Origin of the sequence: Sedimentibacter sp. B4 (genome assembly GCF_000309315.1) — a bacterium.
Classification (GTDB): domain Bacteria; phylum Bacillota; class Clostridia; order Tissierellales; family Sedimentibacteraceae; genus Sedimentibacter; species Sedimentibacter saalensis.
The window spans coordinates 1-46,772 of the sequence record NZ_CANG01000044.1 but is presented as its reverse complement, the minus strand read 5'-3'; the positions used below and the strand labels follow the sequence as shown (position 1 = coordinate 46,772).

Annotated in this window: 46 protein-coding genes; 2 read left to right on the top strand and 44 right to left on the bottom strand. The window is 33.8% G+C overall.

Annotated elements, in window-relative coordinates; genetic code table 11:
• The 4 genes from BN358_RS27500 to BN358_RS09105 form a co-directional block, all read right to left on the bottom strand.
• Positions 1–766 (bottom strand): hypothetical protein (locus BN358_RS27500; RefSeq protein ID WP_232233068.1); only part of this gene is annotated, 766 nt, incomplete at its 3' end.
• 372 nt (positions 767–1,138) lie between these two features.
• Positions 1,139–2,347 (bottom strand): bacterial transcriptional activator domain-containing protein, encoded by a 1,209-nt coding sequence (locus BN358_RS09115; RefSeq protein ID WP_019228937.1) that lies wholly within the window; start codon positions 2,345–2,347, stop codon positions 1,139–1,141.
• A gap of 118 nt (positions 2,348–2,465) precedes the next feature.
• Positions 2,466–4,343, bottom strand: a complete 1,878-nt coding sequence (locus BN358_RS09110) for an ATP-dependent helicase (protein ID WP_019228936.1) — start codon at positions 4,341–4,343, stop codon at positions 2,466–2,468.
• Between the two features lie 9 nt (positions 4,344–4,352).
• Entirely contained in the window at positions 4,353–4,775 is a 423-nt protein-coding gene (locus tag BN358_RS09105; RefSeq protein ID WP_019228935.1) for a C-GCAxxG-C-C family protein, read from the bottom strand.
• Between the two features lie 367 nt (positions 4,776–5,142).
• On the opposite strand from BN358_RS09105, the gene BN358_RS09100 reads away from it, so the two are divergent.
• On the top strand, positions 5,143–6,003 hold the full coding sequence (locus BN358_RS09100) for a hypothetical protein (RefSeq protein WP_019228933.1): 861 nt from the start codon (positions 5,143–5,145) through the stop codon (positions 6,001–6,003).
• Positions 6,004–6,184: 181 nt separating this feature from the next.
• Here BN358_RS09100 and BN358_RS09095 read toward each other — a convergent pair whose 3' ends face one another.
• The 40 genes from BN358_RS09095 to BN358_RS08910 form a co-directional block, all read right to left on the bottom strand.
• Positions 6,185–6,532, bottom strand: a complete 348-nt coding sequence (locus BN358_RS09095) for a CD1247 N-terminal domain-containing protein (RefSeq protein ID WP_019228932.1) — start codon at positions 6,530–6,532, stop codon at positions 6,185–6,187.
• A 10-nt stretch (positions 6,533–6,542) separates the two neighbouring features.
• Entirely contained in the window at positions 6,543–7,100 is a 558-nt protein-coding gene (gene efp / locus BN358_RS09090; protein ID WP_019228931.1) for an elongation factor P, read from the bottom strand.
• Between the two features lie 47 nt (positions 7,101–7,147).
• Positions 7,148–7,579, bottom strand: coding sequence for a prepilin-type N-terminal cleavage/methylation domain-containing protein (locus BN358_RS09085; RefSeq protein WP_019228930.1), 432 nt, complete (start codon positions 7,577–7,579; stop codon positions 7,148–7,150).
• Between the two features lie 139 nt (positions 7,580–7,718).
• Positions 7,719–8,267 carry a PilW family protein gene (locus tag BN358_RS09080; protein WP_019228929.1) on the bottom strand — a complete coding sequence of 183 codons (549 nt, stop codon included), beginning with the start codon at positions 8,265–8,267 and terminating at the stop codon, positions 7,719–7,721.
• Between the two features lie 137 nt (positions 8,268–8,404).
• Positions 8,405–8,953 carry a hypothetical protein gene (locus tag BN358_RS09075; protein ID WP_019228928.1) on the bottom strand — a complete coding sequence of 183 codons (549 nt, stop codon included), beginning with the start codon at positions 8,951–8,953 and terminating at the stop codon, positions 8,405–8,407.
• Positions 8,954–9,013: 60 nt separating this feature from the next.
• Positions 9,014–9,412, bottom strand: a complete 399-nt coding sequence (locus BN358_RS09070) for a prepilin-type N-terminal cleavage/methylation domain-containing protein (protein ID WP_019228927.1) — start codon at positions 9,410–9,412, stop codon at positions 9,014–9,016.
• Positions 9,405–9,980, bottom strand: coding sequence for a hypothetical protein (locus BN358_RS09065; RefSeq protein ID WP_019228926.1), 576 nt, complete (start codon positions 9,978–9,980; stop codon positions 9,405–9,407). Before BN358_RS09065 ends, BN358_RS09070 begins: the two co-directional genes overlap by 8 nt.
• Complete coding sequence (locus tag BN358_RS09060; protein WP_019228925.1) at positions 9,967–11,442, bottom strand: PilN domain-containing protein; 1,476 nt, start codon at positions 11,440–11,442, stop codon at positions 9,967–9,969. The genes BN358_RS09065 and BN358_RS09060 overlap by 14 nt, the downstream gene beginning before the upstream one ends.
• A gap of 162 nt (positions 11,443–11,604) precedes the next feature.
• Entirely contained in the window at positions 11,605–12,342 is a 738-nt protein-coding gene (locus BN358_RS09055) for an A24 family peptidase (RefSeq protein WP_019228924.1), read from the bottom strand.
• 316 nt (positions 12,343–12,658) lie between these two features.
• Positions 12,659–13,048 carry a type II secretion system protein gene (locus tag BN358_RS22320; protein WP_019228923.1) on the bottom strand — a complete coding sequence of 130 codons (390 nt, stop codon included), beginning with the start codon at positions 13,046–13,048 and terminating at the stop codon, positions 12,659–12,661.
• Between the two features lie 88 nt (positions 13,049–13,136).
• Positions 13,137–14,351: a type II secretion system F family protein gene (locus BN358_RS09045; RefSeq protein WP_019228922.1), complete on the bottom strand. Its 1,215-nt coding sequence runs from the start codon at positions 14,349–14,351 to the stop codon at positions 13,137–13,139.
• 21 nt (positions 14,352–14,372) lie between these two features.
• Positions 14,373–16,049, bottom strand: coding sequence for a GspE/PulE family protein (locus BN358_RS09040; RefSeq protein WP_019228921.1), 1,677 nt, complete (start codon positions 16,047–16,049; stop codon positions 14,373–14,375).
• A 259-nt stretch (positions 16,050–16,308) separates the two neighbouring features.
• Positions 16,309–16,689, bottom strand: a complete 381-nt coding sequence (locus tag BN358_RS09035) for a hotdog domain-containing protein (RefSeq protein WP_019228920.1) — start codon at positions 16,687–16,689, stop codon at positions 16,309–16,311.
• Positions 16,690–16,800: 111 nt separating this feature from the next.
• The gene (locus tag BN358_RS09030; RefSeq protein WP_019228919.1) at positions 16,801–17,865 is read right to left on the bottom strand and encodes a hypothetical protein; all 1,065 of its coding nucleotides are present in this window, start codon (positions 17,863–17,865) and stop codon (positions 16,801–16,803) included.
• A gap of 47 nt (positions 17,866–17,912) precedes the next feature.
• Entirely contained in the window at positions 17,913–18,242 is a 330-nt protein-coding gene (locus tag BN358_RS09025) for a DUF192 domain-containing protein (protein WP_019228918.1), read from the bottom strand.
• Positions 18,242–19,174 (bottom strand): type II secretion system F family protein, encoded by a 933-nt coding sequence (locus tag BN358_RS09020; RefSeq protein ID WP_019228917.1) that lies wholly within the window; start codon positions 19,172–19,174, stop codon positions 18,242–18,244. Before BN358_RS09020 ends, BN358_RS09025 begins: the two co-directional genes overlap by 1 nt.
• Positions 19,175–19,184: 10 nt before the next feature.
• Positions 19,185–20,129: a type II secretion system F family protein gene (locus tag BN358_RS09015; RefSeq protein WP_019228916.1), complete on the bottom strand. Its 945-nt coding sequence runs from the start codon at positions 20,127–20,129 to the stop codon at positions 19,185–19,187.
• Between the two features lie 9 nt (positions 20,130–20,138).
• Entirely contained in the window at positions 20,139–21,500 is a 1,362-nt protein-coding gene (locus BN358_RS09010) for a CpaF family protein (RefSeq protein ID WP_019228915.1), read from the bottom strand.
• Between the two features lie 21 nt (positions 21,501–21,521).
• Entirely contained in the window at positions 21,522–22,733 is a 1,212-nt protein-coding gene (locus BN358_RS27495; RefSeq protein WP_019228914.1) for an AAA family ATPase, read from the bottom strand.
• 19 nt (positions 22,734–22,752) lie between these two features.
• Positions 22,753–23,496 (bottom strand): Flp pilus assembly protein CpaB, encoded by a 744-nt coding sequence (gene cpaB, locus BN358_RS09000; protein ID WP_019228913.1) that lies wholly within the window; start codon positions 23,494–23,496, stop codon positions 22,753–22,755.
• Positions 23,497–23,532: 36 nt separating this feature from the next.
• Positions 23,533–24,702, bottom strand: a complete 1,170-nt coding sequence (locus BN358_RS08995) for a pilus assembly protein TadG-related protein (RefSeq protein WP_019228912.1) — start codon at positions 24,700–24,702, stop codon at positions 23,533–23,535.
• 47 nt (positions 24,703–24,749) lie between these two features.
• Positions 24,750–25,175 carry a TadE family protein gene (locus BN358_RS08990; RefSeq protein ID WP_019228911.1) on the bottom strand — a complete coding sequence of 142 codons (426 nt, stop codon included), beginning with the start codon at positions 25,173–25,175 and terminating at the stop codon, positions 24,750–24,752.
• A 76-nt stretch (positions 25,176–25,251) separates the two neighbouring features.
• Entirely contained in the window at positions 25,252–25,413 is a 162-nt protein-coding gene (locus BN358_RS22840) for a Flp family type IVb pilin (protein ID WP_019228910.1), read from the bottom strand.
• Between the two features lie 264 nt (positions 25,414–25,677).
• Positions 25,678–25,845, bottom strand: a complete 168-nt coding sequence (locus tag BN358_RS25310; RefSeq protein WP_019228909.1) for a Flp family type IVb pilin — start codon at positions 25,843–25,845, stop codon at positions 25,678–25,680.
• 32 nt (positions 25,846–25,877) lie between these two features.
• Positions 25,878–26,531 (bottom strand): A24 family peptidase, encoded by a 654-nt coding sequence (locus BN358_RS08985; protein WP_083851550.1) that lies wholly within the window; start codon positions 26,529–26,531, stop codon positions 25,878–25,880.
• A gap of 173 nt (positions 26,532–26,704) precedes the next feature.
• On the bottom strand, positions 26,705–27,724 hold the full coding sequence (locus BN358_RS08980; protein ID WP_157593287.1) for a hypothetical protein: 1,020 nt from the start codon (positions 27,722–27,724) through the stop codon (positions 26,705–26,707).
• Positions 27,725–28,182: 458 nt separating this feature from the next.
• Positions 28,183–29,094, bottom strand: coding sequence for a glycosyltransferase family 2 protein (locus BN358_RS08975; protein WP_019228906.1), 912 nt, complete (start codon positions 29,092–29,094; stop codon positions 28,183–28,185).
• A 116-nt stretch (positions 29,095–29,210) separates the two neighbouring features.
• Positions 29,211–30,515, bottom strand: a complete 1,305-nt coding sequence (locus BN358_RS08970) for a hypothetical protein (protein ID WP_157593285.1) — start codon at positions 30,513–30,515, stop codon at positions 29,211–29,213.
• A gap of 528 nt (positions 30,516–31,043) precedes the next feature.
• A complete protein-coding gene (locus BN358_RS08965; protein ID WP_019228904.1) occupies positions 31,044–32,690 on the bottom strand; it encodes a hypothetical protein in 1,647 nt (548 codons plus the stop codon).
• Between the two features lie 46 nt (positions 32,691–32,736).
• The gene (locus BN358_RS08960; RefSeq protein WP_019228903.1) at positions 32,737–33,690 is read right to left on the bottom strand and encodes a glycosyltransferase family 2 protein; all 954 of its coding nucleotides are present in this window, start codon (positions 33,688–33,690) and stop codon (positions 32,737–32,739) included.
• A 498-nt stretch (positions 33,691–34,188) separates the two neighbouring features.
• The gene (gene dnaJ / locus BN358_RS08955; protein WP_019228902.1) at positions 34,189–35,337 is read right to left on the bottom strand and encodes a molecular chaperone DnaJ; all 1,149 of its coding nucleotides are present in this window, start codon (positions 35,335–35,337) and stop codon (positions 34,189–34,191) included.
• Between the two features lie 241 nt (positions 35,338–35,578).
• Positions 35,579–37,429: a molecular chaperone DnaK gene (gene dnaK, locus BN358_RS08950; RefSeq protein ID WP_019228901.1), complete on the bottom strand. Its 1,851-nt coding sequence runs from the start codon at positions 37,427–37,429 to the stop codon at positions 35,579–35,581.
• A gap of 161 nt (positions 37,430–37,590) precedes the next feature.
• Positions 37,591–38,172, bottom strand: a complete 582-nt coding sequence (grpE, locus tag BN358_RS08945) for a nucleotide exchange factor GrpE (protein WP_019228900.1) — start codon at positions 38,170–38,172, stop codon at positions 37,591–37,593.
• Between the two features lie 4 nt (positions 38,173–38,176).
• Positions 38,177–39,235 carry a heat-inducible transcriptional repressor HrcA gene (hrcA, locus tag BN358_RS08940; RefSeq protein ID WP_019228899.1) on the bottom strand — a complete coding sequence of 353 codons (1,059 nt, stop codon included), beginning with the start codon at positions 39,233–39,235 and terminating at the stop codon, positions 38,177–38,179.
• Positions 39,236–39,525: 290 nt separating this feature from the next.
• Entirely contained in the window at positions 39,526–40,665 is a 1,140-nt protein-coding gene (gene hemW / locus BN358_RS08935) for a radical SAM family heme chaperone HemW (protein WP_019228898.1), read from the bottom strand.
• A gap of 335 nt (positions 40,666–41,000) precedes the next feature.
• Positions 41,001–42,251, bottom strand: a complete 1,251-nt coding sequence (locus BN358_RS08930; protein ID WP_019228897.1) for a dicarboxylate/amino acid:cation symporter — start codon at positions 42,249–42,251, stop codon at positions 41,001–41,003.
• 238 nt (positions 42,252–42,489) lie between these two features.
• A complete protein-coding gene (locus BN358_RS08925; protein WP_040582268.1) occupies positions 42,490–43,728 on the bottom strand; it encodes a dicarboxylate/amino acid:cation symporter in 1,239 nt (412 codons plus the stop codon).
• Positions 43,729–44,013: 285 nt separating this feature from the next.
• The gene (locus tag BN358_RS08920) at positions 44,014–44,751 is read right to left on the bottom strand and encodes a 16S rRNA (uracil(1498)-N(3))-methyltransferase (RefSeq protein WP_019228895.1); all 738 of its coding nucleotides are present in this window, start codon (positions 44,749–44,751) and stop codon (positions 44,014–44,016) included.
• Between the two features lie 10 nt (positions 44,752–44,761).
• On the bottom strand, positions 44,762–45,736 hold the full coding sequence (prmA, locus tag BN358_RS08915; protein WP_019228894.1) for a 50S ribosomal protein L11 methyltransferase: 975 nt from the start codon (positions 45,734–45,736) through the stop codon (positions 44,762–44,764).
• 21 nt (positions 45,737–45,757) lie between these two features.
• A complete protein-coding gene (locus BN358_RS08910) occupies positions 45,758–46,177 on the bottom strand; it encodes an OsmC family protein (RefSeq protein WP_019228893.1) in 420 nt (139 codons plus the stop codon).
• Positions 46,178–46,314: 137 nt separating this feature from the next.
• Between BN358_RS08910 and BN358_RS08905 the strand changes: the two genes are divergently transcribed.
• Positions 46,315–46,674, top strand: coding sequence for a hypothetical protein (locus tag BN358_RS08905; RefSeq protein WP_019228892.1), 360 nt, complete (start codon positions 46,315–46,317; stop codon positions 46,672–46,674).
• Positions 46,675–46,772: the final 98 nt, after the last annotated feature.

Below are 46,772 nucleotides of genomic sequence, written 5' to 3'. Positions count from 1 at the left end.
TTGGATCCGTTGGGTTTGTTGGGTCCGTTGGATCAGTTGGGTCTGTTGGGTCTGTTGGGTCCGTTGGATCCGTTGGATCCGTTGGATCCGTTGGGTCCGTTGGATCCGTTGGGTTTGTTGGGTCCGTTGGATCAGTTGGGTCTGTTGGGTCCGTTGGATCTGTTGGGTCCGTTGGATCTGTCGGGTCCGTTGGATCTGTCGGGTCCGTTGGGTCTTCCGGATCTATCGGATTTTCATTTGGCCTGTTAACTTTTATACCTATAAATTCATGCCCATTTCCATTTACATCAATTTGAATATTAAATGTATTGTTTAATGATAATTCTCCTAAATTTGCTATAACAAAATAATTTTTACCTGCAGAATCAGAATTCTTTTTTAAAGCATCGAATTCAAATCTTCCATGATCATTTGTCAGTATGAGTTTAGTAATATTAATATTACCATAAATTGCTGAACCTGTTACAGTCTTACTAAACCCTGAATTCTCAGAATATTCTACTGATTCAACCTGCTTTGGACTCATTACTGATACAGCTACATAAACTTCATCATCGTCATACCATATGGCATGAAGCTTTGATTGATTATTAGTTGAGCTTATTCCAAGTTCAGAATACACATCGCCATCCACATCAATTTCCATAGCTTCACTTGAAGAATCTCCACCTTTAGGTTTAGCGCTTACTATACTGCTTGGCATTACAGGCATAATCATCATAAATGCTATTATTGCACAAATTATTCTGTATAGATTTTTGTTCATTTTATAACCCCCTCGTCTAGTGTCAGTTTTATGTTCATTTATTTCATTTAAGCAACTTTTTATAAATCATTAACCGTACTTATTTTCTTCCAGTCTACATTTAAGTCTCCGTACAAGTTGCGGTTTTGTGTTTGCTTGATATTATTATACGTATTTGTAATTACATCTCAATTTTTTAGCAGTTTCATTTCAATTTCATTTCAATTACATTTTAATTACGCCAAAAAACGACAAAAAAACAGTCTTGAAAAAGACTGTTAGTCCATAGCTATTATGATTCTGAGCATTAATGAATTATATCCTAAGTTGAAATATGAGATTCTTCGGGCTGCGCCCTCAGAATGACAAAACAGCCTCCAAAGAGGCTGCAAATTATATCAAAGTATTTTCAGACACTAAGGGCTGAAAAATCATATTTATTTCATTTCCATTTATTTTCATATAACTTTTCATATTACTTGCAATTCTGTTTTCAATTATACTCACTCCGTCTCCCCTTACGTCATGGAGCATTATAAGTATCTGACTGTCGTTCCAGAATGTAAACACATCGCCCTTTCTCAGAGTAGTCTTCAGAAGCATTGCCCATTCCCTTGAAATATTTGCCAGTGACTCATGGCTGTGTAAACCTCTTTTATTGAAGTTAATAATGCAAAGATAGTCATACTCGTTATTTCTTATGGATTTTCTTTTCTGAAGATTGAACAGAAATTTAAAATACTCAAAATTACAGTGCATTGCACCATTTTCTGCAGCCTCTTCAAGCTGCATCTTTATAGAAGACAAATCAATATCTGTGTTTTTATGAGAATTGTTATGTATTTTTTTACGCAGATCCATAAACCTATTCGAAGGCTTTGCATCCATTTCTCTTTCCAACAGATTCAATGCATATTCATAATGGTTCATTGCGGCTTTTGATTGGCCAAGATTTAGCATGGCTTCCATAAGATTGATGTGGATTTCTTCTTCATAAGGCTCAGAAAGAAGAGCCTTTTCACACAATGCTATGATTTCTTCATTTTCCCCTTTTTCTTTTAAGAGTTCAAACAGCTTGGACAATGTTTTTAAATACAGCCTTTGATAATAGTTCCTTGTGGGAACCAGCCATACTTCATATGCATTGTCAGACAAATATAATCCCTTATAAAGGCTTATGGCCTCTTCATAAAACTCAATAGCACTGTTTGCATTTGCAGTTCGCTCTGCATCGCCCTTTAGAATCAGCCTTTCAAACTCGTCAATATCGACAACAGTATCTTCACCTATTTCAAGACAATAATACCCATTCGTGAAATTGATGTTGATATATTCCTCTGCATCAATACCATCCGGCAGCAGCATCTTGATTATTTTTCTCAATCTGAAAATCTGCGTTCTAAGCATGTTTTTAGGGTCGTCGGAATCGCTTTCAGACAACAAATTATCAATGATTGTATCCGGCAGCAGCTTTTTGTTTCTAAAAGTAAGAAAATATTCAAAAAGTTTGTATATTCTGTATGTGCGGCTGGATTCTTTTAGCATTGACTGTCCATTTGCTTTTATATCAAATTCTCCTAATGTATTAATGTAAAGTTTCATACTGTGTCCCCCAATTTTAGCCTTACAATTATATTACATTATATAATTATTTATTAATATTTTCAATAAAAAATAATCAATAAATTTACTTTTTATGGAAATTCTTAGACATTTTATGCTATGCATTGTTTTTTTTGTTTGATTGAATCAGTTCATTCACAAAAAGTGACGGCGCGCCTGGAACAATGATATTAAGCACTTTTTTTGCCCTTGTCATTCCCACGTAAAAAATTCGTCTTTCTTCTTCAAGAATTTTTTCATATTCTACTTCAGACATGTTTTTCTTTTCTGAAGGAAATTCACCGCTTATGTTGTCAATCATGTACACATGATCATATTCAAGTCCTTTGGCACTGTGAATAGTTGTAAGTGTCACATTGGCATTTTTGTTTTCAGAGGCATTTTTGATAACCTCCTGAAGGTTGTTGATTTTTTCTATAAATTCCTTGATGTTCTTGCAGTAGGAACCTATCTCCTCAAGTATCTCCAAAATGTGAAGAGAATTTGACATGTTATTTCGACCTTCCTCCTGCATTCTCTCCAGGTAATTTATATATTCCAGTTCCATTTTAATGAAGCGAATTGCATCCATTGGTCTTAATTTGTTCAAATAATTAATGTCAATTTTGAACTGATGTATTTTATCATATACGTAGTGATCAAAATATCTGTAGTTATCGAGAATATCAAAGACTGTAAGATCCTCTCTGGGACTGTCAGTTACAATCTTGCACATGCCTTTTGAAAAGTATGTGTAGCTTTTATAGTATATCCTTGAAAAGGCATCTCTGTCTTTAGGATTTAGAGCCAGATTTAAGAATGCCATGACATCATATAAAACCGGGTTGCTGAAGAATTTTGTTTTGTCTTCCTTAATATAAAAATCTATTTTATTTTCATTGAGATTGTTGGCCAAAATCATGGCAGACATGTTGTATCTGAACAAAATGCCAACAGTCTGGTCATTTGATGGTAAAAGTGCTTCAGTTATGAGTTTTGCCTGTTCAGCTCTATTTTTAACACGAATTATATTTATCTCATTTATTCTTTCATTATCTGTATTGATTGCTTTTTCATATCTTTTTTTATTTCTTTCTATGAAGTGCCTTGCACCTTCCACAATGTTTTTATCTGACCTGTAATTGTTGTTAAGATAAAAAACTTTGCCGTCCTTGTATATGTCCCTGAATTCTAGCATGAAATCCGGATAACTGCCCCTGAATGAATAAATTGCCTGGTCGTCATCTCCTACCATGAACAGGTTGTCATCCGTTATAAGCTTTATCAGTTCATGCTGTATCTTTGAAGTATCCTGCATTTCATCTATCTGCACATACTGGTAAGTATTTTTGATATAATCCCTGTAATAATCAGAGCCTTTGATAATTTTGTAAGCAAAAAGAAGCATATCATCAAAATCAATAAGCCTGTTTTTCGATTTGTACGCTCGATATGTTTCGTAAATGGTATCAAAACCTTTTATTTCTATGCCATAGTCTTTGTATTCAGCTGGATTTATCATCATGTTGTTTACAAAACCGATGGCTGATGACAAATTTTCAATTTCTTCATCGCTTACATAATTGAAATAAGATTTTGAATAATGAGATTTGAGTATTTCTCCAAGGATTTGATAACTGTTGGTCAACAGCTCAAAATCAATGCCTTTTCTATTGTAAAAGCTCTTCACAATTTTATAAGAAAAGGCATGAATAGTTGAAAATTCGGTTTTTGATTTATACACGCTGCCAAAATAAGATTGAAACCTGTTTTTCATGTCATTGGCTGCCATTTTTGAAAATGTAATTGTCAAAACTTTTCTGCTGCATTTGTTTTCATACAGCAATCGTCCGGCTCTGGCAATTGTCACGGTAGTCTTCCCCGAGCCAGCAGTTGAAAGCACAAGGGCATTTCCCTTATCAAATGAAGCAGCTTCCATTTGCTGACTGTTAAGATTTACTCCGTTAATTTCTTTTAAATAGTCATAGTATTCCATATTCACCTGTTAATCATTGATTACTCTTTCAAACACTTCTGCAGTTCTTATCTTCACAGGAGCACAGCCTTCTGTTTCACTTCTGTGATGAGCTTTGATATTTGCACAGTCCAAAGCACCAAATTCTTTTTCAAATTCAGCAACAAATTGTTTTGTTTTTTCTTTCATTTTGTCATTTGTTGTAGGTCGCTCTTCAGTATACATTAATCCAATTGCTGCTAAAGCTCCCAAAAGGGCTCCGCACGTGTTTTCTGTCTGAAAGCCTCCACCGAATGGGCATACAGCCTTAAAGAATCTTTCATCAAGTCCCAGGTTGTACTGTTCATCAGCGGCCATTAGCATTATCTCTGCACAGTTTTTGTGGTATAAGGGCTGTTCATCCAAAGGGTGTGCCAGTTCTTCTTTATTTAATTTATCAACAATATTCTTCATATGTCACTTCCTAGAAAAAGTAAATTAGCATGCTCATAAATGTGGTTATTATCATACCAAAGGCTAAAATGAAACATACGGCTCTTGTGAAGTTGCCTGCTCTTTTATATTTGTTCATTAGAATCCTCCAATTTTAAATGATATATATTATAACATATCAAATGAAATTTTAACAGCTTGAACTATAATTTTTATGTAGAAATTTATTTAAATTTTACATTCTAATATTTTACATTGCAATATTTTCATGTTGATATATAATTGATATATTGAAAATGTCAATAATTTATTAATTCAGACATATATCTGTTCCAATTTAATCAAAACATTAATTTCATTTCAGAATATTATTTGATAAGGACATATTATGATAAAACAAGTCAATCGTAGAAAATTTAAGATTTTATTATTTGCTGCCATCTTTATTTTCACTGCCGTTTCAATATCAGAAATGGTGATTGAGCCGAAGGGATACATCCATCCGGATTATCCAAAGGAAGACATAAATAGCATTTTGGAAAAAGAAACGATCTCTGAGGAAGACTACAAGTATCTTTTTTATCAGACAGGCCTAGGAAAAACAGCTGTAGATGAGCTAATGAAAAAATCTGATGGAAAATCTGAAATAATTAAGTTCCAGGAAATATTCTTCAGAGACAATGAAGTTCTTTGCGAACCCATAGGAATAATCACAAGTCAGGAATCCATTGTGAATGATGAAGGAAAGCCAATGTATGGATTTAACTTTGCGCCCTATGAAAACGGATATGTTCTCATAACAAAGGCAACCCATTCTCTTGGATGGCGCCATGGACATGCAGCCATAATAACAGATGCAGAAAGAGGCGAAACCCTGGAAGCAGTAATACTGGGAACTAACACAATGTTTCAAAACATCAACAAATGGAGAGTGTACCCTTCATTCATGATGCTTAAGTTGAAAGACACTTCCCAGGAAACATTGGATGAAATAGCAGAGTTTGCAAAAAACAATATGAATGATGTGCCATACGGTTTATTTGTTGGTTTATTGAGCAGCAAGAATCCTGTTCCTGAAAAACTCAAGAGCACCCAGTGCTCACATCTTGTGTGGTATCCGTTCATGCAGAAGGGATACGATGTTGACTATGACGGTTCATGGCTTGTAACACCAAAGGACATTGCCAACAGTGATTTGTTTGAAGTTGTTCAAATTTACGGAGTTGACCCTGCAGAAATCTGGCCGTAATATAAAAATTTGTGGTATTCTAAAATTCTCCGGGTCGTAGGGGCGGACTACTGTCCTCCCGTTGAACAACTGTACATTTATTCACTGCCATACGTAGGGGCGGACCTTGTGTCCGCCCGGGCTCGAGTATTGCACTAAAAAAGCATCTCCAAAATGGAAATGCTTTTTTTGCAAATTATTATTATTCTTCTTCGCAACCACAACCGCAATGATTTTCATCATCGAAGTCTTCATCAAATTCATCTTCGTCATCGAAATCGAAGTCATAATCATCATCATCGTAATCATCTTCATCGATTTCCATGTCACCGAACAATTCTTCTTCAACAGTTGATAAATCTTCATCTAATAAATCTAAGTACTCATTTACTTCATCTTGCTCTTCAACTATGTCACTCATACCGTCAGCTATTTCTTCGATAACATCCATCAACGCATTAAATAATTTGCCTTCTTTAGTGTCAGCCTTAACGTCTAAACCGTCAGCTAAACCTCTCAAATAAGAAATTTTTTCATACAAAAAATCCATATCTTACCTCCTAAACTCTTGATAGATATTCACCGGTTCTGGTGTCAATCTTCACTCTATCTCCTATCTCAACGAAAAGCGGTACGTTTATTTTAGCACCGGTTTCAGTTGTAGCAGGCTTAGTTGCTCCTTGTGCAGTATCTCCTTTAAATCCAGGCTCTGTTTCAGTTATTTCAAGTTCAACAAAGTTTGGCGCTGATACTTCAAATGGTTTGCCTTCATAGAATCTCATCTGTGCAAAATCATTTTCTTTCAAATATTTAATAGCTTCCTCAACTTGGTCATAGTTTAACGGAATTTGTTCAAATGATTCTGGATCCATGAAATAATACAATTGTCCATCATTATATAAATATTGCATATCTTTAGTTTCAATACGCGCCAGCGGAAATTTTTCTGTAGGGTTGAAAGTTTCCTCTCTTATAGCTCCTGAGATTATGTTTTTTAATTTAGCTCTAACAAAGGCAGCTCCCTTTCCAGGTTTAACATGTTGAAAATCTACTATCTGCCATAATCCATTATTCCAAGATATAGTAATACCCTTTTTAAAATCACTTGCTGTAATCATTGTTAGTGTCTCCTCCTTTATGTATATTATAACCAGCACATTGCTGCTTATTCTTTAATTATAGTTCTTCCTGTGGTTGGAACTATTGATACTTCTTTTTTTTCATTTGATTTGGTATCCAATATAGAAAATGTACCTGCATTAACAGGCATCCCTTCATATGTAAATCCGATTGAATTCATATTAACGTTGCTGTAGCTTATTTTATATCTTTTCTTGAATCTGACTGTCTTGACCGTGACAGTATCAACATCAACATTGTAATAGCCTTCAGCCACGTTTATTCGAATATTATACTCAGCTCCGGGTACTTTCATACTTTCCATCTGAATATATCTTACATCCATGGCAAATTCATTAGCCATCTTGTCCATATATGCAAAATCCATATCAAGCTTAGGGACAGCTAATGAAATCAAAATAATCAATATGAAAATTGTAACAATCGTTTCTATTAGGGTAAACCCGCTTTTACTCATAGTCCACCTAAAATATACCATAGCTTATTTTATAAATTAATTCAGTATTTGTCAATGTATTTATTTTATTGCAATGACTATTTATTTTTTTAAAATAACTACAATGAGCTGAACGGACTGTTAAAAATTTGCAATCACACTACTGAACAGAATTATTGTTTCTGAAACATACAACTTGCTCAGCTTTAAATGACTGATCTCCTTTTTCAAGAAACAGAGTGATTTTAAAAACCTTGACATTTATTAAACTATCGTTTTTCAATAGTGATATGTGCATTGCTTTAACATAATTACCAAGCTCCACAGTGGGATTTATGTCTTTATTTCCGCTGCCGTAACGAATATTTTTGTTTACAATTTGAAACACATAATTTTCACTTTCCCCATCACCAAATCTAAATGATATTTTGTCAGCAGGAAGCTCTAATTCTGCAGCTCTTACTGCTGTCATGGAATAGTAGTTCAGTGAATTTTTCATTAAGGAAATGCCTTCAGATTCCATTATTTTGTCCGACATGAAATTCAATATATATTGTGCCTGAAATTGCAGCTCTGCTTCATCATTTAATTCTTTGTATGTTTTTATGTTTACAACAAAAAAAGTTACTACCAATGAAGTAACCAAAGTGCTAAGTCCAAGAGTCACCAGAAGTTCTATCAGAGTAAAACCATTTTTGTTTTTTAACATAGTACACCTCTTCTAATACCATATAAATACTATGATTTTAGACTATACTGAAGCTGTCATCCTGAACGATAGTGAAGGATCTCATCTTTATTCCTTAGAATAACAATGTCAAAAATTTCTTTGTCAGCACTCTAAATTTAATTTACATTAATCCAATTATCAAACATAATATAATCAGAGGCATCAAAAATATTGCTTTTAACATTTGAATAAACAGGAACCAAGACTACTATATCAACTTCAACATGTTTTTCTATTTTATCTGTGCGATAGATTGATATTAAATGTGCAGTTAATCTATTTCCGGAAAAAATTAAATTCGGTTCTGCAATTTTAACCTTTGGATTAGAACTATTTTCAGCTCTATTTTTAAAATTGACAGTTACAAAATTCTTAAACTCAGCACAAAAAATACTTTCTGCCCCTCCTTCATCAAGAGGATACAAATTTAAATATTCTTCTGCTTCATCAATTGCTCTAGCAGCAGCTTCATCTATTAAAATATAGACGTCTGAAAAAGCTTCATTAAGACCGTCTTCTGCCTTATAAAATAGCTGTTTTGCCTCCGTGCTGTAATTCCTTATGTTGTACTGCATCATTGCTATATTCAAAATCGAAACACCCAGCGCCACTATTACAGTCATAGCAATAACTAGAAGCACCATTGTGGAACCCTTATTGTTCATACTTATTCTCCGAAATATTAATAATACTCCTTTCTGTCGTCCTACATTATAGAAGTATCATCAATAAAAAATTTTGCTTCCTTCAAGGATTTTTAACACTTGGGTGTCTTGTATGATTGAAATTTTTATTGAATAGACTATTCCTTCCCCTGCCTCTATTAATATTTCAGCTCCATAACTGCTTTCTGTTTCCGGCACAAGACATTCATACTTTCCTGTGCTGGAATTATAAGCATATTTTTGTGTATCAATTTCCCTCATTGCTTTAATTTCCTCCATATATGACTGCGCAAGCATGGAAGCTTTATACTCATTGCTGGCAGTATTGTTTATTTTAGCTGAAAATACAAACATTGACATAATAGGTGCAATCAATATACCCAGTATTGCCATTGTCACTACCAGTTCAACCAGTGTCATACCACAGTTATTTGAAATCCTTAACTTCATCCTATTCATAAGCTTCATCTATTTTCAAGGCATAAAAAACAAGTTCAATTGTTCCGTAAACTTCTTCATTGTCATTCATAACAACTCTGACATTGTTTATTGCTGCATAGGTCTTACCTCCTTGAATTTCATCAACAAATCTAAGCATGTTATTGTAAGAAGCTTTAAAAGAAATGGTGACAGCAGCTGAAATAATTCGGTCTTTTTCATTTTCTTCGGAAATTTCTGCTTCCATACTATTTAAATTTGAATATTCCAAAAAATCAATCGAAGACGCTTCAATTGAACAGCTTGATAGATATTCGTTTAATATTGTTAATATTTGTTCCTGCCTGATATTTGCCATGATATTAATGCTGTTGGCTTCATCGCTGATGTCTCTAAGCCTTTCCTCATACATCTTTTTGTTTTTTATATTTTCACACATATTTTCATAGTCTACAATGATTTTGGTATGTTCATCATCAGTCAGGCTAAAAATACTGTACGCTGCTGATACATTGTCTTTTGCCGTGAAAAGCAAAATTGTAGACAATGCAATAAAAATTGCTATTTTAATATATTTATTGTTCTTCATAATCAACACCCTTCAAATAACAAGTAACTGCATAAGTAAATTTTGATACTTCCCCTTCTTTATTAACTTCTACATTTGTCATTTTAACATTGTCTACAAATTCAATTTTTCTCAAATTTTCTACAAACAATGCGACGTTTTTTAAAGAAATTGACTCACAATTTATCTCCACATTATTTGCATCGGCAAAAAAAGATTTTATTTTTGTGCCATTTGCAGCACAGTCTTTTATTTTTTCAAACAGATTAGAGCTAATTAAATTGTCAAGTCTTGATTTCTCCTTTGCTTCACCAGCCATGACTACATAATTTTCAAGAAACACGGTCTTTTTTTTGATGTTTTCTATTTCATTGTTCAATAAAATATTATCATCATTGCTAAGAAATACCTTCTTTGAATATGCTTCATTTTTCAATATGCTTGTCTTAAAATAATAATTCAAAAAATTATACGAAAACCCTAGAGCTGTTATAAGAATTGCTGACATAACAGCTACTCCAACAGCAAACCTATATTTCATTTTCTCCTTTTTTTCTGTTAAGAAATCAATATGATTTTTATCAAAATAAAATGAAGCAGTCAAATTAAAATAATCATAGAATTCATCTTTTATCTCTGGTCCATGTTCTAGAACACATGGCATTTCTCTAATAACTTCAACTTCTATACCTAAGTCAGATAAATTTTCCTTAAATTCATCACTTAAGGATTCTCCAATCAGATATATTTTTTCAATAATGTTGTCCTTACTTAATGAAGTGTAATATTTCATGTATTTACGAATTCCATCAAAACACTTTAACAGCAAAGTGTCTTCATGATCATATTCTGTTATTCTGAAAAGCTCAGTAATGCCTTTGTGAGCTATACTAAGACACACGTTTGATTTACCGCCATTTATGACTGCTACTATGTCTTTTTTTACACCATATTCATTTATATTTTCATTTAAAATGTAATTTGTGAAATTTGATGAAATATCCATTGCTGCTAAGTCCAGTTTTAACCTTTCAGAGATTTCTATATATCCCTCATACATTTTCAATGGCATGCCATATACTGTGTATCTGGCCTTTTTAACGCCTTCACTCATGAATATTTCAGATATTTTGTACATGATTTTATATTGATTAATATAAGATGGCTGCATCTCCTGAAGTTTGAATTTAATCATGGATCTTGTTTCCTTGCTGTTCTTTACATATGGAAGTTCCAATTTTCTTATAAATACTGAATTTGAATTAATGAGAAACATAGCTTTCTTATGCTTAACAGAATTTCCAAGTATCTTCTTGAGAACTTCTGAAACTTTATGTAAATCTTTAGGTATTCCGTCTGATAAAATGCTGTAAGGTAAATCTATTTCAGCTTTTCTGAAAATGTGAAGTATCTCCCCTTTTCTTCTGCCTTCAATAAATTTAATACTATGGTCGCTAAATTCAATAGCTAGTATTTTTGACATGGCTATCACCTATCTTACAAATTTTATCATCATGTGTTAAGCGATAATCTCACACAGAATCAGGTATACAGGTGGCAATTATTGGTTTTTTGTCATCCTGAGCGTTAGCAAAGGATCTCTCTTTTGTTCTGCGACTAGAATGACATATTCAAAGCACCTGAATTACCAAATCCATTTTAAATAAACATTTATTAATTCATTGCCGCAAAAAATATACAGCAATGCTGCCATACATATAAATGGCCCAAAAGGAATTTTATCCTTCATGCTTTTAAATTTTAATGCTATCAACCCAGAACAAACCAAAGCACCAATGAGAAATGAAAATACTGTTATGAATAATACCCCTTTTACTCCAAAAATAAGTCCAAGGGCCATCATGAGCTTTATGTCTCCGCCACCCATGGCACCGGTGAAAAATGATAACATTGAAAAAATTAAAAATCCAACTGCTGCTCCTATGAACTTATCCCAAATTAAACTGTTGTCATAAATAATAATGCTGACTCCTATTACAGCACCAACTATATTCAGACTATCAGGTATTATCATGTACTTTATATCTATCAAACTTTCAGTTATCAGCAAACTTACCAAAATACAATAAACAGCACCATAAAAACTCCAGCCGTATTTCAAGGCAACCATTAAATAAAATGCACCATTCAAAATTTCAATTATGGGATATTGCACTGAATATGAAGCATTGCAATATTTGCATCTCCCTTTGTTTGCAATGTAATTGACAACAGGTATCATATCCTTGAAGTAAAGCCTGTGACCGCAGCTGCTGCATGACGAAGGTGGATTGATAATTGAAACCCCTTCCGGTATCCTGAAAATACACACATTCAAAAATGAACCAATTACTAATCCATAAATGAAAACCATCGCTAACATAAAAACCTCGATTTATTAGTATATAGTTTGGTTATATGCGGGAGAGCAGTAGCTCTCCCCTACAATCCGGGATTCCAAATTCGTTCGCCAATCGCCAATATTTGCAATTACATTCCATATGGCATATGTGACTCCAATTTCACTGCAATTCCTCAATTACCAACACGTAATGTCGGATATGCAATTCCGCAATTATCAACACGTAGGGGCGGACCTCGTGTCCGCCCGGGGTTTGATTAAAATTTGTTATCTGCGGGAGAGCACAAGACTCTCCCCTACAATCCGGGATTTCAAGTTCATCGTAAATATTAGTATTTTATTTTGGATACATTTGTTCTAAAGCTGTGGTTGTAGCATTTGTTGCCTCCACAATTACTTCTCCATTTAAACCCTCAGTAAATTCTATTGTACCTTCATTTCCATTAAAGTCTTTTGATACAAAATCAATCTTCGTTGTTTTCAACATACCCTGCAGCGCTTCTACTGTAGCTGCCTCGTTTAATGTTGTAGTCGTATTTCCATCATTCACCAAGTACAACTCCGCTGCCTTTCCCAGCATTGCTGCTGTAGCATAATCAGCTTCAAGTTTTGCATCTTCCTGCACGCCTAAAAACCTCGGTACTGCAATTGCAGAAATTACAGCAAGAACAGCCATTACAACAATCAGTTCCACTAGGGTGAAACCTTTTTCATTCTTCCTCTTCATAAAAGCTCTCCTTATTTTATTATTAATATTCCTTCATAAAATAGCGCGCATATTTCTCAGGAAAATTAATTCAACTATAAAAAATCAGCTAGTATTGTACTGTATTGACCATATCAAACATTGGAGTTATCATGGCCAGCATTATGAATCCAATAATTGCTGCCATCAACACAATCATAACCGGCTCAATGAGTGCAACCAATTTCTGAATAGAATTTTCAACTTCTTCATCATAAAAATCTGCAGTCTTGTTAAGGACATCTTCAAGTTCTCCTGATTCCTCACCTATTTTAATCATGTTATGGACCATTGGTGGAAATATGTTGTATTGCTCAATAGAAAAAGAAAGAGAGGATCCTTTTCTAACATCCTCTCTCACACACAAAATAAGTCTCTTAATTTTTTCATTTCCAACAATCGTAGACACAGCCTCAAGACCGGAAATAAGCGGCACACCGCTTTCAACCAGCGTTGACAATGTTCTTGAAAACCTGGTTGCAGCCAGTTTAACCTTCAACCCTTTATACAAAGGAAATCTAAGCTTGAAGTTGTCAATTTTATATCGTACATTTTCATTTTTCATCAATCTGATTATAAACAGTACAGTACCTAATAAAGCAAGTGCAATGAACTGCCAGTAATTTTGAAGCCCTCTGCTGATCTTAAGCATTATCCTTGTCACATATGGCAAAGCAACTCCTGAACTTTGGTATAAATCAACAAAAGTTGGCATTACATACATAAGCAAAAATATGACAACAACAGTTGCAACAACAGCCAATACAATTGGATATGTCATTGCAGATTTCACTTTGCTTTCAGTCTTGTATTCTTTTCCATATTGAACAGCAAGCCGTCCCATTACCAGTTCAATATTTCCACTCATTTCACCAGCACGAACCATTGAAAGAAACATTGCAGGGAATATTTTTTTGTTGCTGTCAACTGCTTCAGAAAATGTGCTGCCTGTCAAAAGTTTATTATGCATATTTTTAAGCACTGTGCAAAAATTTTTATCTTCTGTCTGCATGCTTAATATTTCAATGCATTTCTCTATAGCAATTCCTGATTTGAGCATAGAATTCATCTGCCTGCAAAACATGGAAAGTTCCTTGAGTTTTATTTTGCGCGAGTTTTGCGCTATATGAACCCTCTCTGACAATTTTTTGTGACTTTTTATCTCAGTAACTATGAAATTATTTTTTCTTAATTCAGCAAGAATGTCTTCTTCAGAGAATGCATCAACCTTTATTAAATGTCTTTCTCCGGAACTGTTGAACACCCTGCATTTGTACAAAGTCATTTCTTCCTCCAGTTCTATTTATCACAGTTTATAGACCACCTGTGAATATTCCTCAACAGAAGTAATTCCTTCAAGCACCAGCTGCCTGCAATTATCCTTCAATGTTGCCATTCCGTTTTTTATAGCTTCCGCAGTAAGTTCATCTGTAGAACCGCCTTTGTAAATTATATTTCTCATATTCTGATCTACTTTCATAACCTCGTGTATTCCAATTCTCCCCGAGTAACCTGTGTTGTAACATTTGGAACAACCTGTTCCCTTGTACAAAACAACACTGTCTTGAAGATCAAGCAAATTGTTTTCAAAACTGTTTGACATATATGATTCCTTGCAGTTTGTACATATTTTCTTCACAAGCCTCTGTGAAATTACTCCCCTAAGAGAAGCAGCAACCAGGAACGTCTTTATTCCCATATCCTGAAGCCTAATGACAGCAGAAGGAGCATCATTTGTGTGGATTGTGCTGATTACAAGATGACCTGTTATTGCTGCCCTCACTGCAATTTCAGCAGTTTCTTCATCCCTGATTTCACCAATCATGATAATATCCGGATCCTGTCTTAAAATGGACCTGAGTCCCGAGGCAAAAGAAAGACCTATTTTTGAATTTACTTGTACCTGATTAATGCCATGAATCTTGTATTCAACAGGGTCTTCAACGGTTATTATGTTTTTATTTATGTTGTTCAATTCATTTAAATATGTATATAAAGTTGTAGTTTTTCCGCTTCCCGTCGGGCCTGCAATCAAAATTATACCATTTGGGCATTCCATTATAGAATCAACTCTTTTTAAATTTTCATCAGTAAATCCCAGCTCATATTTTGATTTTAAAAAATTGCCTCTGTTTAAAATCCTAAGAACAATCTTTTCTCCGTACACTGTAGGCAGCACTGAAATTCTCATGTCTATAGCTATAGAGTCAACATTCATCTCAAGTCTTCCATCCTGGGGAAATCTTTTTTCAGCAATGTTCATTCCTGCCATTATTTTTATCCTTGTAACAATTGCAGAATGCGATTTAATAGGAATTTCAAGTGTTTCATGAAGCTCTCCGTCAATTCTGAACCTAACTCTTATTTTATCTGCTAAAGGTTCAATATGTATGTCGCTAGACTCCATTTTCAGAGCCTGGTCTATGAGAGAATTCACAAGCCTCACAACCGGAGAATTATTTAAGTATTCATCTTCTGTCTTATCATCGGCTGATTCAATTTCATCACATAGATCACTGATAATTTCTCTGGCTGCAATTTCAGTGTTTCTGCTGCTCATGAATTTATCAATGGCTTCAGTAATTTGTGATTTTAAAGCAAATAAAGGTTCAACCTTCATACCTGACTCAAGTTCTATGTCTTCAACATCAAATACGTTTAAAGGATCCATCATTGCAACGAGGAGCTTTCCACCCAAAAAATTAAAAGGTATTGAATTAGTCCTCCTTGCAAGCTTTTCAGATATAATTTTTGCTGCATCCTTATTGATCTCTACATTGTCTAAATTAAATGTCTTGATACCAGTCTGCGAGGATAAATATCTCAAAACATCCACTTCAGAAACGTATCCTTTTTTAATCAATATACTGCCTAGTTTTTCATGAGATGACGTTTGTTCATCCAATGCAGCATAAAGCTGTTCCAATGTAATTTCATTATTTGAAATGAGAAGTTCTCCAAGTCTTGATGAATTCTTATTCATACAATCCCCTTTTAATTTTATATATAATATAAATATAACTTTCTTCAGCGTATATAAATTATAATTACAGAGTATGATTTTGTAAATGATTTTATTGTTAAAAAATTATCCATTATATTTACACATCTTAAAATTAATTTAAAGAAATATATAAATGTATATACATAATTTAATGTAATTATAAAATTAACTTAAAAGAAATTTAACACAAAAAGGACGATGGTTGTATAACCAACGTCCTACAAAAGTTTTTTGTTAACTATTTTCTTTGTTTGTCTTTTGGAACCACGCAAGTACCTGTAGCTCTGCAAACAACAATTGGTTCTTCCAAAAAGTCACAAGCTGAATCGTTTATGTCTTTTCTTGGAACTATAACTTTTCTTGCTTCAAATTTCATTTTTCTTGAAGAATTGCCTACATTTGTTATTTCGCCTTCAGCTTCGATGTAGTCTCCTGCATAAACCGGTGCCAAGAATTCTACATTGTCATATGCGCAAAACAAACCTTCATCTCCATCGTTCAAGATTAAAAGTTCTGTTGCAACATCTCCAAACAGTCCCAGCATTCTTGCTCCGTCCACCAATTCTCCGCCGTAATGAGCATCATGTGCGCTCATTCTCAATCTAATTAATGATTTCATTTGTACCCTCCAAATTTTTTGCTCTAGTCACTTTGCCCCGTGACAACAATATCTTAGCACTAAAATGGGGGATTGTCAATTTTATTCACCTTTTCAGTATTTATAAATATATTAAACATTGCCTGCCAAATCAGACTTTGTTCTGTTTTCTTCAATCTTATCATGCAATATAATAATTTCATCAGATTTTTTTTGTTTAAGCAGCTGCATTTCCAAAGAAGTAATTTTTGCTTCCGCAATGCTTAGATTTTTCTGAGCAATAAGTCTTTCTATTGCAATATTTGAATTTTCATTGATTAAATCTATTGACTTTTTATATTCTTCCTGCAGCTTGCATTTTAAAGCTTCATTAGCCACAAGCAGTTTATCATTTTGTTTGTTAGATGATTGCAGCGAGTTGTTCATGGTGCTTAACTTTTGCTTCAACAATGCTATTTCATCATTAAGTGTTTCAATTGTTTTTTCTTTTAAATCATTTTCAAGATTCTGCTTTTTAATGATTTCCGTCATAGTTACAAGCTGAGTACTTAGTTCGCCTATTTTACTATTTAAATCAGCAAACTTTCCATCTGTCATTGTACTTCTTAAATATTTTACCTCGTTTTTTTCTTCTTCCAACAAACGCGACAAATCAGCAACAGTATCCCGTTGCTTTTTAGTTTCTGATTTTTCAGCCTTGAGCATTACTTTATGAGCTTCTGTTTCCTGCATTGAATGCTCAAGCTTTATTTGCAGATTATTTATTTCATCATTTCTACGTTCTATTTCATTTTCCAGAGATTTTCTCTCTCTGTTGTATTTCTTTACTTCCTCTTCCAATGATACTATACTGTTTTTAAGCGTTATAACTGTTTGAGCCGAGTATTCTGAATCTTCTATTTTTATATTCTTAAGTGATTCAGCCAAATTATCATATTCTGCAGACAGTTTGTTGTAGCGTGCCAATAGAGTTTCGTTGCTCTTTTTTATGGTTTCTTTTTCTTCAAATAAGGTTTGGAGGTTTCTAGAAAATGTTTCCTGCGATGTTTGCTGCTGCTTGCGCAATATAGTCAAATACTCATGAACAGATTGTTTTGAATACCCGCCAAATGTACTTTTTAGAACGCTACTTAAATCAGCTTCTTCAGTTTTGTCACGAATCATTTCAACTATATTTTTATTGTCATTTTCTTTCATTTAATTTAATTCCTCCAGAGTTATGTATTGCCAATATTATACAATACTTATTCGCAAAATACAATAATATCTCCAACAGAAATATTTTTTGCAGCTCCTTCGTGAAGTTCCAGAACATGGGCGCAATTTTTAACTATTTTGCCTATTTTCCAGGGCTTCACTGTTTCTTTGTACAACACTTCCATATTGTTTGACAAGTATACTGCATCAATTGTAAATTTCATAAAAAAACAGTGAATCGAAGTGCACTTCATCAAGAGAAGGCCTTCATCAAAATCAAATGATTTTCTGTTCAATAGACCTATTAGTCTAGCTTTAAATGTATCAGCCTTTTTTACATTTTTTATAACTATAGAACTTTTAATCACAGCCTCCATTACTTTCCACCAAACACTTCAATAATGGACACAACAGCAGGTCCCATTAGAACTATGAATATTACAGGAAATATAAATGCTACCATTGGCAGAAGAATTTTTATGGACATTTTATGCGCTTTTTCTTCTATCTTGCCTCGTCTGTTTTCGCGTATAGCTGTAGCCTGTGTATGAAGTACATTTTTTAAAGATATACCTAACTTATTTGCTTGTATAACAGAACCCGTAAAAGATTTCAAGTCATCAATATCGCATCTTTCTCCAAGCAGTGTGAGAGCATCCTTTCTGCTTCTGCCCATTGTCATTTCCCTGTAGGTAATATTTAATTCATCGATAAGCGGTCCCTGGAAATGCTCTATGACATGAAGCATTGCCTGTTCAAAGCCCAGTCCAGCTTCTACATTGACGCTTAGCATATCCAATACATCAGGCATCTGACTTTCCATTTTCTCTTTTCTTTTGGTTATGCTGCTTAACAAACTAAAACGCATAATTGCAAAAGCTGCATATGCCCCTAAGATTGGCATCAAAATAACAAATTTATTGTTCATATTGAGTATAAAAGATAATAAGAAAAACAACACTGATGTTCCAACTATCACAATAATTTTTATAGCTGAATACTCGCTGGGCATCAGAGACATGCCTGCCTGACGCAGCATCTTTCGTAAATTCTCAGATTTTTGATTATTCATACCCGTATCCGGAACGAATTTACTCAACCCCTTAACTATGGATTCCAGCATAGGACTTAAAAATCTTTCAGATAAGGATTTGTTTAATTCCTCATCTACAACAATATTTTTTTCAGCACTTCCAATTCTAGAAATACGGTTTTTAACCCTGTCACTATTTATTCCATAGTTATTCAGCAATAAAACTACAGCACAAAATATACTTATTGCTAAAAATAATGAAATATATATAGCCATTGCCGTCACCTCACATCTTTATATTAACTATTTTATTAATAATAAAAAATCCAATTGCTTCAAGCACAATAGAAATGACAATAAGTCCCTTTCCAATATCCGACTCAAAAAAACCTGCAAAATATCTAGGACTTAAAACCATCAATATTAAAACAAGTACTAAGGGAAGGAATCCAATTATTAGCCCAGATATACGTCCTTGAGCTGTCAGAGTCTTTATTTCCATCTTTATTCTTATTCTGTCTCTTATGGTTGACGATATGGTGTCAAGAATTTCTGACAAGTTGCTTCCTACCTGTGCTGATGTAAGAACTGCTGAAACCAAAAGCTCAAGGTCCTTATTATTAGTTCTTTCCACCATGTGATTAAGCGCATCGGACTGCTTCACACCATAATGAATTTCTCTAAGTACCCTTGCAAACTCCGTTGATATAGGAGGCTGCATATCTTCAGCAACGCTTTCCATTGACTGTAAAAATGTAAATCCTCCCTTAATGCTGTTTCCCATCAGAATTGTCGCCTGTGCAAGCTGTGAATTGAACAAATCTTCTCTTTTTTTTCTTGCATTTCCCACAATAAATGGCGGAATAACAATACCAATTATGGCTAGTGCAAGACCTGTAATTATACTTCCTCCAAATAGAACAACAACTATCATGGGAACTAAAGTTAATCCTGCCCAGAATACTATAAATTCATTGGCCTTCAGTTTTATTCCCGAAGAAGCTATGTAGTTTGAAAATTCCTGGCTGGCAAGTTTAAATCTTTGCTTTTTTCTTTTATTTTCTTCTTCTGTTTTCTCCCTGATAAACTGTTCCTGCACATCGTCAACATTGTTTTCCTTAAAATACCTGGAAAGTCTGTATCTGACCTGTTCTGTGCTATGAGTAGAAAGGAAAGTATATAATGCAAGATAAATCAATATTGCAATGGTTATTGATATCAATATTTCCATAAAACCACCTCAGTTCGTAAACCATTCATCTCTTACAAGAATACCGCTTGATGAAATTTTTTCAAGGAAATTAGGGCGAATACCTGTAGAAACATAACTGCCCCTGATCTTCCCGTAAGAATCTACTCCTTCTATCCTATATACAAATATATCCTGAAGAGTTATTGTATCACCTTCCATACCAACAACCTCAGTTATATTTACAACCTTTCTGGAACCGTCTCTGAGTCTTGACTGATGAACGATTATGTTAAGAGCAGAATGTATCTGTTCCCTGATGGCCCTTACCGGCAATTCCATTCCTGACATAAGTACCATTGTTTCCAGACGGGACATGAGTTCTCTTGGTGAATTAGCATGTGCTGTTGTAAGGGAGCCATCATGACCTGTATTCATGGCCTGCAGCATGTCAAGAGTTTCACCGGAACGCACTTCTCCTACAATTATTCTGTCCGGACGCATACGCAGTGAGTTACGTACCAAGTCCCTTATGGATATCTGACCTGAGCCCTCCAGGTTCGGCGGCCTGCTCTCCAACGTAACAACATGATCCTGCATAAGCTGAAGCTCTGCAGCATCTTCTATAGTCACTATACGTTCATTGTTAGGTATACAGCTTGATAGCACATTTAACAGTGTGGTTTTTCCACTGCCGGTACCACCTGAAACTATTATGTTCATTTTGCCTTTTACGCAGGCTTCCAGAAAAGAAACCATTTTGGGAGAAATGGAGCCAAATTTTATAAGGTCATTTGCAGTATATGGCTTCTTTGAAAACTTACGTATGGTCATGGATGGACCTATCAAAGACAATGGCGGTATTATTGCATTAAAACGAGAACCGTCAGAAAGCCTTGCATCGACCATAGGGCTTGATTCATCAACACGCCTGCCAACTGACGATACTATACGGTTAATAATATTCATAACATGTGCATTATCCTTAAAAACTACATTTGAAAGTTCCAATTTTCCTTTTCGTTCAACGTAAACCTGATAAGGCCCATTTACCATAATTTCACTGACCTCAGAATCATTGAGAAGCGGTTCCAGAGGTCCCAGTCCCATAACATCATTGTAGATTTCTCTTAGAAGCCGTGAACGTTCTGTCCTGGTCAAATTTGAAGTCTTTGATTCAACAATTGACTCCATTATTTTTTGGAGTTCCTGTTCCTGTTCACCTTTAATATTGAAAAGATTTACATCCTGTTGATTCACTATTTCAATAAATTCTTTATGAACACGACTCTTTAAATCTGCATATTCATCCTTGAATACGTTGACATTTTTGCTAGCTGCAGTTGTATCTGTTAATTTATCTTCTGTTGCAGCAGCAATCTTTTGTTTTTCAAGACGATCAAGCAAACTCATGTCATTTCCCACCCTTATGTATTATTTTTTCTTGAACGGCATTAATTTTTTACCTATGTTCAAATTCTTTTTCCCTTTGTCTAATATATCATAATTTGTTGTACCACTAACCAGTATATTAGCTAAAGTTGTAACAGACTCACTGAGTTTGCTGCTCGGAGCACCTGTAACAAAAGGAACTCCTCTGTTCAATGCATTTACTGCAACTTTATAATCACTGGGTATTTTTGCCCATATTGGATAGCCTATAATCTTTTGAACATCATTTACGGTTATGGAATTCATGTCAACAGCCCTGTTGACAATAAGCCTTATTTTATCCATTTGCTGCAACGACTCCAGTATTGAAACGCTCAGTTTTGAATTCCTGAGAATAGAAATATCAAGCCCGGTTACAAAGAATATAATAGAAGAAGCTTCAATGGCAGTCATCGTAACTTCTGAAAACGACGGTGAAGTATCCACAATTACATAATCATAGTAGCTGCGGAGTAAACTCAGCAAACTTTGAATTTTTTCTGCCGAAACAAGTTCAGCATATTCAGGACTCTTTGGGGCACATAGCAAATGAACACCGCTGGAATGTACTGCCATATAGCTTCGTACTGAATCAATATTCGGTGTTATTACGTCCTGAACCAACTCAATAATAGTATCCTTAGGTTCTATATCCAAAAATATATGCAAATCACCAAATTGCAAATCAAGGTCTATAAGTGCTACTTTTTTTCTTTTTTCAGCCAGTTTTACAGCAAGGTTTGCTGCAATTGTACTTTTTCCAAGCCCTCCCTTAGCTCCAAAAACAGTTATTACTGTTGAAGACCACAAAAGAGCTTCTTTTTCACTGAGTGATTTAATTCTTATGGATTCATTATGATAAACAGTCTTTATGTACTCGGCAAATTCCTTAGGAGTTGCAGGAATCTCAGTTATATTATGGCATCCAACCTTGACAGCATTCTGCATTGTTTCTACATCCAGATTTTCCGCCACCAATATTACAAATGTACGAGGTCTGTGGAGAATTATCCTTTCAGCCAGACTCAAGACGTCTGTGTCACCTGCTCCCAACGTCATAAGGATTATATCAGGTGAAGTGTTTTCTATCTTATCCAGCGCAACAGAGCCCCCAATAGAATCACCAATTATGTTTATCTCTTCATCATCAATCATTGACTTGAGTGCACCAATGTTTCTTTCCATCTTGCTGATAATCAATACCTTTATTTTCATACAAATGCCTCCTTGTCCACTAATTGATAATTATGTCGTCAAATTTAATTGTCTTTTGATTTGTTATATCTTCATCAAGCGGTGATCTCATGATTAATCGCATCTGTCCCTTGTATTCTGACATGCTGATTTCCATCGCCTGGGCAGGAGTTACCTGCAATGTTACAGTCGTATATGATACTCCGGTTTCAACATTAATTGCCTTTCCTTCCTGAGACAATACATCGTCTACTGCAAGCACCTTAATGTTTTCTGCTATCATAGTTGTATAATTTATAGTTTTTTCCTGTTCTGTTCCTTCATTTTCAATCTTGTCAAACTGTACAATTATATCAACTGTGTTCTGAGGTTTAATCATACCTACAAGACCGGATAAATTGCTGACCCCAATAGAAATTGCACGCATTCCTGGTTTTATTGCATATGCCAATGTCCCATCGCCACCGCCGCCTTCCGGTGATATGAGTTTTGTTGACAACACTTGTTCACCAGCAGTTATTTCATATTTAGAAAACTTTCCAACTGCCGCAGTTTCGTTCACAACTGCTTCTTTATGGGCAGCTTCAACAGGAATCTGCGTTATTTCAACCATATCCTCTGTAATGGTGGTATTTGGAGGGATATTTACAGAAGCTGTCAAAACTCCTGTCTTAACTACCTCAGCTTTTTTTTCTGCATTTTCGCTAACTGAATTCAAAAAATTATATAAAAGGACAGCAGCAATAACTGCTGTCACCAATGCCAACACCTTAACCTTTTTCATTTATGCCTCCAATAATTTATCATAACCTCAATTTTTTTAATCTACCAGCTTAGCAGCTCTGATACCATAATCGTTCAGCGCTACGCCAGCAATTGTTCCTGCTGCAACATTATCCGGCAAATATTTCGCTGTTATTACGGAATTGGCTCCATTGCCTGCAATACTCTCCAAAAAAACTGATGCTAAACCTACTACTCGTGCAAGTCCAGTGTTTTCATTCCTGATATTATTTTCTCCAATATTTGTAATACCCTGCTCAGCCAATTCAGATATCAAAATATTAATTTGTCTGGTGATTTCTGCCTGCATATCTGCTTCCGTAATTAATGGGTTAACTGCCAAAAGCTCAGCACTTAGCTTATCTACAAACTTATCTATTTCCTGTACCACCGGAACACTTACAACTCGAGGACAATCAGCACAAATGACACCTGAGCCATTTACTACAACCTCTTTTCCATCAACTGTTGCCAGATGACAGCCTTCATGTCCTGTGATTCTAAAGTTAAATCCATCTCTGGAAGCACCAGTTTCAACACCATTCTCGACATCAATAAAATCTAATATATTAACTATGGTTGTAGCACCATATTTAAATGATTGCTCAAAAGTATTTGAACCGTTTCCATCCAGGCCCAGTGTTCCAAACCACCCATTAGTAACTAATTCATCATCTTCATGAGCTCCATACTTTAATACATATGTATTATCATTTTCAGCCCTTTCCATGGCATCCTCTTCAATCGACAATGGTATAAAGTCAGCCATGCCGCTTACCGTCATCAATTTTGCCGTTGCATCACAATAAACTGTTTTTGATTGATTAAGAAAAACACGAGCAAAGTTAAACTGAACATCGCTTTCACCCTTGATTTGTATTCCGGTTATAATGCCTTCTTCGTATACCGGAATAATATCACTATCCGGCAAAGTTGATATGCCATTTGCCGCTGCATATTCTCGTGCAGTAACTTTTGCATTATTCCATTCTGCAGAAGCAATATCATTTGCAGGCAAGTTTCTTACCGCAGCTAATGCAATGCTGTCTAAATCTTTCTGCAGATTAGATTTGGTATTGTATGCCATTCCCATGTCTAAAACCAATGCCGCCAAACCAATCAAAACAGTCATAAATAAAGCAATGATAACAACTATAGAACCATCTTCATTTCTTTTTAACATTTTATATAATGACTCAATTTTCAAATAATCCGCCCCTTTCTCAAACTAACTCTATATAAAATCTATTTGACCTATTTTTCAACTCTCATTGTGCACTCAGCTTCCAAAGGAAATACATCACTGCCTAAAATTGTATCCAGCAATGGGGTTAATACTTTTACATTGCCGGTAAAATGAACTCTTACTTTCTCTCCCGTAATCGTATCATCAGGACTTTTTGTTATGGATACGCTAATGCCTGAGAAACTGCTGCCAACATAATCAACTATTATTTCATTGGACTTTAATCGAGCTGCTTCATCACTGTTTAAATCCACATAATAATGTATAGCCACATATCTTGCTGCTTCCCTGCTGGCATTATTTGCAACCAGTTGATTGTGAAAAATCCACCCAAAATCAATTATGCCCGCAAAAACCAACAATAGTATAGGGAGAACCAATGCAAACTCAACCATCGCCTGCCCATTTTCTTTTTTCATATGTTTAAGTTTCACAAAATCACCCCCATATGTGTAAAGAGCACCGTACCCGACCAAAAGGACGAGCCGGTGCTTCTTTAGTTTAAATCTCTTACAATTCATTACCTACATCGTTAAATATGTTTGCTACTTTTGGTCCTAGTATTAATAATGCTGCTATAACTACTACTGCAATTAGTGCAAGCAACAAACCATATTCAACCATACCTTGACCACTTTCTTCATTTTTTAACCAGTTCAATATTTTTTTCATTTTAACCCCCTAGTTATGAAATTTTATTACTTTGAAACATTATACATCATGTTTCATTCTATTTCAAGAATTTTTTTACAATTCATGAATATTCTGTGCATTAAATTATTTATTATTCTCAGATTTTATGTATGTATCTATTAATTTATAATTCTATTATCAGTGATGTAAATATTTTTATTTAAAACTTAACTCATATCATAATTTTCTACTTATTTTTTTTCTTAATAAAAAGCCCAAATCCTTTTTAATATTTATTCGTTATTATCCGGGAATATTATTTATGGCATTATTGTACAATCCTAAAGCACCTTCTCCGAAGAATGTTATTGCCACAATACATACAACAACAATTAAAGCTAATATTAGTGAATATTCCACCATGCCTTGACCTGCTTCTTCATTCTCTAAAAACCTGAAATCATTAATCATAAGCAATCCCCTATTATTTGGCTTAATGTAAATTAAAAAGTTGATGATATTAAAGCTGTTATGTATCCTGCAACCAGAAACGGAGCTAAGGGCAACATAGTTGACATTTTGATTTTCCTAAAAACAAGTCCTAATATAATAAAGAGAATTAATATGGCAGACATGGTCGCCATGGCTGTTACTACAAGCGGATAACCTAAAGCAAAGCCTATAGCTCCAGCCAATTTTACGTCTCCAGCTCCAACTTTACCAAGCCCCATAATAACTGCAACAGCAGTAAATATTATCATTATAAATATCATACTAATTACTGACACTATGATTCCGCGTATTCCATTTAATTCCGTTTGAAAAACTATACCGAGTATTAATACAGTTAAAACAAGTTCATTTGGAATTATTCTGATGTTCATGTCAATGAAAGCAATTATTAGCCCTAATGTTATCTGTATGCTTATTAAAACTGCTGCAATACCATTGTCAACATTATTGATACATAATAACCAAGCTGCAGCATTAAATAAAGCAAAACATACCTTACTCAATGTTGGACCTATTAAAACCTTACCACTATTTATATTAATTTTTCCTTTCTTGTATTCCATAATTCTTACAGAAAAATACGGAATGTTGTATCCCAAGAAACCTCCGATAACTCCACAAATAAATTTTAATATTATATTCATTATACTCCACTTTTCTATTTAGCTCTCATATACTAAATATATTTTTTGTCTAAATAATATCTATTTATATGATAAATTAAGTCAATTACATTTCTATTACACTTTTATTATTAATCAGTTTATTTTTGATTTTATTTTAATTACATAAAATAATTATTAGCTAACTGCATGGATTATTCTTTTTTAAACAAATTATATTCTTCATTTTCGTAAATAACTTCATAATTTTCATCTTCCTTAAGATATGTATCCAGCAGTTCACCTTTTTCTATTATAAGATGTGTAAAATTATACTTGTCCAATATATATTTATAATAAACTTTACCATATCTTAGTTCAAAGTATTCGTTAAAAATGTCATCCTTATTATTTTGCTTTTTAAAATAAACTTCAGCTCGAGGATCAATATATGTTCTCAGTCCTCTGAACTGTACTAAACTTCCTTCATTAAACCCTGTATATAACATTATATTTGATATATCTTCATTTTTAATAATATAGTCAACTGTTTCATTTAAGTCCTTGTATTGCATTGCTGTATTGTAATGTAATCCATTCTCATACATGCCTATAGTAACAACCATAACAATTAAAATAATAATTATAATTCGAAACTTCTTACTGCTTTTATTTGTACTAATATAATTTATATTAAGATCTTTCAAATAATATGCTAATGGGAATAATGAACACAGAGCAAAGTATGTTATATTCCTTACAGATATAAGTACCATGAATATTGTTCCTGTTGTTAATAAAAAATATCTTATTTTAGATTTTCCTCTCCTGTAAAAAATATAAACAAATACTACAAAAGCAATATATGTATAAATCAATGCTCCTGCGAAACTACTTACATTTGGCGGCTGAAGTTCCATGATATATTTCATATAAGGATATCCTGTTGATTTTACAAGATATAACATTGCATCAATTCCGTAAGGATTAACAAATGCTGCCATAAACATTAACACTATTGATAAAAATAAAAATTGTTTATTGTAGCCTTGCCCTCTTACGCATCCAATTCTAAACTCGAACGAATCTATAACATAAGGCAAAATCAAAATAAATAGCATAGGCCACAATGCTGCGTGAAAATTTATCATCAACAAAGACAATATGGGTAATACTAGTAAATATTTATATTCACCTCTCTTAGCATAAAGTTCAAGAGCATTTAATTCTATCATTACAATTACTAGAGTAATAATAGTGGGTCTAGTTACCATATATGTGTATATTAAAATACTAGTAATTATCGTCACAGAATATGAAATAAAAAAGTTTTCTTCTGAAATGTTCATAGTTAATTTATAAAGCAGAATTATGACAATCGCATAGCATATCATAACAAGTAAAAATAGTCCTAGTTCACCAACAGTATTATATATATTCCAAAAAACCACGTCAGTAAGCCACTGCTGCATAACAAATTTCATGTTTTCGTGGATTGAGAAAGGCTCAATATGAGGAATACCATTATTCATAACATATCTTCCACTATTCAGTATAAACCAGGTATCATTATCCAATGCTCGCCTTATTAATAAACATGGTAAAAATAATAAAATTAGCAATATTTTTCTATCGTTTTTATTTGGTTCTATATTTTGCATAATTCCCTCTCGATCAAAATACCAGTAGATAATTAATTTTTATTTAACATTATTTCATATAATTGTCTATGTTTATTAACTATAACTTCCAATATAATACCACATATCCACATCAATATTGAGATAATATAAATTGTTACTGCAACTATAAGTGTTGGAAATCTGGGTACAATTCCTGTATTTAGAAATTCCAATAATATCGGAATAAATAACATGGTCGCAAATAAAATACCTCCAGCTGCTATCAAAGAGAAAAAAACATAAGGCTTGTAATCCCTAAACAAGCTAGCTATTGTTTTTAACACCTTATATCCATCAGAAAAAGTATTTAACTTAGAGTTACTCCCTTCTGGTCTATCTTTATAGATTACAGGAACTTCTCTGATATTAAAATTCTTATCTAAAGCATGAATAGTCATTTCAGTTTCTATTTCAAATCCCTTTGAAATTACCGGATAATTTTTAACAAAAACTTTACTGAAGGCTCTATACCCCGTCATAATATCTTTAATATTGCTTTGGAAAATTTTATTTATTAAGAATCTAACCAAGCGATTTCCTGTATTATGAAACAACCTTTTATTTTCGGTAAAGTACGTAGATGACAACCTGTCCCCTATTACCATATCTGCATTTTCTGATAAAACTAAATTTACCATTACCCTTGCGTCTTCTGCAGAATAAGTATCATCACCATCAACTATCAGATAACAATCAGCATCAATTTCTCTAAACATAGTCCTCATTACATTGCCCTTGCCCTGCCTTCTTTCATAGCGAACTATTGCACCGGATTTTTGAGCTATCTCAGCTGTATTATCAGTTGAATTATTATCATATACATATATATCGGCTTCAGGTAAAGCTTCTGAATAATCTTTTATTACTTTTTTAATAGTTATATTTTCATTGTAGCAAGGTATTAGAACTGCAATTATTGGCATAATTAATTCCTCTCACATTAATTTCATAACGATATTTATTACTATTATAAAAAAGCATTTTAATCATGAATATTATAACATAAATAATTGGTAATTAATATCTAATCATTTATACTTTATCTTGATTTTAATAATACACTTACTTCATTACTACTACAAATTCGATAATCATTTAATAGTTTTGAAATATCAACATTGTTTGTAGTTAATACAAACTTATCTTCTTTTATTTCTCTTAACTCTACAGTATCAATTGGCTTAATACATTTATCTTTTAAAATAAATTGATAGCAGTCAGCAACAGATCTATCTCGAATTATTCTATTGTTCCATACAACTGCTGAAGGATTTTCAGTATCATTACACAAAAAATAAATAGGCAACTCTTTTTCTTCGGAATTTATTATATTAGTAATCATTAGCATTCTTGTCATTTCTTGATTCTGAATAGCTAAAGATCTTGATTGTGATTCTCCTATTGCAAAAAATATACTAGCTATTAAAAAAAGAGTTACAAGTCTCAATTTACTATTTGTACTAAAAGATATAGTAATTAACCTAAAAACCATCATAACCACTATAGCATTTATATAGATTCCATACGGAGGTTGTATTAATAATCCTACTATATCAATAGTTTGGTAATCATTTAAGCCAGAAAAATTGATATTATAAACCGTAATAATTGTTATTAAGCAAAAAAACAATAAAATATATGTAAAATACTTATTATTCAACTCATTTCCTTTTACAATCAGTGTTAAACCAATCAACATAGTAGGTCCTAAAACCATTTCGTTATATCTACCGAATACAATTTCATTTATTCTTATTGGGTTAATAAAAAATATAGCACTTATTGACATTGTAATTATCACAGAAGTCGTCAAAAACATATACATATATTCATAAGAATTATGACTATCCGAAAAAAAATTTTTTATATTATTTCGTCGTAACATTTTTGACGATTCTTTTATTAATTGATATAATCCAAAATAAAATATAAGATAACTTGTAGCTCCTAAGTAAAAAAATTGACCCACAAAAATATTTAATGCCTTTAAAAATCCTCCTACGCTAAAAAGTTGATCTAATTTACTTATTTGACCAGAATAATCATTAATCGGGAGTTCTGCACCATCAAGCCATAAGCTGCTCTGAATATCATTTTTAATATAATATCCTATTATCATGATTAAGATAATAGAAATAAAAACGCGCATAAGTTGCCTGATATTAATTTTTTTATTAATTTTCATAATTAAAACTACCACTATACTAGATATTAATATTCCCAAAGCTCTTTGATGAACAAAGTAAATATAGCCGCTAAAAAAACCTATCAAATAGAATTTATAAGCTTTAGATTTAATGTTTAATCCAATAAAACTCCAAGTTAAAAGCCAGTATATAAGCATTAATAAGCATTCACTCCAAGCAATATATGCATATGTAATATATGTAGGATACATTGAAATTAAAAAAGATACGCTAATTATTATGTACCTATTTACGTTATTCATGAGTTTTCTAGAAATACTATAACATAATAAAAAACTAACACATATCATAACACTATTCAAAAAAATTGCCGCTCTGTACATATATATTGTATTATCAAAAATCCAAAATAACGGGACTAGCAATAAAGAATAACCAAAAGAATAGTATGGTATCTTCGACACGGTATCAGACCAATTTAATCCAGATAAATATGCAGCATTACCCCAATAACCATATTCATCATCTAGTATAGAGAATATACTAAATTCACTAATATGAATTATGTGTAATAAAAATATCAGGAAAATTACGAATGTTAATATTAGATATTCATTTTTTACAATTCCAGGTTTGGTCACCTTAATAATTTTACTCACCTCACGTCGATGTTATCTAAATTTTTATATTATAAAAAACTCAATTTAGAAAGTTTTTCTAGAAATTTATTTAAGTAAATAAATTTTTGTTGACAATCCACTTTCTTCCTTTCCAATTAGTTGAATATAGGATGTATACTCACTATTTTCAATTATTTTAGATAGAACTGTTGTATCTTGGGTACCCTCCTGATCCCACCTTGGAAAATATATAACTATTGGATTATTTTCTCTATTATTTTCTAACATAGTTAACATATCTTCAGCACTTTCTACATAGCATGACCTATCATGATGACTAATTATTGGAATTACCATAGTCATATTTTCAGTTTTTGTTGCAAAGCAATATGCATCATAAGAATAATATTCTGACATTATAATTTCAAAATCATTTGACCTATCACTGTACAAATATTTAATATCGCCCTTTAGATATGATATTATAGTGAACCCGCAAATTATTATTATCAATAATTTCATCACATAATTTTTATTTTCTAATAAATTTAGGAAAATTATATAAATCAGAATAATAGAAAAAATATTTATATTTGGTAATAAAAATGATATGTACCTATACTCATAATATGGTGCAATTTTAGAAATAATTAAAAATGCAAGAAGTGTTGATATGATTACTATTATACAAATAAATTTCTTTTCATTACTTAAATTACTGTAAAAATAGTTCTTGACATTTATAAATAACCTATTAGATTTATTACTACTTATTTTACTATTCTTAAAACAGATAAAAACTGTTGCCAATATTGTTGTCAGCAACACTTGTAATGATGAAGTTGAAATTAATAATAGTAAAACGAAAATTAAGATTCTAATAAAAAAATCTCCAATTTTACTGAAATTATTAATTGCTTCTATTCCTCTATTCCCACTAAATATATGTTGAATACACTCTGGAAATAAATAAATGCAAATTATAGCACATCCCAACATTGCAGCAGTATAAATTAACATAGTTCCCCATTTTTTATTCTTAACTAAATATATTACATACCCGCAGACAATAAAAAATGCATATACAACAAATAGATATTGAGTTAAAAAACCTAGTATGTTTACAATCATTACCAAGAAAATTATTGCAATTATATGTTTATTCTTTAAAATTAGCAAACCATGCAAATACGTCGTCAATACTGTAAAAAATGTTAACATCATATACATTCTTATAAAAACAGCATTACTAATTGCTCCTGCACTAAACCCATAAGAAGCACATATAATAAGTGCCAACGAATTTTTATTATTTATTAATCTTGCTAATAAAAACAAAACAACAACTGTACCGGCTAGAAATATTATATTGACACCTATTCCAAACCATTTAGAAAACATGTTAGGAAAAAACGAACATACTGTATGTATTATGTAATAGTAAAATGGCGGATGAACATCATTAACTTGATTATAATATACAGAATCATAAGCGAAACTCTCATTAGTTTGTACAGTAAAATAATCGTTATAAAAGTCCGGACCAAGCCATTTCATTGATACATCCTCATAGCTTATAAATGTTATAAAATAACTATTAGATAGACCAAAAGTAAACAGCTCATCTAGGTGATACGATTCTTTATACAATCCAAATATAGTTACTACAAATAGTTGAATTAATATAAGCAATATCAAAACATAAATTACATGTTTTTCATAAAATTTATGTATATTTCCTAACCTACTCATACCCAATTCTCCTGACTTCTCCTGATTCTAAACAATTCTTATATTTTCACATTTTTCCACCATCATAAATTTTTTTATTATTATATTCAGTAATAATATATAAAGGTCTATGTTTTGTTTCGTTGAAGATTCTTCCGACATATTCTCCAATAATCCCAAGAGAAACCAATTGAACTCCACCTAAAAACAGTATTGTGACCATCATGGAAGGATATCCTTGAACAGGGTCCTTCCATATCAAACTTTTAATAAGAATAATAAGCATATAAATTATGCTGAAAATAGAAACAATAATTCCTATAATTGAAGCAATCCTAAGCGGAAAGGTGGTAAAAGAAGTAACACCTTCTAACGCTAAGTTGAACAATTTCATATAATTCCATTTAGTTGAACCAGCTTGTCTAGGTCTTCTATCAAACAAGATTTCTTTTTTACTAAATCCAATCCAACTAAACATCCCCTTTGTATACCTTTGCTTTTCTCTCATCATCTTCAATGATTCAATAGCACTTCTATCTAAAAGTCTGAAATCTCCTGTATCTTCCTGAATAGGTATCTGGGTTAATTTTTGAAGTATTTTATAAAAAGCATGGGACGTATACCTTTTTAACCAAGTTTCACCTTCTCTAGTCCTTCTCTTCGCATAAACGTCATCATATCCCTCCTCCCAGTATTTTATCATATCAGGTATTAAATTTGGAGGATCTTGTAAATCGGCATCCATTACTATAACAGCATCACCAGAAACGTAATCAAATCCAGCTATCATAGCAGTTTCTTTTCCAAAGTTCCTAGAAAAGCTAATATAATTCACTCTGGAATCCTTTCTATGAAGTTCTTTTATTATACTTAAAGATTTATCAGCACTCCCATCGTCAACAAACAATATTTCAAAATCATAAGTAAGTAAATTTTTTATAACAATGCTGACTTCATTAAACAATGAATACAATGTCTCTTCTTCATTATAAACTGGTATCAATAAACTGATTTTTTTCATTTTTAACTCCATAGGAATATAATAGATTAACAATTATGTTTGATTAATTATAATACGAAATATAGCTTTACAATTAACATTTATAGAGCAATCAAAAACCCCAAATACCTATTATAATATTTTGGGGTTGAATTGTATCTTTTATAATTAAAGTAATTAAAGTATTTAAAATATTTAAAATAAAAAATATGAATAATTTGAAATAAATAAAAATATTAATTTATTAATTCTGTCAAATCAATAATTAAATGCCCCCATCTTTTCATTTAATTATACATTGAAAATTGATAAAATCACATTCTTATCTTATATTGCTTCCCATACAACAATTTTTATCTTAAACGTTATCAATAAAAACTTTACAAAACTAAATATAACAACATTGCTATAATTATATCAGAATTAATTTTAAAGTCAATATTTGTTATATTTTGATATCTATACTTACACCCTAAATACCAAAAGACGCCCGAAAGCGTCTTAATTTATACTGAATATTTAATCCTTAAACGCATCCTTCATCTTGCCGAAGAACCCTTTTTTGTCGTTGTCGGGTTTTTCACCCATTTCTTCTGCGAATTGTTCGAGGATTGTTTTTTGTTTGTCTGTAAGTTTCTTAGGTACGTCAATTTTAATTCTTACGTACTGGTCGCCTTTGCCTGCGCCTCTTAGGTTTTTGATACCTTTGTTTTTCAGTCTGAATACTGTTCCCGGCTGTGTTCCTTCAGGTACTTCATATTTTACTTTACCTTCGAGAGTCGTAACTTCTATGGAACCGCCTAGAGCTGCCTTGGCAAATGATATAGGTATTTCACACCATACGTCGTTACCGTCTCTTTCAAACAGTTCATGTTCTTTAACGTTGATGTATACGTACAAATCTCCTGCCGGGCCCCCACGTTCTCCGTGGTTTCCCTCGCCTCTAAGTGGTATTACACTGCCTGTGTCAACTCCTGCAGGGATGTTGATTGAAAGCTTTCTTGATTTCTTTTCCTTGCCTGTTCCGCTGCATGATGTACATGGTTCTTCCACCACTTCTCCGGTTCCGTTGCATGTGGTGCATATTTTCGTGCTTGCAAATTGTCCGAAAGGTGTTCTTTGGACTGTCTTAACGCTACCTGCTCCGTTACATGTAGGACATGTTTTCTTAGATGTTCCTTTTTTAGCTCCTGTACCGTCGCATACGTGGCATTTTTCTATACGATTTATTTTAATTTCCTTTTTAGTTCCGAATGCTGCTTCTTCAAATGTTATGTCCAGCTTGATCTTAAGGTCTGAACCTGCCTTAGGACCAGTTCTTTGCGCTCTTGAGCTGCCGCCTCCGCTGAATCCACCTCCAAAGAAGTCACCAAATATATCGCCGAATATGTCTCCGAAGTCGTTGAATCCTGCACCGCCTGCTCCTCCAAAGCCTTGGCTCTGGTCAAATGCTGCATGTCCGAACTGGTCATATTTAGCTTTTTTATCCGGGTCACTGAGAACTTCATAGGCTTCATTTATTTCCTTGAATTTAGCTTCTGCTTCTTTGTTGTCCGGGTTCAGGTCAGGGTGATACTGTTTTGCCAGTTTTCTGAATGCTGATTTTATTTCTTTTTCATCTGCGCCCTTTTCAATTCCCAGGACTTCATAATAATCTCTTTTTGCCATAAATTTCTCCTCACCACCTCTGTTATATCAGAAGGACTGTCGCCCTGACTGATTTATTGGCAGGTATAACCAGCCAAAATATCTTTTAGAAATGATATTTATTTGTTTCTAAAGCGGGAGGACACGAGGTCCTCCCCTACACTACATATTGTCTTATTTATTAGTGTTGTTTTTACATTAACCAAGCTAAATCTTAAAAAAAGATTTAGCTTGGTATTAACTGTCATTTTAATTTTATTTTTTACTTGTTGTCGTCGTCGTGGATTTCTTCAAATTCAGCGTCTACTACATTGTCATCAGGTCCTTGTGAACCCTGGCTGAAGTCTGCTCCACCTTCAGCTCCTGCCTGAGGACCAGCTTGTGCATAAAGCTTTTGAGCCAAGTCATTGAATACTTTTGTCAGCTTTTCAGTTTTATCTTTCATTTGAGCTGTGTCATTGCTTTCTATAGCTTTTTTCAGTTCATCTGCTGCAGATTGAGCTGAAGCTTTTTCTTCTGCTGAAATTTTACCTTCTAAGTCTTTCAATGTTTTTTCTGTCTGATATACAAGAGTGTCTGCATTGTTTTTGATTTCAATGTCTTCTTTTCTCTTCTTGTCTTCTTCTGCATATTGTTCAGCTTCTTTGACTTTCTTTTCAATGTCAGCGTCTGACATTTTTGTAGAAGCAGTGATTGTGATTTTTTGTTCTTTTCCTGTTCCTAAATCTTTTGCACTTACGTTAACTATACCGTTAGCATCTATGTCAAATGTTACTTCGATCTGTGGAATTCCTCTTGGTGCAGGTACTATTCCTGACAACTGGAATCTTCCTAATGAAATGTTGTCATTTGCCATTTGTCTTTCACCCTGGAGAACGTGGATATCAACTGCAGGCTGGTTGTCTGCTGCTGTTGAGAACACCTGGCTCTTCTTAGTTGGTATTCTTGTGTTTCTGTCTATTAATTTAGTGAATACTCCGCCTAATGTTTCAATTCCCAGTGACAATGGAGTTACGTCAACAAGCAATATGTCGTTGCCGAATTCTCCTGTCAATACTCCGCCTTGGATAGCTGCTCCCAAAGCAACGCATTCGTCAGGGTTGATTCCCTTGTGAGGATCTTTTCCTGTAAGTCTCTTAACAGCGTCCTGTACTGCAGGGATTCTTGTAGAACCACCAACAAGCAATACTCTGTCAATGTCATTAGCTGTAAGTTTTGCATCAGACATTGCTTTTTTAACAGGTTCAACTGTTTTTTCTACTAAGAATGCTGTAAGTTCATTGAATTTTGCTCTTGAAAGATCCATGTTTAAGTGTTTTGGTCCTTCTTGTGTTGCTGTGATAAATGGCAGATTGATTGTTGAAGTCATTGCGCTTGACAATTCCTTCTTAGCTGTTTCTGCAGCTTCTTTCAATCTTTGAAGAGACATTTTGTCTTTTCTTAAATCAATTCCATTTTCTTTCTGGAACTGGTCTGCTAAGTAATTTATGATTACCTGGTCGAAATCGTCTCCGCCAAGTCTGTTGTTTCCTGCTGTTGCTTTAACTTCAAACACGCCTTCGCCTATTTCAAGTATTGAAACGTCAAATGTACCACCGCCAAGGTCATACACCATGATTGTCTGCATGTGGTCTTCTTTGTCGATACCATATGCAAGAGCTGCAGCTGTTGGTTCGTTTATAATTCTTTTTACTTCAAGGCCTGCAATTTTACCTGCATCTTTTGTTGCCTGTCTCTGGCTGTCTGAGAAGTATGCCGGAACAGTTATAACTGCTTCTGTTACTGTTTCTCCCAAATAGCTTTCTGCGTCAGCTTTTAATTTTTGAAGTATGAATGCTGATATTTCCTGTGGTGAATATGATTTTGCATCAATTTTTACTTTGTGGTCAGTACCCATTTCTCTTTTAATAGAAGAGATTGTTCTGTCTGGGTTTGTAACTGCCTGTCTTTTAGCTGTTTCTCCAACCAATCTTTCCCCATCTTTTGTGAATGCTACGATTGAAGGAGTCGTTCTTTTACCTTCCACATTTGCTATAACAACGGCTTCTCCGCCTTCCATAACTGCTACACAAGAGTTAGTAGTTCCTAAGTCAATACCTATAACTTTACTCATTTTTTCCTCCATTTATAATTAAATTTAATTTTTACTTTATTTATGAGATCCTTCGCATATGCTTAGGATAACTTTTGATTCTGATGCGGGAGGACACGAGGTCCTCCCCTACATGTTGTTTTTTTGATTTTGTGGGAAGTTAATACCTCCCGGTTATATTTTTATTTTCTGCAGATTCTTACCATTGCTGGTCTTACAAGCTTGTCGTTGACTGTGTAGCCTTTCTGAAGAACATCAAGTATGATTCCGTCTTCAAATTCATCGCTTGCTTCAAATGCAACTCCGTAATGCACGTTGTGGTCAAACTGCTTATGTAGTGATTCAACTTCTTTCAATCCTTTTTTATCAAGGATTCCCATAAGCTGAGTATAAACCATCTGTACGCCTTCTTTGAAAGTGTTGTTTTCTGAATTTTCTGCTGCAAGAGCTCTTTCAAGATTATCTACAACTGGCAGAAGTTCCAGAATCATGTCTGAAACAGCATTGCCATATGAAGACAACTTTTCTTTTTCAGTCCTGCTCTTATAATTAAGGAAGTCGGCTTGAAGTCTCAACAACCTGTTGTTTAAGATTTCCACCTCTTCATTGTTTGATTCCTTTTTATCTTCTATTTCTGTTTCCTTATTATTTTTATTTTCTTCATTTTCCTTTGAAACTGATTCTTCATTTGCTGCATTTGAAGTTTCGTTGTCCTGTTGCTTTTCTGTTACCTTTTCTTCATCATGCTTTTTAGCCTTAGCCATTTCTTCACTCCTTATTTTCATCGTCAAAGTTCTGATTTATAATTTCATTCATTGCTTCAGACATTGATTTTACAGTGGAAATAACCTTGCTGTAATCCATCCTTGTAGGGCCGATTACGCCGATTTTCCCGATGAGTTTTCCATTGAATTTGTATGTTGCAGTTATTAAACTGCAGTCTCTCAATGCCTCATATTGATTTTCATGTCCTATAGTTATTGCCAAATCATTTTCACCGACAAACTGCAGCAATTTTGCAATACTGCTCTTGTCTTCTACAAATGAAATAAATTCTCTTGCTTTGACAACGTCGTTATATTCAGGCAAATCCAAAATATTTGTAATGCCATCAGAATACACATTAATCTCTTCTAACTTGCTGATTTGATCCATAAGATACGGCAAAAGCTCCATCAATGAATCGTTGCTGTGTTCTCTTACATGGTACAGCTGTTCTATTAAGCTATCCTTAATTGAATCCACATCTTCAAGCTTATATCCGTAGAGCTTTTCAGATAGAGCCGCCGAAATTTTGTCCATCTGGTCAAAAGGTATTGGACTGCTCATTCTAAAAGTAACCTGTTTTACTATGTTGCTTTGAAGTATTATTAGAAGCAATAATTTTGTATCAGTTATGGGAACAAGTTGAATTCTTTTAATAACTGACTGCTTAAGCTGGGGTGCTACTATAAATGATGTATATTTAGTAAACTGGGACAAAATTCTAACTGAATTCTTAAATACAGAATCCAGTTCATTTGACTTGTCTTCGATTATATTCCTTAACTGATCCAGATTTGTGTTTGACGGATCCTGCACCTTTTTCCACAAATCATCCACATAGTATCTGTAGGCTTTGTCAGTTGGTATTCTTCCAGCTGATGCGTGAGGCTGAACAAGAAAACCCATTTCTTCCAAATCAGACATTTCATTTCTGATTGTGGCAGGGCTGACACCAAGTTCATATTTCTTTGAAATTGTCCTTGAGCCGACAGCTTCAGCATTATCAATGTAACTTGAGATAATTGCTTTTAAAATCTTCACTTTTCTCTTATCCAAAGACATTTCATCACCTCATTTTCTTTGTTAGCACTCATCAACGTCGAGTGCTAATCTCTAGATATAAGATACTACTTTACATTTATTTTGTCAATAGATAAAATTAATTTTTTTGTCAATATGTGATGATGTTACAACTTGTTGTCATCCTGAGGCGAAGCCGAAGGATCTCATCTTTAAATTTAAAAAACTGAGATCCTTCGCTATGCTCAGGATGACAACGTCGAAGGTTTTATTTTGCGCCACAACAATACAATGCCATAGTTTTTTATTGATTGCACCTTAAAGAGACAGCGTCATTCCATGAATTCTTCAAAGACATAATTTGAAATATCCATTCCCCTTTGGGTTAGCTTCACAATGCTCCCGTTGTATTCAATGAGCTTGTTGTCTGTGAGATATTTTATTTGTTCACTATATTTTTCATTAAAATCAACATTGAATTTTCTTTTGAATTCAGCAGCATCAAGACCTTCTGTAAGCCTTAATCTAAGCATTATATATTCAAACATCAGCTCTTCTTTGTTCATCTCTTCCTGAATTATTCTGTTGAAATTATTTTCTATCGAATTTTTGCAGTACAAATTCAAATCTGAAGGGTTGCTGTACCTTATGCTGTTCATGAATGAATGGGCTGATGGACCTATTCCTATGTATTCCTCCTGATTCCAGTACTTAAGATTATGTCTGCACGAAAAACCTTCAACTGCAAAATTTGAAATTTCATATTGGAACAAATTGTTTTTTTCCATGACAATTCTACCCTTGTAGTACATGTTTCTTTCTTCGTCCTCGTCGGGCATAGTGATTAAATTTTTCTGTTCCATGGAATGCAATGGCGTTCCCTTTTCTAACTTCAAAGAATAAAAAGAAATATGTTTCACTCCTCTTTCCATTATTCTAGTCAGTGTGTCTTCAATATCTGAAGTAGTCTGGACGGGTATGTTAAACATAGCATCTGCGTTTATATTTTCAAATCCATGTTTCTTAGCCCTGTCTATGGCCTCAAGGGCTTCTTTGCTGTTGTGAATTCTTCCTATTTTTTTTAGTATTTCATCGTTAAGGGACTGAATTCCTATGCTGAGGCGGTTAATTCCTGTTTCTCTGTACTGATTTAAATTTTCATCAGTCAACGTGTTTGGATTTGCTTCCATGCTTATTTCTGCATCTTTGTCAATGTCTGCAATAAGACTGATGCTGTCTAAAATTCTTTTTAAATTGGAAGGCTTTATAATAGTTGGAGTTCCACCTCCAAAATATACGGTATCAACTATGTACTTATGTCCCAGCATTTCTTTGTAACTATTAATTTCATGTATAACTGCTTCTGTATATTTAGTTTCCCATTCATCATCCCACTTCACAGAATAAAAATCGCAGTAATTGCACTTCTTTTTACAAAATGGAACATGTATGTATACTCCAAGTTTTTTCATTTTTTACCTCTCTATTGATTAATCGGCCCTTAGTAGTAAATTAATTTTAATGTTTTGCACTTTTCCCATGAAATTTCTACCCGTCAATAATATATTTTTAATTTCCAGCCAGGTAATTTTATTTATAAATAAAAAGGAACTGAATTTCAGCTCAGACTATTGACAAACCCTGACACTGTCATCCTGATCGTTAGTGAAGGATCTCATCTTATTGAAAATATGAGATTCTTCGGGCTACGCCCTCAGAATGACAACGCCGAATATTTCTATGCCATCGACCTGTGCTTTTTCAGCTCCAATTATATCATTATTATAATGTTAATACAATTTTATATTTATTTACCTGACTTGTTTTCGAAAACTGATCTGTCAAGTTCTCCTTCAGTTGCAGAAACAATTACTGCACATGCAGCATCCCCTGTAACGTTTATGCATGTTCTCATCATATCCAGAACTCTGTCAACTCCTGCAATTAGTGCAATACCTTCTATTGGAAGACCTGCTGACTGCAGAACCATTCCAAGCATTATCATTCCTGCTCCAGGTACTCCTGCTGTTCCTATTGATGCCAGAGTTGCAGTAAGTATTATTGTAAGCTGTGCTGAAATGGGAAGATCAATTCCATAAACCTGAGCAATGAAGAATGCACACACTCCTTGATATATGGCAGTACCATCCATGTTAATTGTAGCTCCCAGTGGAAGCACGAAGCTGCTTATTGATTTAGAAACTCCTAAATTTTCTTCTGAACGCTTCATTGTTATAGGCAGTGTTCCTGAGCTGCTTGCTGTTGTAAATGCAAACACTGTAGCTGGTGCAACTCCCTTAAAGAACTGAACAGGATTCACCTTTGCAAATAGGCTCACTGTTGAAGAATAAGTGAAAACAGCATGCAGTATACAACCTGCATATACTACCAATATCAATTTTAAAAGCGGCAGCAACACTCCCGGTCCGTTTTGGGCAACAACAGGAGTTATAAGTGCAAATACACCTATTGGAGCGTATTCCATTATTACTGCAATAATTTTATACATTACTTCTGCCATGGCATCGAAGAAATTAAACAAAACCTTTCCCTTTTCCCCGATTCCAATTATACCTGCTCCTACAATGAGTGCAAATGCTATAACTTGAAGCATGTTTCCTTCAACAAGCGCTTTCAGCGGATTTGAAGGTATGATGTTTAACAGTGTGTCAATTATACTTGGAGCCTCTGCAATTTCAACTGTTGCATCCACAGGAATGCTGAAGCCTCCTCCTACATTGCTCACATTAGCTAAAATAAGTCCGATTGTAACAGCAAATGCTGTTGTAAGCATGTAATAAGCCACAGTCTTTCCGCCGATTCTTCCAAGCTTCCTGACATCATCCATGCTGCATGCCCCAACTACCAGTGAAGAAAATACCAGCGGCACAATTACAAGTTTAATAAGGTTTAAAAACAAAGTTCCTAATGGTTTAACGTAATTAACAGCAATATCCGGATTTGATTGAAGGGCAATTCCAAGGATAATGCCGGCTGCTAAACCGATGAAAATCTTAGTTGTTAATTGTAGCTTTTTACTTTGTGTTTTTTCATTCATGTTGTCATTTCTCCTCTTTATTTTGATTCTCAAATATTATAACTTATTTTACGCTTCTTGTCTTTACAATTTTACAAAAAAAATGATTTTTCTCAAGAAAAATCATTTTTCATCATTAATATTCATTATTTTCAAAATATTGGAATTCAATGCAGTGCCAATTTTCATGGACTATGGCATTTTTTTAACAAAATTTCGAAATTTTTTATTTATTTTTCATACATTTATATATGTTATACTATTTAGCTGAAGACGCTGTTTTTTCGTAAACTGATCTGTTCAGTTCGCCTTCTGTTGCTGCTATTATAGTTGCACAAGCAGCATCTCCAGTGATGTTTATCATCGTTCTCATCATGTCGAGAATTCTGTCAACTCCTGCTATGAGAGCAATACCTTCTATAGGAAGACCAACTGACTGCAGAACCATGCCAAGCATAATCATGCCGGCGCCGGGAACTCCTGCAGTTCCTATTGAAGCAAGTGTAGCAGTAAGTATTATTGTAAGCTGAGCGGAAATAGGAAGATTAATTCCGTATACTTGAGCTATGAAAAATGCACAAACTCCCTGGTAAATTGCTGTTCCGTCCATGTTGATTGTAGCTCCAAGAGGAAGAACAAAGCTTGTTACTGATTTTGGAACCCCAAGATTTTCTTCTGAACGCTTCATGCTTATAGGCAATGTTGCTGAACTGCTGGCAGTGGTAAATGCAAACACCATGGCAGGAGCTATTCCTTTGAAGAATTTAACAGGGCTAACCTTTGCAAACAGAGAAACTGTTGCTGAATAAGTAAACAATGCGTGAATTGCACAGCCTGCATAAACAACCACTATGAGTTTTAAAAGAGGAAGAAGAACACCGGGTCCGTTTTGTGCAACAACCGGAGTAATAAGAGCAAAAACTCCTATTGGTGCAAATTCCATGATTACTGCTATGATTTTGTACATAACATCAGCCATGGAATCAAAGAAATTGAACAATACTTTACCTTTTTCTCCGATTCCTATTATTCCTGCGCCTATAATCAGAGCAAATGCAATTATTTGAAGCATGTTTCCATCAACAAGAGCTTTTAATGGATTTGAAGGAATAATATTAAGCAGAGTGTCAATAACGTTTGGAGCCGCAGCAACTTCAACCTTGGCATCAACAGGTATGCTGAAACCTCCGCCTACATTGCTTAAATTTGCAAGAATAAGACCAATTGTTACTGCAAAAGCAGTTGTGAGCATGTAATAGGCTACCGTTTTCCCACCTATTCTGCCAAGCTTTCTTACATCGTCCATGCCGCATGTTCCAACAACAAGAGAAGAAAATACCAGTGGTACAATTACAAGTTTAATTAGATTTAAGAACAATGTTCCGAATGGCTTGACAAATTTTACTGCAATGTCAGGGTTTGGTTGAAGAATAATTCCTAATAAAATACCTAGCGCCAAGCCAATAAAAATTTTGGTTGTTAATTGTAGTTTTTTCATTTCTAACACATTCCTCCTTATTATTTAGATTACTTACTATAAGTATAACTCATTATTAATGTTTTGTCTCCAAATTTTTCTAAAAAAAGCATTTTTCTAAAGCCATTTTTCAACATTATACAAGCATATGTTCTCGCCTACAATATGAAATCCAGATTCACTACATACGTCATATCGATGCGTAGGGGCGGACCTCGTGTCCGCCCGTGTTGTTATTATCTCAATAATTATTATCTGCGAGGAAACAGTAGTTCTCCCCTACAAAATAAAATCCGCTCTTCTTAATTACACCATTTCGTTACAGGCGTACATTACAACAGAAGCTGCTACAACACCTGCAGTTTCTGTCCTTAATATTCTTTTGCCCAATGTGACAATATGAGCTCCTACTTCCTTGAACATTTCTATTTCCTTTATATCAAAGCCACCTTCAGGACCTATTATAATATAGTAATTATCTTTTGGCTCCTTCAGCACATCTTTAAGAATTTTCATGTCTTCAAGCTCATAAGGAACTATTACTTCAGCATCTTCCTGCTTCAAACGTTCAACAAGTTCCTTGACAGTTGTAATTTCTTCAACCTGGGGAATTATGTTTCTTTTGCTTTGCTTTGCAGATTCCTTGGCTATTTTTTGCCAGCGTTCAAGCTTTTTCTGCTCTCTGTCCTTGTCGTTGAGCTTTACAACAGTTCGTTCTGTTATTAAAGGAATGAAGCTCTTAATCCCAAGTTCCACGTTTTGCTGAATGATTGTTTCCATCTTTGTCTGTTTTGGAATGCCCTGACAAAGTGTTATATTGATTTTTGATTCATTGTTTCTTTGTATTTCTTCAATAAGGCTGCAAACTATGTCATCCTTGTTAATTGCTTCAATCCTTGCTTTATATTCGTTGTTGTCTGTTACAACTGAAATGATGTCACCTTCCTGAGCGCGCAAAATTGTCTTTAAATGCCTTGCATCCCCTCCGGTAACACTCACCGAATTGTTTTCAATGCAGTCATTTGAACAAAAATATCTGAACATTTTTACCTCACTATCTGAGTATCGCAGTTACGCAAACCCATTCTTCGCTATCGTTTATTTCTATAACTTCAAAACCCAATTCCTTAAAGTTATCCAGCACATCCTGCAGATATTTTTTTATTATGCCTGAGGCAATTACAAGTCCGCCTTTTTTCAGAAACTTTGGAAAAGTCATGCTCATTCCCATTATAATCTGAGCAATAATGTTTACAGCTATCATATCGTACTTGTTGTTTCCTATTTTTTCCTGAAGCTTTTCATCATTTGTGACATCTCCGCAGTAAACAGTGAATCGGTCTTCATAAATGTTGTTTAGTTCTGCATTTTCCTTTGCAATTCTCACTGCATTTTCATCGATGTCAACTCCCACACAGTTTTCTGCTCCAAGCAGTATTGAAGCAATTGACAAAATACCGCTTCCGCAGCCCATGTCAAGTACTCTCATTCCTTCTGTCATATGCTTTATTATTTGTTCAATGCATAGGCGCGTTGTGTGATGCTGACCTGTTCCAAAGCTCATTCCCGGATCGATTTCAAGAATTAATTTTCCTTCTGTTGATTCATTGTACTCTTCCCATGATGGCTTGATTATTATTTTGTCTGAAACCGTAAAGGGTTTGAAATACTGTTTCCAATTGTTTGCCCAGTCTTCTTCATTCAATGTTCTTGTTGTTATTTCAAGCCTTCCAAAATCAACATCCTTATATTCTGTATTAAGATTTTCAACAAACTTTTTTATTTCACCGAAGAGCTCATTACCCTGGCTGTTGTCAGCAAGATAAACCTTGATACAGCTTTCGCAATCCTTCATTTTTGTGAGTTCTTCATCATAATAATCCCAGTTCATTGTGTCATCGTGGAGAAAATCTTCAAAAACGCTGGCATCTTCAATTACTGCATCATTGATTCCAAGTTTTATCAAGGCTCCGTTTATAATTTCAATTCCATTTGTAGTGGTATATATTGACACTTCAATCCAATTCATTTTTTTCTCCTGTTTATAATACTATTCTTCTATTTTGATTTCGTAAGTTATGGGAACTGCTTTCTCAAGCATTGCCGCCACTCCGCAATATTTTTCCATGGAAAGCTTCACAGCTCTTTCAAGCTTGTCATAGCTCAAATCTTTTCCCTTGAACTTGTAAATTATTTTTATGTAATTGTAAATTTTAGGATCTTCTTCTCTTGTTTCAGCTTCAATATCCACATTCACATCTTCAATTTCTAATCTCATCTTTTTGGTGATTGTCATTACATCTATTCCTGAACAACCAATTAATCCTGCCAGCAAAAGTGCCTTAGGACTTGGTCCAAGATTGTTTCCGCCATTTTCTACTGTTGCGTCCGTTGTTACTTTGTGACCATTGATTTCCATTTCAAAGGCCATGTTTCCCTTAAGACTTGCACTGATATTTGTTTTAGCCATATTTTCTCCTATCCTTAATTTATTTTTTAATTGCTATATTATATCATATATTTATATTGAATATAGTATTTTTTATTGACTTTCATATATTATAATATATAATTAAAAAAACTTTTAAAATAACTGGCGGTGATATTATGAAGGATGTTGTTAAATCAAATGTTATAGGAAGTTTAATAACCTTGGTTGCCGGAGCACTCATAGGTTTTTTTGGAGTATTTGTGTCGGTTTTTTCAGATGGGCTCGTATATGAGAGGCTGGTTACAATATTAATTGTGTTGATAATTTACGGAATAGTGGGCATTGTTCTGGGATTTTTAAAACCAACTTACACATGGCTGTACATGCTGTCTTTAAGCATGCCTGGTGTAATAATTTTAGCATTGTACTCATCAAGAGAATTTAATATTCTTTATATTGCATACATGGCATTGATTTTGGCATTTTCCTTTTTTGGAACAAAGACAGGCAAATCAATGAAACGAAAAAAGAAATAAACAGCTTGTCATTTGCGGGAGAACACAAGGTTCTCCCCTACAATATGGAATCCAAATTCAATGCATACGTCATATGCCAGTGCGTAGGGGCGGACCTC

Coding starts and splice junctions, on each gene's coding strand:
- BN358_RS09115 (WP_019228937.1), bottom strand. CDS start 2,347: ATGAAACTTTACATTAATACATTAGGAGAATTTGATATAAAAGCAAAT.
- BN358_RS09110 (WP_019228936.1), bottom strand. CDS start 4,343: ATGGAATACTATGACTATTTAAAAGAAATTAACGGAGTAAATCTTAAC.
- BN358_RS09105 (WP_019228935.1), bottom strand. CDS start 4,775: ATGAAGAATATTGTTGATAAATTAAATAAAGAAGAACTGGCACACCCT.
- BN358_RS09100 (WP_019228933.1), top strand. CDS start 5,143: ATGATAAAACAAGTCAATCGTAGAAAATTTAAGATTTTATTATTTGCT.
- BN358_RS09095 (WP_019228932.1), bottom strand. CDS start 6,532: ATGGATTTTTTGTATGAAAAAATTTCTTATTTGAGAGGTTTAGCTGAC.
- efp (WP_019228931.1), bottom strand. CDS start 7,100: ATGATTACAGCAAGTGATTTTAAAAAGGGTATTACTATATCTTGGAAT.
- BN358_RS09085 (WP_019228930.1), bottom strand. CDS start 7,579: ATGAGTAAAAGCGGGTTTACCCTAATAGAAACGATTGTTACAATTTTC.
- BN358_RS09080 (WP_019228929.1), bottom strand. CDS start 8,267: ATGTTAAAAAACAAAAATGGTTTTACTCTGATAGAACTTCTGGTGACT.
- BN358_RS09075 (WP_019228928.1), bottom strand. CDS start 8,953: ATGAACAATAAGGGTTCCACAATGGTGCTTCTAGTTATTGCTATGACT.
- BN358_RS09070 (WP_019228927.1), bottom strand. CDS start 9,412: ATGAATAGGATGAAGTTAAGGATTTCAAATAACTGTGGTATGACACTG.
- BN358_RS09065 (WP_019228926.1), bottom strand. CDS start 9,980: ATGAAGAACAATAAATATATTAAAATAGCAATTTTTATTGCATTGTCT.
- BN358_RS09060 (WP_019228925.1), bottom strand. CDS start 11,442: ATGTCAAAAATACTAGCTATTGAATTTAGCGACCATAGTATTAAATTT.
- BN358_RS09055 (WP_019228924.1), bottom strand. CDS start 12,342: ATGTTAGCGATGGTTTTCATTTATGGATTAGTAATTGGTTCATTTTTG.
- BN358_RS22320 (WP_019228923.1), bottom strand. CDS start 13,048: ATGAAGAGGAAGAATGAAAAAGGTTTCACCCTAGTGGAACTGATTGTT.
- BN358_RS09045 (WP_019228922.1), bottom strand. CDS start 14,351: ATGACTTTGTACAAATGCAGGGTGTTCAACAGTTCCGGAGAAAGACAT.
- BN358_RS09040 (WP_019228921.1), bottom strand. CDS start 16,049: ATGAATAAGAATTCATCAAGACTTGGAGAACTTCTCATTTCAAATAAT.
- BN358_RS09035 (WP_019228920.1), bottom strand. CDS start 16,689: ATGAAATCATTAATTAGATTGAGAATGAGCGCACATGATGCTCATTAC.
- BN358_RS09030 (WP_019228919.1), bottom strand. CDS start 17,865: ATGAAAGAAAATGACAATAAAAATATAGTTGAAATGATTCGTGACAAA.
- BN358_RS09025 (WP_019228918.1), bottom strand. CDS start 18,242: ATGGAGGCTGTGATTAAAAGTTCTATAGTTATAAAAAATGTAAAAAAG.
- BN358_RS09020 (WP_019228917.1), bottom strand. CDS start 19,174: ATGGCTATATATATTTCATTATTTTTAGCAATAAGTATATTTTGTGCT.
- BN358_RS09015 (WP_019228916.1), bottom strand. CDS start 20,129: ATGGAAATATTGATATCAATAACCATTGCAATATTGATTTATCTTGCA.
- BN358_RS09010 (WP_019228915.1), bottom strand. CDS start 21,500: ATGAGTTTGCTTGATCGTCTTGAAAAACAAAAGATTGCTGCTGCAACA.
- BN358_RS27495 (WP_019228914.1), bottom strand. CDS start 22,733: ATGAAAATAAAGGTATTGATTATCAGCAAGATGGAAAGAAACATTGGT.
- cpaB (WP_019228913.1), bottom strand. CDS start 23,496: ATGAAAAAGGTTAAGGTGTTGGCATTGGTGACAGCAGTTATTGCTGCT.
- BN358_RS22840 (WP_019228910.1), bottom strand. CDS start 25,413: ATGAAAAAAATATTGAACTGGTTAAAAAATGAAGAAAGTGGTCAAGGT.
- BN358_RS25310 (WP_019228909.1), bottom strand. CDS start 25,845: ATGATTAATGATTTCAGGTTTTTAGAGAATGAAGAAGCAGGTCAAGGC.
- BN358_RS08985 (WP_083851550.1), bottom strand. CDS start 26,531: ATGAATATAATATTAAAATTTATTTGTGGAGTTATCGGAGGTTTCTTG.
- BN358_RS08980 (WP_157593287.1), bottom strand. CDS start 27,724: ATGATAGAATTAAATGCTCTTGAACTTTATGCTAAGAGAGGTGAATAT.
- BN358_RS08975 (WP_019228906.1), bottom strand. CDS start 29,094: ATGCCAATAATTGCAGTTCTAATACCTTGCTACAATGAAAATATAACT.
- BN358_RS08970 (WP_157593285.1), bottom strand. CDS start 30,515: ATGCTTATATACTGGCTTTTAACTTGGAGTTTTATTGGATTAAACATT.
- BN358_RS08965 (WP_019228904.1), bottom strand. CDS start 32,690: ATGAGTAGGTTAGGAAATATACATAAATTTTATGAAAAACATGTAATT.
- BN358_RS08960 (WP_019228903.1), bottom strand. CDS start 33,690: ATGAAAAAAATCAGTTTATTGATACCAGTTTATAATGAAGAAGAGACA.
- dnaJ (WP_019228902.1), bottom strand. CDS start 35,337: ATGGCAAAAAGAGATTATTATGAAGTCCTGGGAATTGAAAAGGGCGCA.
- dnaK (WP_019228901.1), bottom strand. CDS start 37,429: ATGAGTAAAGTTATAGGTATTGACTTAGGAACTACTAACTCTTGTGTA.
- grpE (WP_019228900.1), bottom strand. CDS start 38,172: ATGGCTAAGGCTAAAAAGCATGATGAAGAAAAGGTAACAGAAAAGCAA.
- hrcA (WP_019228899.1), bottom strand. CDS start 39,235: ATGTCTTTGGATAAGAGAAAAGTGAAGATTTTAAAAGCAATTATCTCA.
- hemW (WP_019228898.1), bottom strand. CDS start 40,665: ATGAAAAAACTTGGAGTATACATACATGTTCCATTTTGTAAAAAGAAG.
- BN358_RS08930 (WP_019228897.1), bottom strand. CDS start 42,251: ATGAATGAAAAAACACAAAGTAAAAAGCTACAATTAACAACTAAGATT.
- BN358_RS08925 (WP_040582268.1), bottom strand. CDS start 43,728: ATGAAAAAACTACAATTAACAACCAAAATTTTTATTGGCTTGGCGCTA.
- BN358_RS08920 (WP_019228895.1), bottom strand. CDS start 44,751: ATGTTCAGATATTTTTGTTCAAATGACTGCATTGAAAACAATTCGGTG.
- prmA (WP_019228894.1), bottom strand. CDS start 45,736: ATGAATTGGATTGAAGTGTCAATATATACCACTACAAATGGAATTGAA.
- BN358_RS08910 (WP_019228893.1), bottom strand. CDS start 46,177: ATGGCTAAAACAAATATCAGTGCAAGTCTTAAGGGAAACATGGCCTTT.
- BN358_RS08905 (WP_019228892.1), top strand. CDS start 46,315: ATGAAGGATGTTGTTAAATCAAATGTTATAGGAAGTTTAATAACCTTG.